This is a genomic window from Acidobacteriota bacterium, from assembly GCA_026393755.1.
Lineage (GTDB): Bacteria > Acidobacteriota > Vicinamibacteria > Vicinamibacterales > JAKQTR01 > JBAXOX01.
In genome coordinates this window covers 1-47,877 of sequence record JAPKZO010000033.1, presented here as the reverse complement: position 1 = coordinate 47,877, position 47,877 = coordinate 1, and the positions used below count along the sequence as shown (strand labels likewise).

At 65.3% G+C, this 47,877-nt stretch carries 29 protein-coding genes; 19 read left to right on the top strand and 10 right to left on the bottom strand.

The window, feature by feature from the left end; genetic code table 11:
• The coding region (locus tag NTV05_15090; GenBank protein ID MCX6545725.1) for a DNA-binding protein at positions 1-219 on the top strand (219 nt) is incomplete at its 5' end.
• The gene (locus NTV05_15085) at positions 216-467 is read left to right on the top strand and encodes a hypothetical protein (GenBank protein ID MCX6545724.1); all 252 of its coding nucleotides are present in this window, start codon (positions 216-218) and stop codon (positions 465-467) included. The genes NTV05_15090 and NTV05_15085, both read left to right, overlap by 4 nt.
• 307 nt (positions 468-774) lie before the next feature.
• Here the strand turns inward: NTV05_15085 and NTV05_15080 are convergent, their stop codons facing one another.
• A complete protein-coding gene (locus NTV05_15080; GenBank protein ID MCX6545723.1) occupies positions 775-1,551 on the bottom strand; it encodes a hypothetical protein in 777 nt (258 codons plus the stop codon).
• 154 nt (positions 1,552-1,705) lie between these two features.
• On the opposite strand from NTV05_15080, the gene NTV05_15075 reads away from it, so the two are divergent.
• Positions 1,706-2,734, top strand: a complete 1,029-nt coding sequence (locus NTV05_15075) for a diacylglycerol kinase family protein (protein ID MCX6545722.1) — start codon at positions 1,706-1,708, stop codon at positions 2,732-2,734.
• A 33-nt stretch (positions 2,735-2,767) separates the two neighbouring features.
• Here the strand turns inward: NTV05_15075 and NTV05_15070 are convergent, their stop codons facing one another.
• On the bottom strand, positions 2,768-6,280 hold the full coding sequence (locus NTV05_15070) for a hypothetical protein (protein MCX6545721.1): 3,513 nt from the start codon (positions 6,278-6,280) through the stop codon (positions 2,768-2,770).
• Positions 6,281-6,682: 402 nt separating this feature from the next.
• On the opposite strand from NTV05_15070, the gene NTV05_15065 reads away from it, so the two are divergent.
• Entirely contained in the window at positions 6,683-9,610 is a 2,928-nt protein-coding gene (locus NTV05_15065; GenBank protein ID MCX6545720.1) for a prolyl oligopeptidase family serine peptidase, read from the top strand.
• 132 nt (positions 9,611-9,742) lie between these two features.
• Here NTV05_15065 and NTV05_15060 read toward each other — a convergent pair whose 3' ends face one another.
• Positions 9,743-10,639 carry a cyanophycinase gene (locus tag NTV05_15060; GenBank protein MCX6545719.1) on the bottom strand — a complete coding sequence of 299 codons (897 nt, stop codon included), beginning with the start codon at positions 10,637-10,639 and terminating at the stop codon, positions 9,743-9,745.
• A gap of 963 nt (positions 10,640-11,602) precedes the next feature.
• On the opposite strand from NTV05_15060, the gene NTV05_15055 reads away from it, so the two are divergent.
• From NTV05_15055 to NTV05_15035, 5 genes are all read left to right on the top strand, one after another.
• Positions 11,603-14,500, top strand: coding sequence for a PAS domain-containing protein (locus NTV05_15055; GenBank protein MCX6545718.1), 2,898 nt, complete (start codon positions 11,603-11,605; stop codon positions 14,498-14,500).
• Positions 14,501-14,721: 221 nt separating this feature from the next.
• The gene (locus tag NTV05_15050; GenBank protein MCX6545717.1) at positions 14,722-16,251 is read left to right on the top strand and encodes an ATP-binding protein; all 1,530 of its coding nucleotides are present in this window, start codon (positions 14,722-14,724) and stop codon (positions 16,249-16,251) included.
• Between the two features lie 135 nt (positions 16,252-16,386).
• Positions 16,387-19,851, top strand: coding sequence for a PDZ domain-containing protein (locus NTV05_15045; GenBank protein MCX6545716.1), 3,465 nt, complete (start codon positions 16,387-16,389; stop codon positions 19,849-19,851).
• A 157-nt stretch (positions 19,852-20,008) separates the two neighbouring features.
• Complete coding sequence (locus NTV05_15040; protein MCX6545715.1) at positions 20,009-23,260, top strand: hypothetical protein; 3,252 nt, start codon at positions 20,009-20,011, stop codon at positions 23,258-23,260.
• A 128-nt stretch (positions 23,261-23,388) separates the two neighbouring features.
• Positions 23,389-25,833 carry a M20/M25/M40 family metallo-hydrolase gene (locus NTV05_15035; protein MCX6545714.1) on the top strand — a complete coding sequence of 815 codons (2,445 nt, stop codon included), beginning with the start codon at positions 23,389-23,391 and terminating at the stop codon, positions 25,831-25,833.
• 150 nt (positions 25,834-25,983) lie between these two features.
• Here the strand turns inward: NTV05_15035 and NTV05_15030 are convergent, their stop codons facing one another.
• Together NTV05_15030 and NTV05_15025 are read right to left on the bottom strand one after the other, a co-directional pair.
• Positions 25,984-27,237, bottom strand: coding sequence for a divalent metal cation transporter (locus tag NTV05_15030; GenBank protein MCX6545713.1), 1,254 nt, complete (start codon positions 27,235-27,237; stop codon positions 25,984-25,986).
• 4 nt (positions 27,238-27,241) lie between these two features.
• Positions 27,242-28,489 (bottom strand): CBS domain-containing protein, encoded by a 1,248-nt coding sequence (locus NTV05_15025; GenBank protein ID MCX6545712.1) that lies wholly within the window; start codon positions 28,487-28,489, stop codon positions 27,242-27,244.
• A 397-nt stretch (positions 28,490-28,886) separates the two neighbouring features.
• Between NTV05_15025 and NTV05_15020 the strand changes: the two genes are divergently transcribed.
• From NTV05_15020 to NTV05_15005, 4 genes are all read left to right on the top strand, one after another.
• Complete coding sequence (locus NTV05_15020) at positions 28,887-29,327, top strand: hypothetical protein (protein ID MCX6545711.1); 441 nt, start codon at positions 28,887-28,889, stop codon at positions 29,325-29,327.
• A 6-nt stretch (positions 29,328-29,333) separates the two neighbouring features.
• Positions 29,334-30,263 carry an ATP-binding cassette domain-containing protein gene (locus tag NTV05_15015; GenBank protein MCX6545710.1) on the top strand — a complete coding sequence of 310 codons (930 nt, stop codon included), beginning with the start codon at positions 29,334-29,336 and terminating at the stop codon, positions 30,261-30,263.
• Complete coding sequence (locus NTV05_15010) at positions 30,260-31,561, top strand: ABC transporter permease (GenBank protein MCX6545709.1); 1,302 nt, start codon at positions 30,260-30,262, stop codon at positions 31,559-31,561. Before NTV05_15015 ends, NTV05_15010 begins: the two co-directional genes overlap by 4 nt.
• Positions 31,562-31,667: 106 nt before the next feature.
• The gene (locus NTV05_15005; protein MCX6545708.1) at positions 31,668-33,188 is read left to right on the top strand and encodes an aromatic amino acid ammonia-lyase; all 1,521 of its coding nucleotides are present in this window, start codon (positions 31,668-31,670) and stop codon (positions 33,186-33,188) included.
• Between the two features lie 30 nt (positions 33,189-33,218).
• Here NTV05_15005 and NTV05_15000 read toward each other — a convergent pair whose 3' ends face one another.
• Complete coding sequence (locus NTV05_15000) at positions 33,219-36,023, bottom strand: cation-translocating P-type ATPase (GenBank protein MCX6545707.1); 2,805 nt, start codon at positions 36,021-36,023, stop codon at positions 33,219-33,221.
• 159 nt (positions 36,024-36,182) lie between these two features.
• Positions 36,183-38,927, bottom strand: a complete 2,745-nt coding sequence (locus tag NTV05_14995; GenBank protein ID MCX6545706.1) for a PIG-L family deacetylase — start codon at positions 38,925-38,927, stop codon at positions 36,183-36,185.
• Positions 38,928-39,097: 170 nt separating this feature from the next.
• Here NTV05_14995 and NTV05_14990 point away from each other — a divergent pair, with 170 nt between their 5' ends.
• From NTV05_14990 to NTV05_14965, 6 genes are all read left to right on the top strand, one after another.
• Positions 39,098-39,241, top strand: a complete 144-nt coding sequence (locus NTV05_14990; GenBank protein MCX6545705.1) for a hypothetical protein — start codon at positions 39,098-39,100, stop codon at positions 39,239-39,241.
• The gene (locus NTV05_14985; protein MCX6545704.1) at positions 39,238-40,935 is read left to right on the top strand and encodes a sodium:solute symporter; all 1,698 of its coding nucleotides are present in this window, start codon (positions 39,238-39,240) and stop codon (positions 40,933-40,935) included. The genes NTV05_14990 and NTV05_14985 overlap by 4 nt, the downstream gene beginning before the upstream one ends.
• Positions 40,936-41,057: 122 nt before the next feature.
• On the top strand, positions 41,058-42,230 hold the full coding sequence (locus NTV05_14980; protein MCX6545703.1) for a pyridoxal phosphate-dependent aminotransferase: 1,173 nt from the start codon (positions 41,058-41,060) through the stop codon (positions 42,228-42,230).
• Positions 42,227-43,801, top strand: a complete 1,575-nt coding sequence (gene malQ, locus NTV05_14975) for a 4-alpha-glucanotransferase (protein ID MCX6545702.1) — start codon at positions 42,227-42,229, stop codon at positions 43,799-43,801. Before NTV05_14980 ends, malQ begins: the two co-directional genes overlap by 4 nt.
• A gap of 89 nt (positions 43,802-43,890) precedes the next feature.
• On the top strand, positions 43,891-44,490 hold the full coding sequence (locus NTV05_14970; protein MCX6545701.1) for a DinB family protein: 600 nt from the start codon (positions 43,891-43,893) through the stop codon (positions 44,488-44,490).
• 50 nt (positions 44,491-44,540) lie between these two features.
• A complete protein-coding gene (locus NTV05_14965; GenBank protein MCX6545700.1) occupies positions 44,541-45,854 on the top strand; it encodes a M23 family metallopeptidase in 1,314 nt (437 codons plus the stop codon).
• Between the two features lie 132 nt (positions 45,855-45,986).
• Here NTV05_14965 and NTV05_14960 read toward each other — a convergent pair whose 3' ends face one another.
• The 3 genes from NTV05_14960 to NTV05_14950 all read right to left on the bottom strand — a co-directional run bounded on the left by NTV05_14960 (position 45,987) and on the right by NTV05_14950 (position 47,517).
• Complete coding sequence (locus NTV05_14960) at positions 45,987-46,352, bottom strand: DUF5615 family PIN-like protein (protein MCX6545699.1); 366 nt, start codon at positions 46,350-46,352, stop codon at positions 45,987-45,989.
• Entirely contained in the window at positions 46,352-46,594 is a 243-nt protein-coding gene (locus tag NTV05_14955; protein MCX6545698.1) for a DUF433 domain-containing protein, read from the bottom strand. The genes NTV05_14960 and NTV05_14955 overlap by 1 nt, the downstream gene beginning before the upstream one ends.
• Before the next feature lie 371 nt (positions 46,595-46,965).
• On the bottom strand, positions 46,966-47,517 hold the full coding sequence (locus NTV05_14950; GenBank protein ID MCX6545697.1) for a prolyl-tRNA synthetase associated domain-containing protein: 552 nt from the start codon (positions 47,515-47,517) through the stop codon (positions 46,966-46,968).
• Positions 47,518-47,877 lie beyond the last annotated feature (360 nt).

Below are 47,877 nucleotides of genomic sequence, written 5' to 3'. Positions count from 1 at the left end.
TTGGTCCGGCGAGGTGCCCTGCCCGAGAAGGCCACGGTCGATGCGTTCCACATCGGAATCGCCGCGGCGCATCAGGTGACGTACCTGTTGACGTGGAATTGCAAGCACCTGGCCAACGCGACAATGCGTAGTACTATTGAGGCGGTCTGCCGCTCCGCGGGCTTGAGCCCGCCAATCATCTGCACGCCTGAGGAGCTACCCGCGAGGAGGCCATCATGAAGAGCCAGGATCCTATCGTCGAGGAACTCCACAAGCTCCGGGAACACATCGGTAGCGCGCACGGCTTCGACGCTGATCGAATCGCCGCCACCATCCGCCAGCACGAACGGGAAGGCGGTAGCGTGCTTCTTCCGGCAACGCCAAAACGCACGACCCGTCGAGCCGATGGACGGAGCCCCAAAGCTGCCCAACACGGCCTGCACCCGACCGGCGCAGGAGTGAGGGTGCGCGCCGGCGGGTCTGGATGAGACGAAGAATACCAGGCGTGTCCCAGCATTGGAGCTTCTGCGGGCCGCCGACGGTGGCGATGGTCAGCGCAAGGGGGGGGACAATTTGTCCCCCCCTATGTCGATTCATCGAGTTCTCGGATTCTGGCTGCGCGCGACGTATCTGGCGTCGGAGATTCGACGCCGCAACGAGGCGGCCGGCCTGGCTGCTGACGCGGCGAATTGTAGCACCTGCGCCACGAGACGCAGACTGCGACGCGCGCGACCGCGACGCACGCCGACCAAGGAAGTCAGCGAATCGCGGAGGCGAGCGGGCGCGGCTCGGTCGCTACTTGCCGATGGGAAGCCCCGGCCCCCACACCCTTCCGTGCAGTCGGTGACACGAGGCGCACTCGCCGAGCACATCGCTGTAGAGCGCCACTCGTGAGCCCATATCCGTCGTCTTCAGCGCGCTGGCGGCCTGCTCGTGGATCCTGGTCTCGTTGGCCACGATCTCCGCGGTGAGGCTCGTGTCTTTCGGCAGGTCTGCTGCCGAGAGCGGCGCGGCCTTCAGGGCCTCGACACCCTTCGTCCACAACGCGTCAGACGGTCCCGCCAGGCCCTGATACATCAAGTCGACTGCCCACTGATGCTCGAGCATATGGGCCGCCCTGCCCTTGGTCCAGACGGGTTTCGGCGGGACGGGAAACGCTGGCTTGACCTTTGCGGCCACATGACACTGACCGCAATACGAGATCATCATCGCCGTCGCTGTCGCGGCGCCCTTGATGTCTTTGGATCCAGCCACGTTGGCGGCGAACTTCTTCATGTCGGCCACATAGGAGGCCGTGTCGGCTGGGAAACCCGCCACCTGCTGACGGTCGGCCATCCACTGGGCCGGCACAGCGGCCGTTTCCAGATCACCCCGGATCACGGCCTGCTCAACGGCCGTGACTTTGCCGAGTTGTTCGTGCATTTCCCTGGTCAACTCGGTGATCGGTTTGGGCGGCGGAGCCGGTGCGGGAGCGGGCTTTTCGGCGGGTGGCTGCGAGCCGCCACACGCGAGCACCGCAGCGAGAGAGAGGCAAAGAACAGCGGTGATCAGGGGCCGTGAGCGTCGCGACATAATGCAACCTCCACGGGGACCGAATCCATTGTTCATCCGGGTGCCGCGGGCGTCAAGCCGAGCCCCTCCGGGAAAAGGGGTCGGACCTGTTTTCGCGGAATCAGCACCGAAAATAGGTCCGACCCCTCCTCCGCTGCTGCAATATGCTGTCGGCGTGGCATCACCTCCGGCACTTCCCGACAACGGGATTTCCCTCCGCGCTGGCGACCGTGTCGTGCTGCTGGTGAATCCAGCCGCGCGCTCGACGGGTGACCTGGTCGCTATCGCGTCGGCCGCCTGCACGCTGCAGCAACGCTACAAGGTCGAGACAATCGCCCCATCGCGTGTCGATGAACTGGAGGCCGCCGCGCGAGCCGCCGCCACGTCGTGCGACGCGGTGATCGTCGCCGGCGGCGACGGCACGCTGCACCGGGCGATCAACGCGATCGAAGGACTCGATGTCCCCATCGGCCTGTTGCCGTTGGGAACTGGCAACGACTTCGCACGTGCGCTGCATATACCGGCTGCCCCGGCCGGCGCAGCCGCCCGGATCCTTGACGGACACATTCGGCAGATTGACCTGGTGGCCGTGAACGGGCGCCTGTTCTGCACCGTCGGCGTATTCGGCCTGGCAGCCGAAGCCACGCTCGCGTTCGATCGGTTGCTCCGGCCAGGGTCCTGGAGCAGGCCCGCGATGCGCGCGATCGGCGGGTGGTCTTATCGGGTCGCCGGCCTGACGGCGCTCGTCAGCCGCGGATCGCGACTGGAGCGAGTCGCCATCGAGATCCCTGGAACCAGTGTCGTGACCCACTCTGGCGGCGCGAACCTGCCACTACGCGCAGGCAATGACACCGTGTCCGGCACGATCGGCGACGTTTGCCCGAGGTCGATCTCTGGCGCGTTTATCACCAACACGACGCTGCTGGGCGGTGGAATGAACGTGCCAGTTGATTCCGACATGGCCGATGGCCAGCTCGAGATCGCCTGCATCGAGCCGATGCCACGTGCACGTCTGCTCTGGGCCTTCACCTGTCTCGCGAATGGCTGGCGCGTGCCGGACGGCGTATTGAGCGTCGTGCGAACCGGTCGGGCCGTCATCACCTGCGAGCGCCGACTGCCGTTTGCGGCCGATGGCGAACTGGTCTGCGAGGACCGCCGCTTCGAGGTTGCCGTTCGTCCAGGCGCGTTGCGGGTGATTTGCTGAGGCGGGCGCGATGAATCGCGCCCGCCTCTGGCCCTACTTCTTCGCCGGTGCCGGCGCCTTGATCGGTTCCGGTACGTCGAGCTTTAACTTGTATGTCGCCAGCGTCTTGCTGAGCGTCGCCGCCTTCGCAATCAGGGCGTTGACCTCCGCCATCTTCCCCGGGAACTGCGCCTTCGACTCGGCATAGGCCTTCCGCGCCCCGTCGGTGAGGGGCATGGTTGCCGACAGCGCACTCTTCGCCTGGCCTACGCGCGCCATCAGACTCGGTGTCGGCGTCACGGCCGTCGCGCCGCCACGACCTCCGCCACCGCCCCGTCCACCGCCAGCGGCCGCGAACGTCTGCATGAGCGCCGTCAAGTCCTTGTTGAAGGCCTCGAAGGACCCCTTGACGTCGGCCGGCACATCGGTACGGCCGCCGATCTCCTTCGACAGTTCTCCGGCGCGCGTGCTGAGCGGCCGAAGCGCAGCGCTCGCGTCGTTGCCCATGCGCTGGAGTTCGTGCATCTCCATCGCCATGTCGAACATCTTCCTGCGCTCGATCTCCGGCAGCGCGATTTCCGGATCCGACGTCACCTTCAACGGCTTGCTGTCGACCGTCTTTCCGTCAACCACCAGCGCCACGGTGTACGTGCCGGCCGGTACCATCGGGCCGGCGTCACCGCCGCCGCCCCCGCGTCCGCCGCCCCGGCCGCCAGAACTGCAGCCCGCGCCGAACGGGTTCTGTACCGCCGCGCCCCCAGCCGCCTGCCCTGAGCCTGCCTGCTCCGAGCCTGGTCGAGGAGCCGAAGGGGCTTGCCCCGCCGAAGCCGCCGGCGAAGGCGGGCCGCCTCCCTGACCACCGCCACGTCCGCCGCGTCCGCCCGCGTCGGCCGCCGGGGCCGGCAACGGCTGCACACGGAAATCCCAACACGCCGACTGCATCCCAGGCTTGTTGCTGTTGGCGAGCACCTGCCCGGACATCTCGCGCACGTCCTTACCTGCCGCATCCGTGATCTTCAACTTCACGTCGCCGGCCTGCTTCTTGAGGTACCAGGAGATGATCGCTGCCTGCGGCGGGTTCTCGCCGAAGAATGTCTGGTCGCCCCAGAACTCGTAGTTGCGATCGCTGGCTGGCCGCCGGTACATCGAGAACGGCGGCGGCGTGAACAGCTTGGCCTCGGCGGCCGCCTGCGCCGCCGCGTACTCCTGGATGGGCTCGAGGTGATCGAGAATCCAGATCGACCGTCCGTGCGTCGCGATAAGCATCGCGTTGTCGCGTGTGTGCAGCGTAATCTCGTCGACTCGCACGGTCGGGAAGTTCGACCGGATACGCATCCAGCTCTTCGCCCGGTCGATCGACACGAACAACCCCGTTTCGGTGCCGAGATAAAGCACGTCCGGGTTCTTGAGATCTTCGGTCAGGGTCCGTGCCACTTCGCCCTTGAGATTGCCGCTGATTGACCGCCAGGTCTGCCCGGCGTCGCTACTCGCGTAGATGTACGTCTCGAAGTCGTTCTGACGATGGCCGTCGAACGTGGCGTACACCGTGTTCTCGTCGAATCGCGACGGCGCCACCTTCGATACGTAGATCCCCTTGGGCAGACCCGGTACCTTGTCGATCACCTGCGCCCACGCCTTGCCCGCATCCTTCGTCACGGCCAGCCGCCCGTCGTCTGTACCTGCGTAGAGCAGGCCCGCTTTCTTCGGCGATTCAGCAAATGTCGTGATGGTCGGCCAGGCCGCGATCCCGTCGTTTCTCGAAATGGCAATCTCGCTGCCTTTCACCCCCATCGTCACGACGTCGTCGCGATTCGCACCGCTGGTGAGATCGGGGCTGATGGCCACGAAGGTCAGGCCCTTGTCGTTTGATCGCCACACCTTGTTGGCTGGTGCGTAGACGATCTTCGAGTCGTGGGGCGACAGGGTGACGGGCGTATCCCACTGCCACCGCAGAGGCGGCTCGCCCGGAGCGGCCTGCGGCCGAATCGACATCGACTCGAATGTGACGCGATCGATTCGCGTGATGTTGCCGTCCTGAGATTCGCTGTAGATCACGCGCGGGTCGGTCGGATCCTGCAGCACGACGAACCCGTCGCCACCCTGAATCGTGGCCCAATGATGATTGCCGATGCCCGCGTTGCCGCGCACCGCGCTCGGGCCGCACCAGTCGTAGTTGTCCTGCATGCCGCCGCACACGTTATACGGGATCGCCATGTCGAAACTCACGTGATAGAAGAGCCCGACAGGCAGGTTTGGCAGGAAGTTCCACGTCTTTGACTGGTCGTACGACACGGCCAGGCCGCCGTCGTTGCCAATCATGACGTGGCTGGAGTTGGAGGGATCGATCCAGATGGCGTGATGATCCGAGTGGATCTTCGATGCGGCCGCGGTGTTGACGGTCTTGCCGCCGTCAGTGGTCATGTGCAGGTCGACTCCGCCTATGAACAGGACCTCGGGGTCGTTCGGATCGATCCGCACCTGGCTGAAGTACATCGGGCGCGGGTTGACGTTGTTCACCTTGCGCCACGTGGTGCCGCTGTCGTCGGAGCGATAGATGCCTGTTGGCGTCGCGTTGACGCCGGTGGCCATGCCGCGCCCGCCGCCGCCAGCCGGCGGCCCGGGAGCCTGTTCACCCCCGCCAGCTTGCCCCGCCGTAGCCGCCGGCGAAGGCGGGCCGCCTCCGGCTCCTCGTCCACCGGCAGGCGATGGGCCCTCCACGAGCGCATAGAGGATGTTCGGCCGGCGCCGATAGACATCAAGCGCGATGCGTCCCAATGCGCCCTCGGGCAGGCCGCCCTTCAGCTTTGTCCATGTCTCGCCGCCGTCAGTCGACTTGAAGATGCCACTACCCGGACCGCCGCCGTTCATGCAGCACGCCGTGCGGCGCCGTTGATACATCGACGCGTACAGGATCCGGCTGTTGCTGGGGTCCATCGCGAGGTCGTTCGCCCCCGTGTCATCGTCGCCCTTCAATACCTGCTTCCACGTCTTTCCGGCGTCCGTCGTCTTGTACACGCCGCGCTCACCGCCAGGGCCCCACAGGCTTCCGGTGGCGGCCACGAACACGATATCGTTGTCGCGCGGATCGATGATGATGCGGTTGATGTGGCGCGAGGTCAGCAATCCCACGCTGGCCCACGTCTTCCCGCCATCGGTCGACTTGTAGACGCCGTCACCCCACGAGCCGCTCTGGCGATTGTTCGATTCGCCGGTGCCGACCCAGACCAGGTCCGGATTGCTCTGCGACACCGTCACATCGCCAATCGACATCAACCCCCGATCCTGGAACTGAGCCTCGAACGTCGTGCCATTGTTGGTCGTCTTCCAGACACCGCCGTGGGCCGCGCCGACGTAGTAGATCGCGGGGTTGGCCTCGTACACGGCGAGATCACTGATGCGGCCCGACATGGACGCAGGGCCGATGGAACGGAACCGGAGCGTGTCAAACGGCGAACCCGCCGGCGGAGCCGGCGCCGCCGACTGGCCGGCTCCGACGAGCGTTTGGCCGGCGACAGCCAGAGCAATGGCCATTGCCGCGCCGAGACCAATCACGCGTAAGCACTTCATCACAGGCAACCTCCAGAACATCAAGAGAGAGACGGCCGATTATAGCAGCCCGCGGTGGAAGTCCGTCTGCATTCGACCGACGCTGCATCCCGCCTCGCCGCGTTGCTCAGCGCTCAAATATTCCCGATATTCTCGCGTTTCGCGCCTTGCGATTCGGGCGCATCGCCGGTCTCGGTGCGACGACAGACTTTCACCACGGGCTGCCAGGCCACTCTTGGCCCGCGATGCGCCGGCATTTCCGAACACTTCTCCGAACACCTGTTCGGCATGACGCGACCCGAACGCTCGACACCGGTAGGCCGGGAGGTGTATGTTGCTGCGTCTCGCCACGGCCGGGTCCGCCCGGGCTGTGTCGCGCGATCGCTTGAGTTCCCTCTCATCACACCACGCTACGGAGGCATCATGTCGACACGCGGGCCAATCGGCTCCGGCCACCTCGCGAAGCGCTTCGCACTGGCCGTTTCGCTCATCCTTGTTCTCACCGTATTCCAGCTGCCGATGTTCGCCCAGGCGACCACGACAGCGCCGCCGCAGAAACAGACCGTCGCCGCGCCACCGGCAGCGCAAAAGCCGGTCACCGCGACCCCGCAGGCCGCAGGCCAGAAGCCGACTGTTGCTGTTCCGCAGGTTGCGCCCAAGACGCCAGAGAAGGCACCAGAGCCCCCGAAGAAGCCGCTCAGCTGGGCGGATCAGACTCTTGCTCAGGAATCCTACGCGACGCCGCCGGCAGAAGTGGCTCCTGCGGTGCTCGCGCCGCGCTGGCAGAATGTGTCGCTTGCCAACCCCAGCCCGGACAAGAAGTGGTTCCTCAGCCAGATCGGCGACGGCTCGGTGCCGATGGCCACCTTCTCAAAGCCGTTTCACGAGCTCGGGGGCATCTTCGTCGACTTCAAGGCCAATCGCGCCCGGGCCCTGACAATTCGCAATGACGTTGGCATTCAGATCATCTCGGCGGCGGATGGCACGAAGAAGACGATTCAGATTCCGCCCAACGCGCGCGTCTCCAACGCTGTGTGGTCACCTGACTCGAAGAGCGTCGCGTACTACGTTCACACGGAAGATGCCACGCATATCTGGATGACGGACATCACGACCAACAAGGCCCGGCAGTTGACGACGACACCCGTGCTGGCGACGCTCGTGTCGAATTTCGAGTTTACTGACGACAGCAAGCAGATTACGACCATCGTCATTCCCGACGGCCGCAAGCCGATGCCTGTGGCGCCGGTGGCGCCAAGCGGACCCGAAGTGAAGGTCAGCGAGGGAACCGACAAGAATCGCCTGCGGACGTTTCCAAGCCTGATGTCCACGCCGTACGAGTTTGCCCTGCTCGAGTGGCATACGACCGGACAGCTCGTCGCGATCGACCTGACGGCACCCGTCGCGCCTGTGATCAAGGGCAGGCCCGCGCCACCGGCCAAGCACATCAGGAAGATCGGTCAGCCGGCGATGATCCGCGCGATTGATGCCTCACCGGACGGCAAGTTCATTCGCGTCACCACCATGACCAGACCGTTCTCGTACATCGTACCTGTCGGCAACTTCGGTCAGGTCGAGGAGGTCTGGGATGTGGACGGCAAGGTGCTGGCGAAGGTGACCGACAGGCCGCTGGACCTCGGCACGCAGGCTGCGACCGCGCCGGACCCGTCAGAACCCCCGGCGGGCCGGGGCAGTCAGGCCGGCAAGCGTGAGCTGGCATGGCGCGCCGACGGCCAGGGCCTCACCTACGTTGAACAGGAACCGGCAGCTCCAAGCACCGGTGGATCGGGCCGGGCTGGCGCCGGTCGTGCGGGACGAGGCGGAGCGGGAGCGGGCGGCGATCAGGCCACCGGTGGCGCGCGCGGCCAGGCGCCGCAGCGCAAAGACCGTCTGTATCAGTGGGCGCCGCCGTTCGCCGAGAAGGGCGCCAAGGTCCTCTTCGAAAACAACACGCGCATGAATGGCGTGCGCTACTCGCCCGACATGCAGACGATCTTCTTCAGAGAGACAAGCGGGCAGAACACCGTGGAAGTTGCGGTCAATCTTCAGGCGCCCGACCAGCGCTATACCCTCGCCCGCTTCCGGACCGACGATCCGGCGGCCAATCCGGGGACGCTCGTGTCGACGCGCGGGGGCGGCGGTGGCGGCCGTGGTGGCGGCGGCGGCCGTGGCGGAGCCGGCGGCGGTTCAGGTCCGGTGATGATGTCGCCCGACAACACGGGCGTGTACTACCAGGGTGCCACCTACGACAAGGAACCCGAGAAGGTCGGCCCCAAGACGTTCATCGACAAGGTGACGATCAAGACCGGCGAAAAGAAACGGCTGTTCGAAGGCGACAACAAGGACGTGTTTGAAAGCGTCGCGACGGTGATTGATCCTGAGGCCGGCCGGTTCGTCGTGGAGCGCCAGAGTTCCACCGAGGTGCCGCAGTTCTTCCTCGTCGATGGACCCGCGCGCAAGCAGCTTACCGAGAACACCGACCTGTTCCCCGATCTGACCACCGCGCCAAAGCAGCGCGTGATCGTGGAGCGTCCCGACGGCATCAAGTTCGCCCTCAGCGTGACGATGCCCACTGACTGGAAACCTGGCAGCCCGAAGCCGCCAGCCATCTTCTGGTTGTACCCGCGCGAATTCGTCGATCAGGACGCGATCGACCGACCCGACCGCACGTTCAACAAGAACGCGTTCCCGTCGTTCGGGACGCGCTCGATGCAGTTCCTCGCGCGCCTGGGCTACGCCGTGGTTGTCGAAGCGCCCGGCGGCGGACTGCCCATCGTCGGGCCGGCCAATCAGCAGAACAACAACTACGTGAACGATCTGCGGAACAGCCTGTCGGCGATGATCGATGAGCTCGATCGCCGCGGGTTGGTGGATCGCAACCGCCTGGCCATCGGCGGCCACAGCTACGGCGCGTTCACAACGGTCAACGCGATGGTGCATACGCCATTCTTCAAGGCGGGCATCGCGGGTGACGGCGCCTACAACCGGACGCTGACTCCGCTCGGGTTCCAGAGTGAGCGTCGCGATCTTTGGGAGGCGCCGAACGTCTACCTCGGGATGTCGCCGTTCCTGTACGCGAACAACTTGACCGGCGCCCTGCTGATGTATCACAACCTGGCAGACCAGAACGTCGGGACAGACCCGACCAACTCGATCAGGCTGCACCACGCGCTCAACGGCCTCGGCAAGACCTCGGCCCTCTATCTCTATCCGTTCGAGGATCACGGGCCCGTGGCGCGCGAGACGCTGCTCGACCTGTGGGCCCGCTGGTCGGCCTGGCTCGACAAGTACGTGAAGAACCCGGTGAAGGTGGAGAAGAAAGCCGCGCCGGCGGACGCGATCGACAAGTAGGGACGACGTTACGCATCTGTAGGGGCACGGCATGCCGTGCCCCTACAGAGACACTCAAGTCAAACACTGCGGGAATCGTAAGACCGCAGCTTGGTTCGAGGGGACGCGAAGGAACCGTCGTCCTGCCGGCGCCTAGAGTCCTCCTGGCGCACCGGCACCCTGCCGCGGAGGCGCAGGCGCGCGTGCCGGCGCCGCGCCCGTGCCGAGCTTCACGATCTTCCGCGTCTTCATGTTGTAGACGTCGCCCACCGACAACACGTAATACGGTTTCTCCCATGGCTGATAGAGCCGCGTGTTGTCGTGAATGGCGACCTTCCACTTGCCCGCCACTTCGAACGTGTCCCCCGTGACGATGATCGCCGTCCCTTCGGAGAGGCCGATCCCGAGCATGTTCGGCATCTTCTTGATCACGTCGGTCAGGTCGTCCCACCGATTGCGCGTGTTGATGTGCTGGTCGATCGCGGATTTGCGCAGGAACGCGAACCCGTGTTCATGCTCCTTCTCCGGCGTCATCATGATCTGCGCCCCGGCGACGGCCCCGCGCACCAGGTAGTCGCCCTGGATCGTTGCGCCAGCAGAACTGCCCCCGATGACGCCGCCGCGCTCCAGGACCTTGTGGAATTCCTTATACGTCAACGTGTTCATATAGGAGTCGACGATGTTCCATTGGCGGCCGCCGTCGAACCACACGGCATTGGCCGTCCGCAGGATCTTCGCGAACTCCTCGGTGTCGGCCACCTTGGGATCGTGCGTGTGAAGCATCCTGACGTTCTTGACGCCGCGCTTGAGCCAGCCGGCGATCACCTGTTCTTCCTTGTATTCCTTGATCGTGCCGTCCGCGTTCTTGTTGCCGCCGGCGGTCGGCACAATCACGAATGAGGCGTTGGGGCCGCCCGCCAACTGGATGAACTTCTCGACGATGCCAGTGCCTTCCGTTGAGCCGCCGCCGACAATCACCAGCGTGCCCTTTGCGGGGCCGTACTCCGGCGCGTCCTGGATGCTGAGTTGGCTGCCACTTTGACTAGACATCCCCGTTCGGCCAAGTCGTACCGAGTGAGGCAGGTTTCCGTCACCCCGGCGAAAACCGGGGCCCCCGACGCGGCAGCCGCGTTGGGGTGGTAGACCGGGGTCCAGAGAGGTACACGACTGGATTCCGGCGTTCGCCGGAATGACGAATGGAAGGGGTTCTTCAGTGGCTTGACCATTAATCTGACCGCCGTAGCCTGTGGCCAGCACAAGTGCGGCCGCCATCACCATCACGAAACGTCTGCGCATGATGTTCTCCGAGTGTCCCGAGTGTCCTGATCGCTTCGAAGCCCTGATCGTCCCGATCGCCTGGATGGTTCCGGCCGTTCCGGCGATCCCGGCATGACGGTCGCCGGCCGGATCCCACCCGTCTGTCTGCGTCCGCGCATCCTACCGTACCTGCGCACGCCGGGCGTCCGAAGGGCACACTGGCGACGGTCGCTGCGTGTCCAGAGTGTGCGCTTTTGAACAGAATCTCAGGAACGGGACTGTGGTAGGCTTGGCGAGGATGAGAACTCTGTGGCACGGTCGTCGCTGCGCGGCGGATTGGTGCTCACTCCGATGGGCGGCACTGTACGAATCGAATGTGACCCCCCCACCCCCCCCCCCCCGCGCGTGTTTTTGCACCAAGACTGATTCCTCAGCGCCGACAGTTGACTCCGGGCCCAGCACGAACGCCGTCAGGTAACCGGCTCTTGACGCGGGTATGTCCCTCACGTCTCGTGCGGAATCGTAGCGGCGCCGAAACCCTGGCCGCGAAGACCGCAACATAGAGATCGAGGGCGCCGCGTTCGACCCGCTCTGCTGCTTGGGTCCCCCGATCACCCGACGTGGTCAGCAAGGGAAATGGAGCGTCAAGCCGTGAAGAACTCTCCCCGTCCCGTTCGCCAGAAGAAGCAGACTGCCGCAATCACCACCAAGACGCCCGTCCCACCGAAGGCCCACGCGCGACGCCGAGACCGCTCCCTGTTTCCGATCGTCGGCATCGGCGCGTCCGCCGGGGGACTCGAGGCCCTGGAAGCCTTCCTGGAAAACGTGCCCGCGGGCAGCGGCCTGGCGTTCGTCATCATCCAGCATCTGGACCCGACGCACAAGGGGATCATGGCGGAGTTGCTCCAGCGCTCCACCACCATGAAGGTCATCCAGGTCAAGGACCGCACCCTCGTCCAGCCGGACTGCGTCTATGTGATCCCGCCGAACAAGGACATGTCTATCCTGCACGGAGCTCTGCACCTGCTCGACCCGGCGGCGCCCCGCGGGCTGCGGCTGCCGATTGATTTCTTCTTCCGCTCGCTGGCCGAGGATGCGGAGGAGCGCAGCATCGGCGTCATTCTGTCGGGCATGGGCAGTGACGGCACGCTTGGTCTCAAAGCCATCAAGGGGAAAGCGGGCGCGGTCTTTGTGCAGGACCCGACCTCGGCGAAGTTCGATGGCATGCCCCGCAGCGCCGTCGACGCCGGATTGGCGGATGTCGTCGCCCCGGTGGAGGCGTTGCCCGGCAAGATCGTCGCCTATCTCCACCACGTGCCCCTCATCGCCCGGCCTGCACCCGCCGAGGAGGATAGGAGCCATAGCGCCTTCGATAAGATCGCGATCCTGTTGCGGGAGCATACCGGCCACGACGTGTCCCTCTACAAGAAGAACACCGTGTATCGCCGAATCGAGCGGCGCATGGGTCTGCACCAGATTGACCGGATCGGCACCTACGTCCGGTACCTGCAGGAGAATCCCCAGGAACGGGAGTTGCTCTTCAAGGAGCTCTTGATCGGGGTCACGAGTTTCTTCCGCGACCCCGAAACGTGGGACGCATTGAAAGCCGAGGTCATCCCGGCGCTGCTGAAAGAACGCGCGCCAGGACAGGCGCTGCGGGTCTGGATTCCCGCCTGCGCCACCGGCGAGGAAGCGTATTCCCTGGCGATCGTCTTTAAAGAGGTAATGGAACGACTCGGGTCGCCCCGCAGCCACACGCTCCAGATCTTCGCCACCGACCTGGACCGGGACGCCATCGAACGAGCCCGTACGGCCGTGTTCCCCGCCAACATTGCTGCCGATGTGTCGCCGGAGCGGCTGAGCCGGTTCTTCGTCCCGACGGAGCGCGGCTACCAGGTCGCCAAGGTTGTCCGGGATACGGTGATTTTTGCGCCGCAAAACGTCATCATGGACCCGCCTTTTACCAAGCTTGACATGGTGAGCTGCCGCAACCTGCTCATCTACCTGATGCCGGAGTTGCAGAAGAAACTCCTGCCGCTGTTTCACTACAGCCTGAATTCCGGCGGCGTGCTGCTTCTGGGGAGCGCGGAGACGATTGGCGGCTCTACCGAACTCTTCGCGCCACTGAATGACAAGGCACGGCTGTACCGGCGGGTCGACTCCGGCCGGGGAGCGGTGCCGATTGAATTTCCCGCCTCGTTCCTGCTCGCCCGGAGAAGTGTGTCGCCGCCGCCACAGGCGTTGAAACCGGCGGCCAGTCTCCAGGCGCTGGCCGAGCAATTGCTGTTGCAGCGGTATGCCCCCGCCGCTGTGCTGGTCAACGCCAAGGGCGACATTCTGTTCATCTGCGGGCGGACGGGCAAGTACCTGGAGCCGGCGGCGGGCAAAGCCAATTTGAACGTCTTCGCCATGGCCCGCGAGGGTCTGCGCTACGAGCTGACCGAGGCCTTCCAGCGGGCGCTCCGGCGACCCGACGCGGTTGTCCGCAGGAACGTGAAGGTCGGGACCAATGGCGGCGTGCAAACCATCGACCTCACCGTGCAGGCCATCGCGGAGCCGGAGGCGTTGCGCGGCCTGGTGATGGTCGTCTTTGCGGACGTGGCCACGCCCACGGAAACGAAAGGGCCGGCCGAAGGCAAAGGCTCTTCGGTCAGCCGCTCCCGGCTGCGAGCAGCGGAGCGGGACCACGAGCAGACGCGCCAGGAGTTGCAAGTGACCCGGGAGGAGATGCAGACCTCCCAGGAGGAACTCAAGTCCGTCAACGAGGAATTGCAGTCCACCAACGAGGAGATCCAGTCCACCAACGAGGAGTTGACCACCGCCCAGGAAGAAATGCAGTCCATGAACGAGGAACTGCAGACGCTCAACGCCGAACTGCAACGCAAGGTGGACGACTTGTCCCGGCTCAACAACGACATGAAGAATCTGCTCGACAGCACGGAGATCGCCATCGTGTTCCTGGACCCCGCGCTTCGCGTGCGGCTGTTTACGGCCGGGTCGAACCGGGTGTTCAAACTCATTCCGGGCGACGTGGGCCGGGCGATCTCGAACATCGCCTCGGAACTGATGTACCCGGAACTGGTCGACCACGCGCACGAGGTGCTGCGGACGCTGGCCGTTCACGAGCAGTCGGCCGCCGGGCGCGACGGGAGCTGGTTCCAGGTGCGCATCATGCCCTACCGCACGCTCGAGAACATGATTGACGGCGTGGTGATCACCTTCGCGGACATCACGGAGGCTACGCGGAAGGAGGCGGTGCTGCAGAAGGCCAATGACCTGCTCCGGCTGGCGGCGGTCGCGCGCGACGCGCACGATGCGATTACCGCCCAGGACCTGGACGGCCGGATGATCGCCTGGAACCCGGGCGCGGTGCGGATGTACGGCTGGAGCGAAACCGAGGCGCTGGCGATGAACGTGCGGGACCGGATCCCGCCGAAGTTGCGAGAGGAAGCGCTGGCCAAGCTGGCCCGGCTGAGCCGGGCGGACATTCTGGAACCGTATCGCACCCGCCGGATCACCAAAGCTGGCGCGATCGTGGACGTCTCGATCATCTCCTCGGCATTGGTGAACGAGGCCGGTCAGGTGTATGCGATTGCGACGACGGAACGGGAGCAGGACGCCACGCTTGATCGAGCGAAAGAGACCGCGCCATGAAGAAGAACCAAGACCCGCCCGCGGACGCCTCCCGGGGCCAGACTGCCCCCGAGCTTCGCCGTCGCGCCGAAGAGCAGCTGCGCGAGAAGCAGAGAAATCAGCGGTCAGCAGTCAGAAGTCAGCGGACGACGGAAGATACCGCCCGGCTCGTCCACGAACTGCAGGTGCACCAGATCGAGCTGGAGATGCAGAACGAGGAACTCAAGACGTCGCGGACAGAGGTGGAGGCGGGGCTGGCGCATTACGCCGACCTCTACGACTTCGCCCCGACGGGCTACCTGACCTTCGATGGTGAGGGGACAATCCGGCAGGTGAACTTGAACGGCGCGCGCCTGCTCGGCATCGAGCGCTCTGGATTGTTGAACCGCCGCTTCGGTCAATTCGTTGCCGAGAGCGACCGTCGCGCTTTCAGCGACTTCCTGCAGAAGGTCTTTGTCGGCACTGCCAAAGAGAGCTGCGAAGTGATGCTGCCGCGAGGAGATTCTCAGCCTCTTATTGTGCAGATCGAGGCCACCCGCAGCGTAGATGGGCAGGAATGTCGCGCCGTGATGCTGGACATCACCGCCCACAAGCGGGCTGAGGAAGAACAGGCGAGACTCGAAACCCAGCTCCAGCAGGCCCAGAAGATGGAATCGGTGGGTCGCCTGGCCGGCGGCGTGGCCCATGACTTCAACAATATGTTGAGCGTGATCCTCGGACATGCGGAGTTGGCGCTCGCGCAGGTGGACCTGACGCAGCCGCTCCATGCCGATCTTGAGGAAATCCGCAAAGCGGCCATGCGCTCCGCCGACCTGACCCGGCAACTGCTCGCGTTTGCCCGCAAGCAAACCGTCGCGCCCAGAGTGCTGGACCTGAACGACACCGTGGCGGGCATGATCAACATGCTGCGTCGGCTCATCGGCGAGAATGTCGACCTCCAGTGGCGGCCGGCGGCAGACTTATGGCCGGTCAACGTGGACCCGTCGCAGATCGACCAGATTCTGGCAAACCTGTGCGTCAATGCCCGGGACGCGATCTCTGGCGTCGGCAAGGTGACGATTGAAACCGGAAACACCACCTTCGACGAGCGTTACTGCGCCGCGAACGTGGGATGTAACCCGGGCGACTACGTGCTTCTTGCACTGAGCGACGACGGCTGCGGCATGGACAAGGACACCGTGTCGCATCTGTTCGAACCGTTCTTCACGACCAAGGTGATGGGCAAGGGCACAGGCCTGGGATTGGCCACCATCTACGGCATCGTCAAACAGAACAGCGGCAGCGTCAACGTCTACAGCGAGCCGAACCTGGGAACGACGTTCAAAATCTATCTGCCACGCCACGCGGGCAAAGCCGCGGAGGCGAGGACGGAAGGCCCGACAAAACCGACCGCGCGTGGCCAGGAGACGATCCTGCTCGTGGAGGACGAGCCGGCCATCCTGACGCTGACCAAGAGAATGCTCGAACAGCAGGGCTACAGCGTGCTGGCCGCGAGTACGCCGGGCGGAGCCAAGAGCCTTGCGAAGGAACACGCCGGCGAGATTCACCTGCTGATGACCGACGTCGTGATGCCCGAGATGAACGGCCGGATCCTGGCGAGGAACCTGCTGTACCTCTATCCCCGCATGAAGCGCCTGTTCATGTCGGGATATACCGCCGACGTGATCGCCCATCAGGGCGTGCTGGATGAAGGCGTGCATTTCGTCCAGAAGCCGTTCTCAACTGAAGAACTGGCCACAAAGGTGCGCAACGCCCTGGACGCCGAGGATTGACTCTGCCCCAACCTGTTCAAAGACGCGTGGCCTTGCCTTCCTGTGGTTGCTCGCCCCCAGATTGCCGGGCTGAGGTAGGATAGCCCCGTCGCGGGCATGTCCCCCGGGTAATCTCGAATCACAAAGGAGAGGGCGATGCGTCAGTGTCGAGCGATCCTCGGTGTCCTGTCTCTCGTCGCGGTTGTGCTTGCGGCCGTGCTGGCGGTCGCGGCTCTGCCCGGCGTGGCGGTGCTGACCGCAGCGCCTGACAACGAATCCACGCGCCTGCTGCGCTCGCCCACGGTCAGCGCCACCGAGATTGCCTTCGCCTACGCCAACAACATCTGGGTGGTCGAGCGTGCCGGCGGGTCGGCCCGCCGCCTCACGAGCTTCCAGGGCCAGACGGTCAACCCTCATTTCTCACCCGACGGCAAGTGGATCGCATTCAGCGGCGACTACGCCGGCAATACGGACGCGTACGTCGTGCCCGCCTCGGGGGGCGAACCCCGCCGGCTGACGTGGCATCCCGGCGCAGACCAGGTCCAGGGCTGGACGCCGGACGGCAAATCCGTCGTCTTCGCGTCGTCTCGGGCGACGTGGGCGCCGAGCGGGTCGCCGCGCTTCTGGACCGTGCCGGCCGAAGGCGGCGTCGAAGAGCCGATGGCGCTGCCGAGAGCCTACCAGGGGAAGATCTCCGCCGACGGGACGCGGATCGCCTACCGGATGAACAACTCGTGGGACGACGAGCGCCGGAACTACCGTGGCGGGCAGAACCGGCCGATCTGGATCGTCGACCTCAAGTCCTTCGACCTCATCTCGCCGCCGTGGACCGACTCGAAGGACGTCGATCCCTGCTGGGTGGGCGACACGGTGTTCTTCATCTCTGACCGCGATGGCGTGGCCAACGTCTGGTCGTTCGACACCAGGGCGAAGAAGCTGACGCAGGTCACCACGTTCACCGACTTCGACGTCAAGACGATGGACTCTGGCGCCGACACGGTCGTCTTCGAGCAGGCGGGCAACATCCATGAACTTGATCCGAAGAGCGGACGCGAGCACGTGGTCACGATCCACGCGGCCGGCGACTTCCCGTGGATGATGTCGAAATGGGAAGACGTCACGAGCCGCATGACCAGCATCAGTCTCTCGCCGACCGGCAAGCGCGTTGTCGTCGAGGCGCGAGGCGAAATCTTCACCATCCCGGCCGAAAAGGGCGATGTCCGCAACCTGACGAAGTCGAGCGGATCCGCCGAGCGCGACCCGGCCTGGTCGCCTGACGGCAAGTTCGTGTCGTACTTCAGCGACAAATCTGGCGAGTACAAGCTCGTCATCGAGACACAGGATGGGCTCGCACCGCCGCGCGAGATTGCGCTCCAGAACCCGACCCACTACTACACACCGTCGTGGTCGCCCGACTCGAAGAAGATCATGTTCACCGACACCAATCTCAAGGTGTGGGTGCTGGACGTCGCCACGGGCCAGGCGAAGGTTGTGGGCAGCGATCCATGGATGGTGCCCACGCGCACGCTCAATCCCACGTGGAGTCCAGATTCCAAGTGGGTGGCGTACTCGAGCCGGTTGCGATCGCTTTACCACGCCATCTTCGTGAGCAACGTCGAGACCGGCGAGAGCAAGCAGGTCACCGACGCGCTGGCCGACGCCGTGTTTCCAGTGTGGGATGCGGGTGGCAAGTACCTGTGGTTCTTTGCGTCGACTGATTTTGCCCTGCGATCGCAATGGCTCGACATGACGTCGTACGACCACCAAGAGAACTTCGGTCTCTATTGTGCCGTGCTGAAGAAGGGCGACCAGAGTCCGTTGTTGCCGGAGAGTGACGAAGATAAGGGCGTGGGCAGCGCGCCCGCGCCGGGAGATCCGGCGTCGGGCTCGGGCCGCGGGGGCCGCGGTGGTTCGTCGGCAGGCGCGGGACAGGCGGCTGGAGAAGTCCCAGGGGCTGGTGGCGATCAACCTGCGCCGGCAGCGCGGGGTCCGCGCCAGCCTGTCACGGTCGAGATTGATTTTGTCGGGCTGCCGCAGCGCATCATCTCGGTGCCCGGCGTGGCGGGGCGGCCGTATACGCTGTTGCGGCCGGGCGTGGCGGGCACCGTGTTCTATCTCGAACCGGCGGCGGCTGGCGGCGGCGGGCGCGGCGGCGGAGGCGCGACGCTCCAGCGGTATCGCCTGAGCGATCGCAGGGCCGCGACGTTTGTGAGCGGCGTCACGACCTATGACGTGAGCGCGGACGGCCGCAAGCTTGTGTATCGAGGTGGCGGAGGAGGCGGCGGCGGCCGAGGCGCGGCTGGAGGGGCAGGCAGCGGCCCCAGCTTGTATCTGGTCGACGCCGACCGCACGCCTCCGCAGCCCGGCCAGGGCCGCCTGGAGGCGACGCTCCGGATGTTCCTGGAGCCGAAAGAAGAGTTCAAGCAGATCTTCAACGAGGGGTGGCGCAATCAACGCGACTACCTGTACGTGCCCAACCTGCACGGCACCGACTGGCCGAAGATGAAGCAGATGTACGGCGCGCTGCTGCCGTACGCGATGCATCGGGCCGACTTGAACTACCTGCTCGACAACATGGGATCCGAAATCAGTATCGGCCACTCGTACGTGCGTGGGGGCGATATGCCGGAGGTGCCGCCGGTGTATGGCGGACTGCTCGGCGCCGATTTCGCCATCGACAGCCAGCGCTACAAAATCGCCAGAATCTACGACAACGAAAGCTGGAATCCCGATCTCCGCGCTCCATTGGCGACACCGGGCGTAGACGTATCGGTTGGCGATTACGTGCTCGCGATCAATGGCGTGGAACTGAAGGCGCCAGACAATATCTATCGTCTGCTCGATGGCACCGCCGGCAGGCAGACCGTGCTCACGGTCAACGCCAAGCCCGTGATGGAGGGCGCGAAGCAGGTGACGGTCGTTCCCGTCGCGAATGAACAGGGGCTGCGGACGAGGGCGTTTGTCGAATCGAACCGGCGTCTGGTCGACAAACTGTCCGACGGGCAGCTCGCGTATGTGTACGTGCCGAACACGGGACAACCCGGTTACACGAGCTTCAACCGCTACTACTTCGCGCAGCAGGAGAAGAAGGGCGCGATCATCGACGAGCGATTCAACGGCGGCGGGTCTGCGGCCGACTACATCATCGACGTCCTGCAGCGCGACTTCGACGGCTACTTCAACAACGTGGCCGGCGATCGCTATCCGTTCACGAGCCCTGCGGCAGGCATCTGGGGGCCGAAGGTGATGATCATCAACGAGATGGCCGGCTCGGGCGGCGACCTGATGCCGTACATGTTCCGGTACCGCAAGATCGGCCTGCTGGTAGGCAAACGCACGTGGGGAGGCCTCGTGCACACAGCCGACACGCCAGGCTTTATCGACGGTGGTTCGATGATTGCACCGCGCGGCGGGTTCTTCTCGCGCGACAACAAGTGGGCCGTCGAGAATGAGGGCGTCGGGCCCGATGTTGACGTGGAGAACTGGCCGAAGGACGTGATTGCCGGTCACGACCCGCAGCTCGAACGCGCGGTGCAGGAAGGGCTGCGCATGCTCAAGGCGAAGCCGGTCGATCGGGCCACGAAAGAGCCGCCCCCACCGACGTGGGGCAAGAGGAAGTAGGAGACTATCTCAAGAGATCGTCATGCCGGCAGCCGCGTTGGGGTGGTAGACCGGGGTCCAGAGAGGTACACGGCTGGATTCCGGGTTCCGCTTCGCGGCCCCGGAATGAAGGAATGCTGGACAGGAAGTAATGCGGAGAAACACGGAGAGGCCTGATATGCATCCAAGAACCACCGCGGCCGCGAGGCTCGCCATCGGCGCGGTCGTCGCGCTTCTGTTCGCCATGGGACTCAACGCCCAAGGCAGAGGTGGGGGCCCGGCGCCCGACCCGACTGTCGAGCCGCTGAAGTTCCGCTACATGGGTCCCGAAAGCTCGGGCCGCATCTCGGCGGTCGCCGGCGTTCCCGGTGACACGAAGACCTACTATGCCGGCGCGGCCTCGGGTGGCGTCTGGAAGACCACGGACGGCGGACAGTCGTTCGAACCGATCTTCGACAGCATGCCCGTGCAGGCGATTGGCGCGCTCGCCGTCTCTCGCTCCAAACCCGACATCGTCTGGGCAGGCACGGGAGAGGCCTGGGCGATTCGCGATGCGGACATCATGGGAGACGGCATCTACAAATCGACCGATGCCGGCAAGACGTGGAGCAACGTCGGCCTCAAGGACACCGGCCGCATCGGACGCATCCTCGTTCACCCGACCAATCCCGACATCGTGTTTGCGTGCGCGCTCGGCCGCGCCACCGGACCGCAGGAAGAACGGGGCGTGTTCCGCACGACCGATGGCGGCAAGGCGTGGCAACGCGTGCTGTTTGTGAACGCCGACACGGGCTGTTCGGGCCTCAGCATGGATCCGAAAGACCCGAACGTGCTGCTCGCCGGCACGTGGGAAGTCGTGATGCACACGTGGGCGATGTACAGCGGTGGCCCCGGCAGCGGCGTCTACCGGTCGAAGGATGGGGGAACGACCTGGCAGAAGCTTGCGTCGCCGGGTCTTCCGGCATCGCCGGTCGGCAAGATCGACGTCGCGATTGCGCCGTCCAACGCGAAGCGCATGTTTGCGCTCATCCAGACCCCCAATCAGGGATCGCTCTGGCGATCCGATGATGGCGGCGACGCGTGGAAGGTTGTCAGCTGGGATCGCCGGCTCATCGGCCGCGCGGGCTACTACATCCGCATCGAGGTGAATCCGCAGAATCCGGACGAGGTGCTCATCGCCAACAGCAGCTTCCACCGTTCGACGGATGGCGGTCTGACGTTCCCGCCTGGCGGCGGCAGCGGCTGCGGAGACTGCCACGACATCTGGATCGATCCCACCAATGGCGATCACTGGGTGGCGACCGGCGATGGCGGCATGGGCATCACGCGGGACCACGCGAAGTCATTCTTCAGCGTCATCCTGCCCATCGGCCAGATGTACCACGTCGCCGTTGATGAACAGGTGCCGTACTGGCTCTACAGCAACCGGCAGGATGATGGGACGATGAGAGGGCCGAGCACATCGCCGGTGCCCGTGACCAACGTGCCGTCGTATTCGGTGGCGCAGGGTGGCCGAGGCGGTGGCCCTTCGACCGGCTCAGGGCGAGCGGCCGGTGGTGGACGCGGTGGTGGCGGCATCGCGTGGCAGCCGAACATCGGCGGCTGCGAATCGGGATTCACGATCCCCGTGCCGGGCAACCCCGACATCATCTGGGCGACCTGCTACGGCAACGAGGTGACGCGGTTCGACAACCGTCTGGGTACGGCGCGATCCGTCTCGCCGTGGATCCACACGCTGGATTCGGAGCCGAACAAGGCCAGGTATCGCTGCCATTGGACGCCGCCTCTGGCGTTTGATCCCTTCGAGAAGGAGACGGTGTATTACGGTTGTCAGTACATCTTCAAGACAAGCGACCAGGGCCAGTCGTGGAACATCATCAGCCCGGATCTGTCCACGCAGGATCCGGCGCGCATCGTGTCCTCGGGGGGCATCGTCGGAGACAACCTCGGCCAGTTCTACGGCGAGGTTGTGTTTGCGATCGCGCCGTCGAAGATCCAGAAGGGCCTCATCTGGGCCGGCACCAACGACGGACAGATCTGGTACACGCGAGACGGGGGCGGCGCGTGGACCAACGTGTCGAAGAACATCGCCGGCCTGCCGGCATGGGGGACGATCCGGAAGATCGAGCCGTCCCGCTTTGACGCGGGGACGACGTACGTCGCCGTCGATCTTCACCTGATGGACCACCGCGAGCCGTTCATCTACAAGACCACTGACTTCGGGAAGACATGGGCGAAGATCAGCGACGCGCTCCCGACCGGGCATCCGCTCGACTACGTGTTGTCGATTGCCGAGAACCCGAATCGCAAGGGGATGCTCTTTGCCGGAACCGGGCACGCGTTCTTCTACTCGATCGATGATGGGAAGACGTGGACCGCGTTCAAGGAGGGGCTGCCCGCCGCCCCGGTGAGCTGGATCGAGGTGCAGCCGCAGGCGCACGACGTGGCGGTCTCCACGTACGGCCGGGGTCTGTTTCTGCTGCGCGACATCACGCGCCTGGAGCAGGAGGATCCGGCGATCGCAACCGCGCCCGCGTTCCTCTATCAGCCCCGCGTCGCGTTCCGGCTCGCGCGCGGCGGAAACGCGGAGTTCCTCTACTCGCTGAAGGCGGCATCAGCCAAACGCATCGCGTTCGAGATTGTCGACGCGAGCGGCGTCGTCGTTCGCAAGCTCGAAGGTTCGGGAAAGGCGGACTTGAACCGCGTCGCCTGGGACCTCAGGTATGACGGGCCGGCGCAGGTGGAGCTGCGCACGATTCCGCCGGACAACCCCCATATCTGGGAAGAGGCCCGCTTCAAGGGGCGCGACACGCGGCCCATCGTGCACTGGGGGATCCAGGGGCCGCAACGGCAGGGGCCCATCGCGGCGCCCGGCCGCTACGTGATCCGCATGACCGTGGGTGACCAGACGTATTCGCGCCCGTTCGACGTGGTCAAGGATCCGAAACTGCCCGCGCCGCCGTCCGACCTCGCCGCGTCGACCGCGGCGCAGATCCGGATTCGCGACGACATCAACAGGACGGTCGCGATCGTCAACAGGCTCGAGGTGATGCGGAAACAGATCGAGGATCTGCTCAAAGCCAACGCCGGCAGGAAGTCTGCGGAGCAGGCGTTGCGCGGCCTCGATCAGAAGATGATGGCGGTCGAACTGCAGTTGCTGTCGCGCACCGAGATGCACAGCGACGACAAGTGGTACGTCGAGGCCTACAAGGTGTACCTGAATCTCGTCTGGCTCGGCGGCATGGTGGGAGGCGGCGCCAGCGATGTCCAGGGCGGAGCCGATCATCGGCCGACCGACGCGTCGCTCGAAGCACTCGCGTGGATGGAGAAGGACCTGGCGGCCGCCGAACGCGACTACGCCACGCTGATGGAGAAGGACCTGCCCGCCTTCAACAGAGCGAACGCGGGGATGCGGCTCGGAATCAGGTAGGGGCGGAGCTAAACGAAGGACGCCTCCGTGTCGTAAGTGTGAGGCAAGGGCACGTGTGTGTTGTGACCGCCTGCCGCGCCCAGGCATTCCGCGTCCATCGTTTCAGCCCCCGCTGAGAGGATTTCCGCATGCGTCGAAGCACCCGTCTATCGCTCGCGTTGGCCGTATGTCTGGCCCTCGTCTCGTCCGTGCGCATGACCGCCGAACCGACGAAGATCAAGGTCGATGGCAAGATCATCAAGGGCTACATCGCGTTTCTCGCGGCCGACGAACAGCAGGGCCGTCGAACCCTGACGCCCGGGTACGAGAAGATGGCCGAGTGGGCGGCTGGCAAGTTCAAGGAATGGGGCCTCAAGCCGGCGGGCGAGAACGGCACCTACTTCCAGAAGGTGATCATCAGCGGCGCGCGTTCAACGTTAGTGTGGACTACCGGCGCGCCGAGTCTGGCGATCAGCGGCCGGGCCTTCGAGCTTCGCGAGGGCGACTTTACGGTCAGCCCCCTGTCGACGCCTGGCGCCGTGGCGAACGGAGAGGTCGTGTTCGTCGGGTATGGCATCTCGGCGCCAGCCAAAGGCCTTGACGAGTACGCCGGCATCGACGTCAAAGGAAAGGTCGTCGTTGCACTGAAGGGATCGCCGATGGCGGCTCCCGCGGTGCGCGTGCAGTTTGCGCCTCCGGGCGTGGGGGGCACGGCGCCCGCGGCCGGTGCGAAGGACGAGTTTGCTGACGAGTCGGCTGATCAGAAGAAGGCCATGAACGCCTACGAAAAGGGCGCGGCCGGCATCATGCTCTACGATCCGTCGGCGCCGGCGACTGGAACCGGTGGCGGTGGCGGCCGGGGTGCAGCAGCAGGCCCCTCGCCATTCAAGACCGCCTTTCTCTACGTCACGAACATCGCGAAGCCCGTCTTCGACGCGATCATGTGGACTGACCCGCAGGAATCGGCCAACGCCTACGGCCGTCGGATCGGCCTCTACCGGCAGGACATCAAGAACAAAAAGGCGCATTCGATGCGCACCGGCAAGCTGGTCCAGATCAAGGGGTACACGTCGACTTCTCTCTACGGCGCTGCGTTCAAGAACAACTTCGCCCGCAACGTGATTGCGAAACTCGAGGGCACCGACCCGGCGCTGAAAGCGCAGTACGTTGTCCTCGGCGGCCATCTTGATCACAACGGCATTCGCGACGGCGTCATTTACAACGGCGCCGACGACAACGCGTCGGGGTCGGCGGTGGTGCTCGAGGTGGCGCGCCTGATGGCCCTCAACAAGGTGCAGCCGAAGCGAACGATCATCTTCGGCCTGTGGTGCGGCGAGGAACAGGGGCTGCTCGGTTCGAACTACTGGGCCGACAACCCGACTGACGGCGTCAAGATGGACACGGTCGTGACCAACTTCAACATGGACATGGTTGGCCTCGGCGATCGGATCGGCGCAGCGGGCGCGCTGAACTTCCCGTCGATCTTCAAGGTGATCATGAAGGACCAGGATCCGGCCGTCGCGAAGATCGTGGATGCGACCGAAGCCGGTCCGGGCGGCAGTGACTACTCGGCGTTCATCTCGCGCGGCATCGAGGCGCTCGGGCTGATGACGGCCGGCCGCGGCGGCCATCCCGACTATCACGACTCTACCGATGACCCGTCGAAGATCGAGGCGGACGTCCTGGGATGGACCGGGCAGTTTGTCCTGCAGGGTGCGTTGAATGTGGCCAACGAGACCGAGACCAACCTGATCATCGCCGACCGGCTTGATCAGTACAACTCGCAGCGATTCGTCGTGCCCGACGTGGCGGGCGAAGGCGGGGCCGGGGCCCGGGGCGGCGGGAGCGGGCGCGGCGGCGGCGGCTGGTCGTTTGTGCGGGCGTCCACCAATGCGGAATTGATGACCGCGATGACGCAGCGGATCCGGGAAATGCAGGCCGCAAGCGCCATGCCGGCGGCCGGCGGGCGTGGGGGCAGAGGCGGCGGCGGGGCCAGGTACACCAGCGGCGTCCGCGGTCCTGGCGTGTTCCAGGGCAGCATCGAGACGATGGAAGCCGCGGCGACGCTGCTGAGTTTCGGCCGTATCGACGTCGCCGGGCCGGACGGCGCGTGGTTTGGCGACAGACTGACGACCGACGGCAAGGCGGCCTTGAAGGCGATGGAGGCGGCCAACATCGTGGTCAATCTCGTGCGGCCGCAGGCTGGTCTGCTCGGCGACGTACTCGACAACGCGCAGAAGCCTCTGATGGTGACCGAGCCTGGCGCAATGGACGCAGCCCTCGCAGAGAAGTTCAAGGCGAAGAAGGCCGTGGCCATCGTTGTCTGCGACCCGGCGGATATTGACGGTTGCGTCAAGAAGCTCGGAATGTCGGCGACGGCCGTGGGGAAGAACAATCTGCTGCTGTCGATGGGTGCGTCCAGAGATCGGGCCGACGCGACGCGGAAGCTGTACCTGGCGCTCGTCAAGGCAAAGTGGACCCAGGATGAAATCAATACCATGGTGGGTGTTGCCGCGGCGGGATCGGGCGGCGCGCCGGGCCAGAGCAACCTGAGCCGCTTCTCGCCGGCGCCAGCCGCGAGAGGTGGTCAGTAGATCGATCTACTCTCTGGCAGGGGCAACCACAGGGGGTGCCCCCCGCGCCTCCGAGACGGGATTTCGCAGGGGCGGCCCTCTGTGGCTGCCCCTGCCATTCGCCGGCACGGCGACGAGGATTGGTGGCAGACGCCAATTCTCCCCGGCGCGCTACCCCGCGAAGTACATGTCGCGAATCGTGAGGCCCGTCAGCACGAAGGTCAGGGCGGCGAGCACGACGACGGCGACCCACGCGATCACGTTGTAGGCGCGAGGATTGACCCAATCGCCCATCAGGTCGGCCTTGTTGACCAGCTTGATCATGAACACCAGGATGACGGGCAGCAGGACGCCGTTGACGACCTGCGAGAACAGGATCATCTTGATGAGCGGGAAGTCTGGCATCAGAACCACGCCTGCGCCCAGCACGATCAGGCCGGTGTAGAGCCAGTAAAAGATCGGCGCCTCGCGGAATCGCTTGTTCACGCCGGATTCGAATCCCAGGCCCTCGCAGACTGAATACGCGGTCGAGAGGGGCAGGATGCTGGCCGCAAAGAGCGAGGCGTTGAGCAATCCCGCGCTGAACAGCAGGTAGGCGTACTCCCCGAATGGTCTGAGCGCTTTGGCCGCCTCGGCGGCGTTGCCGATGTCCCGCGGCCCGGTCTTGAAGATGGCCGCGGCGCACGCGACGATGATGAAGAACGCGACCACGACCATGACGATGCAGCCGACGATGACCTCGACGCGCGACTCCTTGTAGTCCTTGATGGTGATGCCCTTTTCGACCACCGCCGCCTGCAGATAGAACTGCATCCACGGTGCGATCGAGGTTCCGACCAGCCCCACGAGCAGCGTCAGGTACGCCGCATCCAGCAGGAGCACGGGCTTGACGCTGGCCAGCGCCGAGGCCTCCCAGTCCGGACTGATGAGCACGGCCGCCACGATGTAGGCGATGTACACCACGCAGGCGCCGAGGAAGATCTTCTCCACGCTCGCGTAGGTGCCCTTGACGACAAGCAGCCAGACGGCGAGGGCGGCAAGCGGCACCGACACGAACTTGCTGATGTGAAACAGCTCGAGCGCGCTGGCGACGCCAGCGAACTCAGCGACGACGTTCGTGAAGTTCCCCAGGACCAGCAGAATCATCACGACAAACGTCGTCCGCAGGCCGAATTCCTCGCGAATCAGGTCCGACAGGCCCTTGCCGGTGACCGCACCCATGCGCGCGTTCATTTCCTGCGTCACCACCAGCAGGAGCGCGATCGGCGGCAGCGTCCAGAGCATCATGTAGCCGAATCTGGCGCCAGCCTGCGAGTACGTATAGATGCCGCCCGCGTCGTTATCAACCATGGCCGTCACGAAGCCAGGGCCGATGACGGTGAAGAAGAGCAGGAGACGGCGAGGCAGACGATCCAGAAGCCGCACGCGCCTACTCCTGCCTGAGGACCGAGATGATGTCGTCCGCCGTAATCGCGCCGACGAGCGCACCGCGCTCGTCCACCACGGGCAGGGCCATCAGGTTGTACTTGTCCACGATCTCGGTCACGCGATCGCGGCGTTCAGTGACGGCCACCGACACGACCTCGTCGTCTATGGCAAGGTCACACAGAAGTGTCGGGCCTTCTGCCAGCAGCAGCCGTCCCACCGGCAGCGACCCGGTAAGCCGGCCGTTGGCGTCGACGAGAAAGATATTGGTGAGCGTGTCGATATGCTCGACCTGTTCGCGGACCAACACCATCGCGTCGGATACATTTCCGGTGTCGGCGACGGCGACAAAATCGCTCGTCATCATGCCTCCGGCCGACTTCTCGTCGAACTCCAGCAACTCCTCGACATCCGTCTTGGGTTCGGCTTCCATCTCGTCGAGAATGGCTTCCGACTTCTCGTCCCCCATCTCTCCCAGCACGTCTGCAGCCTCGTCGGGGTCCATCTCCTCGACGATGTCAGCGGCGCGATGGGCCTCGAGGGATTCGAGAATTGAGGCCTGCGTGCGCGGATCCTCGACCTCGGACAGTGTGTCGGCCGCGACCTCGCTGTCGATCGCCGCGAACACCGCCCCCCGGTCCTCGTGGCTGAGTTCCTCGACGATGTCCGCCAGGTCGGCCGGGTGGATGCCTTCCAGCGCCTTCATGTCGATATTGAGCCGAAGCCGGCGCTGCGGGTCTGGCTCGACGATGTTGCAGAATTCCCAGCGGATCGAGTTCGGCGCGATGCGCATCATCATCCGGCGAACCAGCCGCGGCGGCAGGATACCCTGGCACAGGCGGCGGAAAATGCTCCGGACGCCCACGTCGACTTCGAGCACCCAGAGTTGATCGTGGCTGTTCGCGTGCCTCAGCTCGAAGGTCACGTCGTTGACGCGGACGACTTTGCGGCCGTGGATGTCGATGATCTGCTGATCGAGCAGATCGCGCACCATCCGCAGCATGTACTCGTCTTCGTGGTACGGCGTGAGGTGCTCGTCGCGGAGGTAGATGCCGTCGAGCGAGATCCGCTCCACCTGGTCCTGGCGGACGGTCCACCAGGTCAGTTCTCCGCCAACCAGGTACCGGTCGACGATGACGGGATCGACGCTGGGCACGAGACAGGCGTCCCGAAGGCGGCCGATCTTCCGGCCCTTCAGGTCGTAGACCTTCATGCCCATCAGTTCGGTGAGGAAGAGCAGGCTGTCGGCCATGGCACCGCTCCACTCGACGTCGGTCGTTTCTGGGGGTTAGTCGGACTGAAGACGCGCGTCTCTTTCTTATACCACGCGGCGTGCGCGTTCACGCCACCGAAAACCGTCCAGAGACGAACGTCGGGTGGCGCGGCGCTTCGCTTCCCGTCCCCGTCGAAGGATCGCCCGCGAGCGGGGACACGGAGGAGACGCGTTCCGCGAAGAACGCATTCCGGGCGCTCCCCGAAGTGCAGCCAGCCTGGGTTGCAGGAATCCTTGTGATACAGTGGGCCGCCACGGGCCACATGTGGCTGCGGCTCCTGCTGCGGCCCCGCCCGCTGTTACCACGCCAGCCCCTGTGCGCCGATGTCGCCAGATGGATTCTCCTGGTCTGACGATCGACAGGGAGGCACGTGTCATGGGTGATCGCAAATACCGCCAGCGCGGTTACCAGGATGACGGTTCGCGGGACCGGGAGCAGGCCCGGCCGAAGGCCGGCGACAATGGTGCCGCCAGGCCCAAGTCGGCGGACCGCCCGGAAGGCCCGCGCACGCCCAACATGCCGGGATTCCGCGCCGTCGTGCGATGTCATCGATGCGGCTGCGTGACCGACGGCGGCATTCTGTCGAAGGCGACGTGCGCGAAATGCGCGTCGCCGCTGCACTGCTGCGCGCAGTGTGAATCGTTCAACCCGGCCGCACGGTTCGAGTGCATGCAGCCCATCACCGCTCGTGTGGCGCCCAAGGACGCTTTCAACGTCTGCGAGCTGTTCGAGGCCCGCACGACCGTCGAACGCGAGACCGGGTCCGTGCGGCAGACGACCGCCCGCAGCGCCTTCGACGATTTGTTCAAGTCCTGAGCCGCCATGGACGCCACGATCAGCCTTCGCGACGTCACCAAGCGCTTTGGCGCGGTGACCGCGGTCAATGCTGTCTCGCTCGATGTCCCGCCTGGCTGCATCTACGGATTCATCGGGCCCAACGGGTCTGGAAAGACCACCACCTTGCGCATGATCATGCGCATCCTGCTGCCGGACGAGGGCCGCGTCGAAGTGCTGGGCGATGACGGCACCGCGGCGGCGCGCGACCGCGTCGGCTATCTGCCGGAAGAACGCGGGCTCTACCAGAAGATGACCGTGCGCCGCCTCCTGCGCTACTACGGGCAACTCAAAGGGCGGAGCGCGGCCGAGATCGACCGATCGATTGGCGAGTGGCTGAAGGCGATGGGGCTCGCCGACTGGGCGGATCGGCGCATCGACGCGTTGTCGAAGGGGATGGCGCAGAAGGTGCAGTTCATCGCGGCCGTGGTGGCGAAACCCGAACTCGCGATTCTCGACGAGCCGTTCACGGGGCTCGATCCGGTCAATGCCGACGTTCTGAAGAACGCGATGCTCGAACTGCGGCGCGGGGGAACTACCATCGTGCTCAGCACGCACGACATGCGCGTGGCCGAACAGATGTGCGACCGCATCTTCATGATCCTCAAGGGGCGCAAGGTGCTCGATGGCACCCTGAACGAGATCCAGGCCGCGTATGGGGCCGACACGATCCGGGTTCGAAGCGAGGCCGGCGTTCGGGCACTCGCCGGCCTGCCCGGCATTGAATCAGTCAACGACCTCGGAAACATGCAGGAGCTCCGCGTCCAGGGAGATCCACAGCGGTTGCTGCAGCAACTGGCGGCCACGACCAGCGTCACCTACTTTGAAGTGACCCGGCCGTCGCTGCAGGATATTTTCGTGAGAATTGCCGGGCCGGGGGCCGAGTACGCGGCACCACTGGAGGGAGGCCGCACATGAACTTCTCGAAAGTCGGCCTGGTCGCGTCCTCCGAGTTTCAGATGGCGGTGCGAACCAGAGCGTTCGTCGTTGGCCTGCTGCTCATGCCCGTCTTGATGGGCGGCATCATGTTCCTCCAGCGGCGCGCCATGGCTCAGGTGGACACCGAGACGCGCGCCTTCGCCGTCGTCGACCGTTCCGGGAAGGTGTTCGACGCCCTGGAGCGGGTCGCCTCCGAGTACAACGCCGCCGCCGCCGCGGGCAAAGGCGGCCCCACGTTCATTCCCCTCAGGGCTGAGATGGGATCGCGGTCGGTGGAGCAGATCCGCGTCGACCTCTCCGCGCGCGTCATGTCCAGGGAATTGTTCGCCTTTGTCGAGATAGGGGAGTCCATCCTGGCGTCAGACGGATCGGCGCAGGGCGCGCTCGCGTACTATTCGAATCACCCGACCTACACGACACTCCCGAGGTGGATCGAAAGCGCCGTCACGCGTATCGTGCAGGCCGAGCGCATGAAAATGGCGGGCGTCGATCCGGTCGTCGTCTCGAAGCTTGTGCGGCCGGTCAAGGCGACCGAGCGTGGGCTCTTTGTCCGCGATGCCGCGGGGCAACTGAAGCAGGCGGACACGGTGGACGCGATCCGGACGTTCGCGATTCCGGCCGGGTTGATGTTCCTGGTCCTCGTCTCGGTGATGACGGCGACGCCCCAACTGCTGACCACCGTGCTCGAAGAGAAGATGAGCCGGATCAGTGAGGTCATGCTGGGGTCGCTCAGCCCATCCGAGTTCATGCTGGGCAAGCTTGTCGGGGCCTCCGGCGTCACGCTTGTGTTCGCCAGCACGTACCTGGGGGGCGCGATGGCCGTGGCGGTGACCCAGGGATACGGCGACATCATTACGCCCAGGCTCGTGATCTGGTTCGTGGTCTTCCTCAGCCTGGCAGTGCTGCTGTTTGGGTCGTTCTACGGCGCGATTGGCGCAGCGTGCTCGGATCTCAAGGACGCGCAGAACCTGATGACGCCGGTCGTCATCATCATCATCATTCCGATTGCAACGTGGCTGACGGTGGCGCGTGCGCCAGACAGCCTGCTTGCGATCGCCCTCTCCCTGTTCCCGCCGGCGACGCCGTTCCTGATGCTGCTGCGGCTGTTCCTGAATCCGCCGCCACCGGCATGGCAGGTGGCGCTGTCGCTCGTGCTCACCAGCGCGACGGCCCTTGCCTTCGTCTGGGCGGCCGGCAAGATCTTCAGGGCCGGCCTGTTGATGCAGGGCAAGTCGGCGAATTTCCGCGATCTCGCGAAGTGGATCCGCGCTAAGTAGACGCGTCGCGCGCAGGCGACGTACCATCTGATGTGTCCTCGAGGGCGGCCGGGATCGATCATCGACCGGAACGGCCGAAGGGCAATCGACGAAGGAGACGGCATTCATGGTTGTGCTCGACGGATCGAATCTGACGATTGAGAAACTGGTCGGCATTGCCAGACGGGGAGACCCTGTTCAGTTGGCCCCAGCCGCGCGCGAACGGATCACGGTGTGCCGCGCCATGCTCGAGGAGAAACTGGCTGCCCGCGAGATCATGTATGGGACCAACACGGGGATCGGCGAGTTCTCGGAGAAGGTGCTGAACGACGATCAAGTGAAGGAGTTCCAGCGGTATCTCGTCTACAACCACGCGGCGGGCATCGGCGATCCGGCCCCGATCGAACACGTGCGGGCGGCGCTGGCCGGGCGCATCAACGTGCACGCACACGGCAACTCCGGGTGCCGGCCGGAAATTACCCTCACGCTGGTCGAGATGCTCAACAGGGGCGTGACGCCGGTGGTCTGCCAGAAGGGCTCGGTGGGCGCCTGCGGCGATCTCGCGCCGATGGCCCAGGCGGCGCTCCTCCTGATGGGCGAAGGCGAGGCGTTCTACCAGGGCGAACGCCTGCCTGGTGCGGACGCGATGCGGCGTGCGGGAGTCCCGGTGCCCGGCCTGCACGCGCGGGACGGACTGGCCACCATCAATGGCTCGAACCTCTTGACCGCGATGTCCGCGATCCATATCCACGACATGCAGCGCTGGATCCGGCAGGCCGAGATTGCGGCGGCGATGTCGATCGAAGCGCTGCTGGGCAATCTCAAGCCGTACAACGCGACGCTTCACGAACTCCGCGGATTCAAGGGTGCGGTGGCCTCGGCGCGGAACATCCTGCGGATGGTCGAAGGATCCGACCTGGCGACGGGAAGAATGAAGACCAAGGTCCAGGATGCCTACTCGATGCGGTCGACGCCGCAGGTGTTGGGTGCGGCCCGCGACGCGGTCGCGTTTGCGCGCTCGCAGGTGGAGATCGAATTGAACGGGGTCGGCGACAACCCCGTCTTCATCCCGGAGCAGCGCCTGACGCTGACGGGCGCCAATTTTCAGGGTTCGCCCGTTGCGCTGCCGATGGACATGGCCGGCATCGCGATCACCATGGTGTCGGTGCTGTCGGAGCGGCGCCTCAACCGGCTGACCAATCCTGCGCTATCCCAGGGCCTGCCGGCCTTTCTCGCCCACGAACCCGGCTTCTACTCGGGCCTGATGCTCAGCCAGTACACAGCCGACCACCTGATTGTCGAACAGCGCATTCTATCGGCGCCAGCCTCAATCCAGTCAATCCCGGCGGCGGCCGATCAGGAAGACTTCGTCTCGATGGGGATGAACACCGCCCTCAAGAACGGCCAGATTCTCGACAACGCGTACGGCGTGCTCGGGATCGAGCTGATGGCGGCCGCCCAGGCCCTCGACTTCCGCACGTTCACGCCCGGCAAGGGCACGCAGACCGCGCGGGAGATCATCCGCCGGCACGTGGCGCATCTCGAGGTGGACCGGCCGCTCTTCAACGATCACAACGCGATGAAGGCGCTCGTGCAGTCGGGCGAATTACTGACGGGGGTCGAAGCCGCCGTCGGCGCGTTCGACTAGCAGACATGGGGCCAGGCCCCATGTCCTCGGTTACCTGAGGCGGCGGCGCCGGATCCACTTATAGAGTTCCTCGGCCCAGAACGGAAGCGTGGCGACCGCCAGGCTGACGCCCAGATCGCCAGGGGTGAGCGGGTGCGTCTTCAGCAGGTCCTGCCAGAACGGCACGTAGGTCACCATCACCTGCAGCATGAACGTGAAGACCACGGTCAGCGCCAGCGGCGTGTTGGTCAGCGCGCCAATGCGGAAGAAGGAGTCGCGGCTTGATCGCACGGCCAGCACGTACGCCAACTGCGACAGCGTCAACGTCGTGAACACCATCGTCTGCCATCCCGAGTCGCCGATGGAGAAGAAGTAGTAACCCATGGCGAGCGGCGTGAGGCCCACGACGAGCCCGCCCCAGGCAATCTGCCACAGCAGCCCGCGCCCCAGGATGTTCTCGGTGGGCGACACCGGCGCCCGGCGCATCGTGTGCGCCTCCGCCGGTTCGACGCTCAGCGCGAGTGCGGGCAGGCCGTCGGTGACGAGGTTGATCCAGAGGATTTGCAGCGGCAGCAGCGGCAGTGGCATGCCCAGCAGCGGCGCGAGCAGCATCACCCACAGTTCGCCGGTGTTGCTGGTCAGCAGGTACTTGATAAACTTCCGAATGTTGTCGTAGATGACGCGGCCTTCTTCGACCGCCGAAACAATCGTCGCGAAGTTGTCGTCGCTCAACACCATGTCGGCCGCTTCCTTCGACACCTCCGTGCCCGTGATGCCCATCGCCACGCCAATGTCAGCACGCCGGAGCGCGGGCGCGTCGTTGACGCCATCGCCCGTCATGGCCACCACCTCGCCCTGCGCCTGCAGCGCCTGCACAATCCGCAGCTTGTGCTCGGGTGAAACCCGGGCAAACACCGTCGTCTCGCCGACGATGGTCTGAAGCTCGTCGTCGCTCAGGCGCGCCAGATCCTGTCCCGTGACGACCACCGCATCGTGGCCGTCGATGCCGAGCTGGGCGGCGATGTACCTGGCCGTCAACGGATGATCGCCCGTGATCATGACGGGCCGGATGCCGGCCAGCCGGCACGTGGCGACGGCGTCCTTGACCTCAGGCCGCGGCGGATCGTTCATTCCCGCGAGGCCAACGAACACGAGGTCCCGTTCCGCACTCGACGGATCGTCCACCGCCGGCTCGGTCAGGATGCGAAACGCGACGCCGAGCATCCGCATGCCGTCGTGCGCCAGCGCGTCGTGTCCGCGCATCACCCGGGCTCGCCATCCCTCGTCAATCGGCCGGACCTCGCTGTTCACCCAGATGGACGAGGACACCTGCAGCAGCGGCTCGACGGCGCCTTTAGTAAAGGCAATCCAGCGGCGCGGGGCCAGGACATGGCCGCAGGACCATAAGGGTTCCAGACCCGGAGCCGCGCCAGCCGGTGTTTGCGGCATCTCGTGAATCGTTGTCATCCGCTTGCGGTCAGAGCTGAACGGTGCCTCGGCTACTCGCGGAAACAACAGGTCCAGTTGGGGTTTGCCGAGGCGGAAGCGGGCGGCCGCCACGACCAGCGCGCCCTCCGTGGGGTCGCCAATCGTGTGGAAGTGCGCAGGCTGATCGGCTTGTGGCACGAGCACCGCGTCGTTGCAGAGCGCTGCGCCCGTCAGCAGCACGGTCAGCCCGCTGTCGTCGTCAGGCACCGCCGCGCGTCCGGGTTCGAGGTCACCGGCCGGTGCCGCGCCATGCAGTGTCTCGGCGACGTCGAGCCGCCGCCCCGCCACGTCGAGCACCGTAACGGTCATCCGGTTCTCGGTGAGCGTGCCGGTCTTGTCCGAGCAGATGACCGTCACGGATCCGAGCGTTTCGACCGCGAGCAGTTTGCGGATGACCACCTTGCGCTTCAGCATCCGCTGCGCTCCGAGCGCCAGGGCGATCGTCACGACGGCCGGGAGCCCTTCGGGCACGGCCGCTACGGCCATGCTCACAGCCGTGAGGAACATAAGCTCCAATGGTTCACCGCGGAGCAGGCCGCTCGCGAAGATGACGCCGACCAGTGCGACCGCCAGCCCCGCCAGCACCCGCCCAAGCTGGTCGAGGCGCCGCTGAAGCGGCGTGGGCTCGCGATCGACGGACTGAATCAGATCGGCGATGCGCCCGAGTTCAGTCCGCATGCCGGTCTCGGCAACCACCACGACACCGCGGCCATAGGCGACGCTTGTGCCCATGTAGACCATGTTGAGGCGATCGCCGATGGGCAGATCCGGACCGGCCAGCGCGTCGTGGGATTTTTCGACCGGCTCGCTCTCCCCTGTGAGCGCCGCTTCCTGCAGGCGGAGGTTGGCGCTTTCGAGCACCCTGCAGTCGGCGGGCACGAGGTTGCCAGCCTCCAGCAGCACGATGTCGCCCGGCACGAGATCGCGGGAAGGGACTTCCTGCACGCGGCTGTCCCGGCGCACCTTGACGATGGGGACGGCCAGGCGCTTGAGCATGGCCATGGCGCGTTCGGCGCGATGTTCGTGGAACAGACCAAGCACACTATTGAGGACGACGATGATGGCGATCGCGATCGCGTCCTTGAGGTCGCCGAGCGCGGCCGACACGATGGCTGCCGCGATCAAGAGCGCGACGATCGTCGAGGACAGTTGCTCCCACAGCATCCGCCAGGCGCTCTTGCGATCACGCTCCGTTAATTCGTTTGGTCCGTGCTCACCGGCCAGGCGCGCGACGGCATCCGAAGACAACCCGGCCTCTGCGGTGGTGTGAAGAGCGGTCAAGACGTCGGCGGCCGATCGCGTGTGCCAGTTGCCCGGTGCCGGCAGATCAGGGGAGTCAGGGTGTTTCGGGCGGGTTTGGGCCGGCATGGACTTCTGGCCCATTGTTCACCCATCACACGTCCGGCGCAAGCAACGGCGCACCCGGGGCCAGGGAATTGCGATCCCGATGGGGCGGCCGTAGGGGCGCGATTCATCGCGCCCGTCACGAAGATTTCGGCGGGCGCCGGAATGACGGAACCAGGGCTGTTACTTCGGGGCCCCAGCTTTCTCCGGCGCTCTCGGGAGGCTGATCAGGTTCGCCAGCAGTTGATAGGCGCCCTCGACTCCAGCCGGCACCTCGCGCCACAGGCCGAGACCAACATAGAGCCACCGGCCCTTCCCGGTTCGCGCTTCGACCAGCGCGCCGCGTTTGATGCCCGGATTGTCGGGGAACGGATCCTCCATCTGCACGAGGTCCACGTACTTCGCGTCCTTCTCGCCAAGGAAATACAGACCGCGCTCCTGCACCCAGCCCTGCCACGTGCGGTCGCCGATCGTGTTCGGAAAGGTGAACACCGGGTGGTTCGGCACGAGCACCGTCACCGGTGCATTCTCGTCAGTGACCCGGGCTGAGCTTACGCGGGCAGGGAAGGGGCCGTACTGGGCCTGATTGAATTCCATCTTGTTGTACTGGACGATGACCGTCCCGCCGCGCTCGGCGAAATCGAGCAGGCGGCGGTTGTAGGCGCGAAGGTCCTTCCGGCGTTCGTAGGCGCGCACGCCCGTCATGATGACGTCGTACCGACTCAAGTCGCCCCACGCCAGATCGTCGGGTTCGATAAAGTCCAGCCTGGCCCCGAGCTGCTCCAACGCGGGCGGCACCTGATCGCCGACACCCATGATGTACCCGACGCGGAGATTGGGCGCGACCCGGACGTTCATCACCTTGAGTGAGGTGACGGCGGGCTTGATCACCTGGCGGCGCTCGATGTGAGGGTAGTCAATTTCCTGATAGCCGCTGAGGAACCGATCGGAACCAGTCGCCGCCGACGTGACCAGGCCCTGCATCTTGTAGTCACCTGGCTTGATGCCGGCTGGAACCGTCACGGCAAAGCGAACGGTGAGCGATTCGTCTTCGGCGGAGAAATTGAGCGGTGCCTGTGCGGGAGCGACCTGCCACCCTGGTGGAACCTCGAGCGCGACCGTGGCCTGCGCCGCCCTTTTGGTGCCATTGGTCACTGAGACGTGGATCTCGCGTGTCGCCGGCTTCGCGGCAGCGCCAGAGGTCGTTGGGACCACGGCGGTTGCCGGGGTCATCTTCACGGAGAAAGCGGGCACGACGTTGAGTTCGATTCGCTTCTCGCCGACGAAGACGTCCCTGGCGTAACGGTACTGGACCGGCACATCCCTGGTCACATCGGCGCCGCCGAGCTTCAGCCGGAATACCGCGCGGAATGGAGTCGGCCGGAAGGGTGCGCCAAACGGCACATCTGGTTCGTAGATGTCGAGCGCGGCTTTCTGGGGCTGCGCGGTCCAGTACTGGTCCGTCCAGTACGGCGCCGTCAGCCTTGCCGTCTTCGGGATCTGAACATCGGCGGTGCAGGTGTACGCCGTGTTGATCTTGACCGGGCCGGCGTTGCAGGCCGCGCGACCGTCAAATCCCGTGACCATCACGTCGGCGACGGTGATATCGGACGCGCCGCGATTGGCGGCGACCAGCGAGATCTTGACCGGCTGCCCGCCAACGACGAGCCCGTCATCGGCGAGGGCTTCGAAACTGACGCCGTATGCGGCCAGCGCCGCGGCCTGGTAGTCCTGTTCCTTGATCGCCAGACGCAGATCGATTTCGTACCGCGCCGTATCGCTCAGGCCCATCGACGCGAGTTGCGCCCGGAGTTCCCGCAGCGCCGACAGTCCCGCCACGATGGGAGCGGCCGCGGCGGCGTCATTGCCGCCGTCAAATGCCGTTCGGGCGATCCGCGCCTGATCGGCAATGGCCGCCAGCCCGTTCTTGAGCGCGTCTGGCGGGATCGGCCCGGCGTATTGCGCGAGACCAGCGAGCGTCGTGTCGATCCCGTCGAAGAGAGAGGTCTCGTCCTTGTCGGTTTGTCCTGGGATTGTCGAGTCGACCAACTGGTAGCGGCCCGGGCCGGCGCCGCGTCCGCCCCCGCCCCCGCCGGGAAGAGGAGACAACTGACCCATGCCCTGGCACTTGTGGCTGCTGCGAGCATCCGCGCCGATCTCTGTGTACGTGCGACCGAGAAGCTGATCGTAGACGCCCGCGTTCACTGAGGCCAGCCGAACGGCCGGCGGCGTGACTGACGCTCCCGGAGGTGGGCCACCCGCGCCGCTGAAGTACAACTTCTTCGCCTGCCACGGGCGCAGACCCTCCGCGATCTGCTCTGGGAACTGCGTTGGATCGGCAGCCGCGCGGAACGCCTCCCTGGTCAGGACCGCCGTCGCTTCGTGCGCACGATCGCCGCCGCGACCCTGGATGTTCATCGTCACGACCACGTCGGGACGCAACGTGCGAATCAGGCGCACAAAGTCGGCGACGACTTCGCGCCGTCCCCACTTCGCATAGATCTCGTCCGGGCTGAAGGAGTAGCCGTAGTCAATCGCCCGCGTAAACCACTGCTCCGCGCCGTCGAGCCGATGCGCCGCCAGCAGTTCCGCCGTGCGGAGCACCGCCATGTCCTGAAAGAGCTCCGGCCCGATCTCGTTCTGGCCGCCCGCGCCGCGCGTGGTCTGCACGATGATCGATCGCAGGCCCATCCCCCGCGCCAGCAGCGCGTGCAACTGGTTGTGTTCGTCATCCGGGTGCGCGGCCGTCTGCATGAACGTGCCGGAGACCCCAAGGCGCCGGATCGCCAGACCGAGCGCGACGTGTCCGCTGTCGGCGCTCACAATCGAAAGCTGCCGGCTCTGCGCGTGCACGTTCGCGTCACGTGCGGTGAGGCCGGCAAGTGCGATGGCTCCGATGACGAGCCCAGCAAGCAGAAGACGTCTCATGGTCATGTTCCTGACAGTGTGCTTTCGACTATAGGAAGTCGGCCGGTCCGGCGTCAACCGTGCTGCGCGGCGCCGCGCCGGATTCGGGGCGCGCGATCCGGCCGGGCCGGACGCTTCTGATAAACTGACGGCTCCAATTCCGAATTGCGGCAGCAGCGGAGCACCCACCCGTGACCACCACTCGCGAAGACCTCGGCAAGACGCCACATGCCGGCGAAGCCGATCGCTGGCGGACGTACCTCGCCGTCGCCCTTGTTGAGCTCGTGGTCGTCCTCGCGTTGTGGGCGTTCGGGCGCTACTTCGGCAGCTTATGAGCGCCATCGACTGGGCCATCATCGCCGCTTACCTTCTCTGGATCGTCTACGACGGCCTGAAGCGGACGAAATCGGCGGATCAGGTGGAAGGCTACTTTCTGGCCAACCGCAGCCTGCCGTGGTGGGCCGCCGGGCTGTCGGTGATGGCCACCCAGATGAGCGCCATCACGCTGGTTGGGACGACGGGCCAGGCGTACGCCGACGGGATGCGCTTCGTGCAGTTCTACTTCGGGCTGCCGATTGCGATGATCATCCTGTCGGTCACGATCGTGCCGTTTTTCTATCGGGCGCACGTCTACACGGCTTACGAGTACCTCGAGCGGCGATTCGACGCGAAAACACGCGCCCTGGCGAGCCTGTTGTTTCTGGCGTCGCGGAGCATGTCCACCGGCGTCATCATCTCGGCGCCCGCCGTGATCCTCTCGATCGTGCTCGGGTGGAACCTGTACCTGACCGTGCTCGCCATTGGCGTGCCGACCGCCCTCTACACCATGTTCGGCGGCGTGCAGGCCGTGGCGTGGACCGACGTCAAGCAGATGGTCGTGGTGATCTCGGGGGTGCTGGCGGCCGTGGTGGCCCTCATCATCGGGCTGCCGCACGACGTGTCGCTCGGCGAAGCCATGCACATCGCCGGTTCGGTGGGCCGGCTGCGCACGATCGATTTCTCGTTCACGCTCCACGAGCAGTACACCTTCTGGTCGGGCACGATTGCCGGCTTGTTCCTGATGCTGTCGTACTTCGGGTGCGACCAGAGCCAGGTTCAGCGGTACCTGACGGCGAAGTCCGTGGACGAGGCGCGCAGTTCGCTGATGATCAGCGCCTACGTCAAGATCCCGTTGCAGGCGCTCATTCTGATGGTGGGCGTGCTGGTCTTCGTCTTCTACCTGTTCAACCAGCCGCCGATGCTCTTCAATCCGGTCTTCAAGGCGAAGGTCGCGGCCAGCCCCCGGGCGGCGGAATATGCGCAGCTCGACCAGGATTTTACGGCCGCCTTCAATGTGCGGCGGCAGGCGGCGATGTCGCTGGCCGAGGGGGAGCGGAGCGGTGATCGAGCGCGCGCCGACGAGGCCAGCCGCGCGTTCGTCGCGTCGGAAGCGCGGGTGAAGGACACGCGGGCCAAGGCAGCCGCGCTGGTGAAAGACGTGACCGGTGACGCCAAGTACAACGACGTCAACTACGTGTTTCCGACGTTCGTCACGACGAGACTGCCTGTCGGCCTGGTCGGGCTGATTATCGCGGCCATCTTCGCGGCGGCCATGTCCGCGAGCGCCGGCGAGATGAACGCGCTCGCGACAGCCACGGTGATTGACGTGTACCGCCGGCACATCAGGAAGACCGCGCCCGATGCGCACTATCTGCTGGTGTCGAAGCTGGCAACGGGATTCTGGGGCCTGGTGGCGTGTACGGTGGCGATCTACGCCGCGAGTCTGGGATCGCTGATCGAAGTGGTCAACCGGTTCGGATCGTTCTTCTACGGTTCGCTGCTCGGCGTGTTCATCCTCGCGATCGGGATCAGGCGGGCGACCAGCCGCGGTGCCTTCTGGGGCCTGATCGCCGGCATGGCGGCGGTGGCCGCGGTGGCGAACTTCACGACAATCGCCTTCCTCTGGCACAACGTGGTCGGCGCCGTCGTCGTCGTGGTGGTGGGGACGCTGTTGAGTCTGACCGAACCACAGCCGGTGCGACAAGCGTGATCATTCCTACCTGTTGCCCCTCGCGTGCAGTCCGCGGCCAGCGGGAAGACGGTTCCTTCGCGTCCCCTTGAATGTTCCTTCGTCATCGTCGGCGCGTCGTTGTAAAGTAACTGACACCAACCGTGTTCTCCTCTCGGCTCTCTTCTGATCTCGCTCCCAACCGCCTGTCGGCGGCGATTACGCGTCTGCGTAGTGCAGACGTCGAGATCGACGATCTGACGGAATCCAATCCGACCGTGGTCGGGCTGACGTATCCTGCGCGGCTGCTCGACTCGCTTGCGGCGCCAGCGGCGCTCAGCTACCACCCTCAGGCGTTCGGCCGGCCGGCCGCGCGGCAGGCCGTCGTGGACGACTATCGGCGCCGTGGATTCGCCATCTCGCGCGATCGAGTCGTGCTGACGGCAAGCACGAGCGAAGCCTATTCGCTATTGTTCAAGCTGCTCTGCGACCCGGGAGACGAAGTGCTCGTGCCGGTGCCGAGCTACCCGCTGTTCCAGTACCTCGCGTCGCTCGATGCCGTAGAGGCGAGACCGTACCGTCTCGACTTTCACGGGCGTTGGGCCTACGATGTCGATGCCATCAAGCGGGCAACGACGCCGCGCACCCGCGCCGTCGTCATCGTGAGCCCCAACAATCCGACGGGATCCTACCTGTCGCGCTATGACCTGGCGCCGCTGGCCGCGCATTGCCGGGCGCACGACATCGCGATCATCGGGGACGAGGTGTTTGCGGAGTACGTGCTGGACGTCGAACTGCCGCGCGTGTCGTCGGTGCTGGCCCAGCGCGAGGCGCTGACATTCGGCCTCGGTGGACTGTCGAAGTCGCTGGGCCTGCCGCAGTTGAAGCTCGGGTGGATGGTCGTCAACGGCCCCGACGCCCTCGTGAAGGCCGCGCTTGAACGCCTGGAACTCATCTGCGACACCTACCTGTCGGTCTCCACGCCCGTTCAGGAGGCGCTCCCGACGCTGCTCGTTGAAGGCGCGTCGATTCGATCACAGATTCGCGATCGAATCACCCGTAATTACCGAAGCGTCATGACGCTCTCGGGCTCCTGCCCGTCGGTGGGCGTGCTGGCGTCAGAGGGCGGCTGGTATGCCGTGATGCAGGTGCCGGCCATGCAGTCCGAGGAGTCGCTCGTGCTCCGCATCCTCGAGCACGATCACGTCCTGGTGCACCCCGGATATTTCTTCGACTTCCCGAGAGAGGCCTTCCTCATCATCAGCCTGCTCCCTCCTCCTGACGTGTTCGACCGCGCAATCGCCCGGGTGCTCGCCCGGGTGGAGGCCAGCGAGTGACGGGTGGCCGGAGCCGGACGGGGCGCCTGGCCGGGCTGTTGGTTCCGCTCTCCTCGTGTCCATCGACACACAGTTGGGGAATTGGGGAGTTCCCGGACGTGCCGGCACTGGCGGGGTGGATGCGCGACGCCGGACTGCGGTTGCTGCAATTGCTGCCGCTCAACGAAATGGCCGCGGGCCAGAGCTCGCCCTATTCGGCTACGAGCGCGCTGGCGCTCGATCCCATCTTCATTGCGGTTCCGGCCGTTGCCGATTTCGACGTCCTCGGCGGCGAACAGGCCCTCGATGCGGCATCGCGTGACATGCTCGCCGACGTGAAAGCCGCGACGCGGGTCGACTACAGCCACGTGCGGGCGATCAAGTCCGGTGCGCTGAGGGCCGCGTTCGAGCGGTTCCGCGTGGAGGAATGGGCGCGCGACTCCGCGAGAGCGGCCGATCTCAGACGGTTTGCCGACGAACAGCGCTGGTGGCTAGACGACCACGCGCTCTATCGCGCCCTGCAATACGTCGCCGGCGGAAAAGAGTGGCAGGCCTGGCCCGCGGGGATTCGCGACCGGGATCCCGAGGCGCTGGTTCGTGCGCGGCGCGACCTCGACCAGGAAATCCTGTTCCGCCAGTATCTGCAGTGGATCGCGCACGACCAGTGGCAGAGCGCCCGGGCGGCGGTCCGCGACATCAGGGTGTTCGGCGATTTTCCGTTTGGCGTCTCTGCCGACAGCGCCGACGTCTGGGCCCACCAGGATCTGTTTTCGTTTGACGGCACCATCGGTGCGCCGCCCGACGCGTTCAGCGACGAAGGGCAGAACTGGCGATTGCCGATGTATCGATGGGACGTGATGGCTGCCCGCCGGTACGAGTGGTTCGCGGCGCGTGCGCGCCGCGCCGCCGACTTGTTCGACGGTTATCGCGTCGATCATGTTGTAGGGCTGTTCCGCACATGGATGTTCCCGCCCGACGATCGGCCGCCCCACTTCCTGCCGTCTGCCGAAGCCGATCAGATCCTCCAGGGGCAGGCGGTGTTGCAGGTCTTGATGGCCGGCGGCGCCGATGTGGTGGCCGAAGACCTGGGCACAATCCCGGATTTCGTGCGCGCGGCGCTTCGCACGCTGAACATCCCGGGATACCGAGTGCTGAGGTGGGAACGTGAATGGCTCGCTCCCGGGCGCCCGTTCAGGGATCCGTGCAACTACCCGGCGTGCTCGGTGGCGACGTCCGGCACGCACGACACCGACACGCTGGCAGCGTGGTGGAACAGGCTCGACACGGACGTGCGGACCGCCGTGCTGACAGCGACCGGGGCGACGGCAAGCGATGCCGGCGCCGGGTTTGGACCCGCCTTGCGCGACCAGTTGCTCGAGGCGCTCTACGCATCGGGATCCGACCTGCTCGTATTGCCCATCCAGGATGTGTTTGGCTGGACCAACCGCATCAACGTGCCCGCCGTCATCGATGCGGTCAACTGGACGTGGAAGCTGCCATGGGCGGTCGATCGGTTTACCACGCAACCTGAGGCGGAGGCGCGAGCTGAGACCCTCAGAACCTGGGGCGCCCGCCACGGTCGGCTCCCGTAGACACCGGCAGCGCTGTGCTACGATCACGTTGGCGTCCAAACCGTCATCATCCGCGCTGCGTCCAATACCATCAGCCGAAGGAGTTGCCCATGAAACGCCTGCTGACCGTTCTCGTGCTCGCCATGCTCGTTGCCCTGCCCGTCGCCGCACAGGCGCAACCGCCCGCGCCGCCTGGTACGCCTGTTATGGGGGCTCAGGCCGCTCCAGCCGGGCCGACCGACCCGCTGAGCCGGGTCATTTTCAACGGGTACAACGCCATCAAGCGAAACCTGACCGAATCGGCGGTGAAGGTGCCGGAGGCCGACTACGCCTTCCAGCCGACCAAGGAAGTGCGGAACTTCGCCCAGATCTTCGACCACATCGCGAACACGCAGTTCAGCTACTGCGCGGCTGCCAAGGGCGAGGCGAATCCGAACAAGGACGATTTCGAGAAGACCGCGACCACCAAAGCCGCCGTCATCAAGGCGCTGGGCGACTCATTCGCCTACTGCGACACGGTGTACAGCACGCTGACTGACGCGAAGGCGGCTGAGATGATCAAGTCTGGACAAAACGAGATTGCTCGCGCCGGCCGCCTGATCGGCAACGTCGCGCACGACAACGAACACTACGGGAACCTGGTGACCATGATGCGCATCAAGGGCATGGTGCCGCCCTCGACCGAGCGCATGCAGCAGCCCAGGAAGTAACGGCGAGGGCGTGCCTTGTTTCTCCAGAGAAGGCCCACGGAAGGGGACGCGTGACCTTGCCTCGTCTTCTGGTGCTGGTCTCCGTCGCGCTCACTCTGGCCGTTGCGGCCGGATGCGCGAAGGAGACCGGCCCGCCCGCTGGCGCGGCCACCGCCGCCGACGTCCAGCTCTCTCCGGACACCGAAGAAATCGTCGCCAGCATCCCGCAGGCAACGACGCTGGCGAAACTGTTCCGGACGTACCTGCCGCCGGATCGAGCCGAAGCCGCCGTGCGCCTGGTGTCTCAGCAGTTCGACCCGCGCAAACTCCGAGCGAAGCAGCGGTTCACGCTGACCCGGACTTTCGACGGATGGCTGCGGGGGTTCGACTACGAGATCGATCTGGATCGACGCCTGCGCGTGGCGCCAGCCACACCCGAAGCCCCGAGAGAACTGGTGGCCGAGGTCATCGAGTACAAGCGGCAGGAGGCCACCGCCGCCGTCGCCGGCCGCATCGACAAACAGACGCCCTCGTTGTTTGAGGCGATGCACGCCGTCGGCGAAACCGATGATCTGTCGATCGAACTTGCGGCCATCTTCTCCGGCGAAGTGGATTTCAACAGCGGCATCCAGCCCGGCGACGTCTTTCGCGTTGCGGTCCAGAAAGTGACGCGCGAGACCGGGACCGTCTCGTACGGGGCCGTCTTTGCGGCGGAGTTCGTCAACGAAGGGCGTCGCCTGAAGGCGTTCCGGTTCGTGCTGCCAGACGGCAAGGTGGGGTACTACGACGAGAACGGCCGTTCGCTGAAGCGGTTCATGCTGTGGTCGCCGCTCAAGTTCGAGCCGCGGGTCACTTCCGGTTTTTCCTACAACCGACGGCACCCGATACTCAATGTCACGCGCGCGCACCTCGGCGTCGATTTTGGGGCGCCCATCGGGGCTCCGGTGGTGTCGGTGGCCAATGGTGTGGTAACTCAGGCCGGGTTCTCCGGCGGTGCCGGACGTCTCGTGGCCGTGCGCCACAGCAGCGGCTACGAAACGATGTACATGCACTTGTCGTCGATTGCCGTGCGCACGGGTCAGCATGTGAGCCAGGGCGATCTGATCGGGCGGGTCGGCTCGTCCGGTTTGTCGACCGGCCCGCATCTGGACTACCGGATTCGAAAGAACGGCGCCTACGTGAATCCGCTCGTCGAACGCCGTCGCATGCCGCCGGGCGAACCGATCGCCCCTGCGCTGCGGGCCGCGTTCCAGGCTGAACGCGATCGGCAAGCTGCGCTGCTGCCGGCCGAGGCGTCGTCGCCCGTCGAGCCTGGGATCGCCACGCTCCAGCGTGGCCAGAAAGCGGGTCCGGTTGATGCTCGGGCACCAGCCTCCGCGCGGTAGCCCGACACCCCCGAATTCTGTCAACTGCTCCTGCGCCCCCGCAGTCGTCTTCCTGATCCTGCTGGCGGTGGCGCTGTGGGCCTTCCGCAACGCGTTGGGGAAGCAATCGGTGTTCCCGGCCGCCGAAGCGGATTAGTTGTCTGGTTGGTACTCCCGAAGCCGCGTGGGTTCGACGATCCACAGTTTGCCAACGATCGATGCCCCCGCGAGGCCCGCGACGAGCACTCGCAGCGCGCGTTCGAGGTCCTCGGGTTCGGCCTTGCCGCGGAGTCTCACGACCGCGAGTCCCGGATAGTCAGCAGGTTTGAACGCGAGGGGGTTTCCGAAATCGAGATCGAGTGTCACGAGACAGCGTCCCTCCGTGAGACAGACACGAGCCACCTCGTTGTCGGTCGCACGGCACAGGGCCTCCGCCGGCACGGTCGCGACGTCGTGCCCCGCCGCAGTAAGGATCTCCGCGCCTCGTCTACCGAAGTTCTCGTCGAGCTTCAACCGCACTAGCGCGCCACCGCCTCAACTGTCACGTAGCGCTCGCGTGACATCTCCGCCCCATAGGCGATGCAGGCCTGGACATCGGCCTCTTCGATGTCGTAGTTCTCGAGGATCTCGGAGATGCTCATTCCGCTCGCCAGCATGTCGAGGATCAATGACACCCAGATCCGGTGGCCCTTTATGCACGGTTTCCCGAAACAGATGTTGGGATTGATCGAAATCCTCGCCAGCAATTCCTCTCGGGTCACAACCGGCCTCCTGTGATCGACACGCCCCATTCGGATCATACGCCGAACGCGACGATTGCCCAACCGGCCGGGCGGGACGTGACGACGAGACCACGCCCTGCCGTTATGATTTCGACCTTCCGCCGCGGTGATCGTGTGCCTGCCCCCTTCCGGCGCAATTCTGCACGGCGGAGTCCGCGCTCAGGTGAATCACTCTTGACTGCGGTGAGCCGGCGACTGGCTGGGAGAGCCCCATGCCGGAGGTCGGCCAGACCGTCGAGCACTTTGTCATTCTGGAGCGGCTTGGCAGAGCATCCCGCCTGCGACGCCGAAGTCCTTCCACGGCCCCCGAGCCGAACGCAGGAACGCCGTCGGCTCGACGCCGCGGGCTGCTAGCCCTTGTGCTTGAGATCGCCCCGCTCTCGATCGGGCGAAAGCGCCTCCAGCGAGGCCCACTGCACGGGCTGCCCGGACCAGTCGAGAAACCGCTCGAAGTCCTCGGTGGCCATCACGATGGTGGCGGTATTGATGTTGGGGTGGAAACCGACGCGGGCTCGTTCACGAAGCCCGGCGTCGATGACGACGCGCACATGCTTTGCCGTGTCGTTGATCAGGCCCAACGGAGAGACGGACCCCGGAGTGAGACCGAGGTAGCGCATCAGCCGTTCCGCTGAGCCGAAACTCAGCCGGCCGTCGCCGACGATCTCGGCCACCCGCTGCAGGCTCACCGCCCGGTCGTGCTCCGCGACGACAAGGTAGTGGCGGTTGCCCTTCTTGTTTCGCAGGAACAGATTCTTGCAGTGCGCCGCGTCGATGCCCCGCCAGTGCAGGAGAGCCTCGTCGACCGTGAACACCGGCGGGTGATCGTGCCGCGTGTACACGATGCCGAGGCGATCCAATACGGCGAGGGCGGCCGCCGCCGGGTCCTGATTATCCGTGTGCATGGTGCTCCAGCGATGGTACCCAACCTGGCGACGAGACGGCAAATGCGTACCGACCGGTCGCCACTTGCCGCCCCCGCCTCCTGCGTGCGCCAGAGATCGCCGGGTGAAGAAACAGCCTGGCACGCTGGCGCCTCCGCCGCCCTACCCGGTCAAGCGGGAGGGAAGTGCACCGGTGAAGAAGTAGGGATTGGGGATTAGGGATTGGGGATTAGCCAATCCCTAAAGACTGCTGCATAAATAATGGTACAATGTTCCTCGAGGTGCGCGATGCGACTTCGAGGATCGGCGGACTTGCTGGAAGATCGGCGGCATCGGGCGCTGGCGCTCCTGGATGAGGGGTTGTCGCTCCATGCGGTGGGT

Coding starts and splice junctions, on each gene's coding strand:
- NTV05_15085 (MCX6545724.1), top strand. CDS start 216: ATGAAGAGCCAGGATCCTATCGTCGAGGAACTCCACAAGCTCCGGGAA.
- NTV05_15080 (MCX6545723.1), bottom strand. CDS start 1,551: ATGTCGCGACGCTCACGGCCCCTGATCACCGCTGTTCTTTGCCTCTCT.
- NTV05_15070 (MCX6545721.1), bottom strand. CDS start 6,280: ATGAAGTGCTTACGCGTGATTGGTCTCGGCGCGGCAATGGCCATTGCT.
- NTV05_15065 (MCX6545720.1), top strand. CDS start 6,683: ATGTCGACACGCGGGCCAATCGGCTCCGGCCACCTCGCGAAGCGCTTC.
- NTV05_15060 (MCX6545719.1), bottom strand. CDS start 10,639: ATGTCTAGTCAAAGTGGCAGCCAACTCAGCATCCAGGACGCGCCGGAG.
- NTV05_15045 (MCX6545716.1), top strand. CDS start 16,387: ATGCGTCAGTGTCGAGCGATCCTCGGTGTCCTGTCTCTCGTCGCGGTT.
- NTV05_15040 (MCX6545715.1), top strand. CDS start 20,009: ATGCATCCAAGAACCACCGCGGCCGCGAGGCTCGCCATCGGCGCGGTC.
- NTV05_15035 (MCX6545714.1), top strand. CDS start 23,389: ATGCGTCGAAGCACCCGTCTATCGCTCGCGTTGGCCGTATGTCTGGCC.
- NTV05_15025 (MCX6545712.1), bottom strand. CDS start 28,489: ATGGCCGACAGCCTGCTCTTCCTCACCGAACTGATGGGCATGAAGGTC.
- NTV05_15020 (MCX6545711.1), top strand. CDS start 28,887: ATGGGTGATCGCAAATACCGCCAGCGCGGTTACCAGGATGACGGTTCG.
- NTV05_15015 (MCX6545710.1), top strand. CDS start 29,334: ATGGACGCCACGATCAGCCTTCGCGACGTCACCAAGCGCTTTGGCGCG.
- NTV05_15010 (MCX6545709.1), top strand. CDS start 30,260: ATGAACTTCTCGAAAGTCGGCCTGGTCGCGTCCTCCGAGTTTCAGATG.
- NTV05_15005 (MCX6545708.1), top strand. CDS start 31,668: ATGGTTGTGCTCGACGGATCGAATCTGACGATTGAGAAACTGGTCGGC.
- NTV05_15000 (MCX6545707.1), bottom strand. CDS start 36,023: ATGCCGGCCCAAACCCGCCCGAAACACCCTGACTCCCCTGATCTGCCG.
- NTV05_14995 (MCX6545706.1), bottom strand. CDS start 38,927: ATGAGACGTCTTCTGCTTGCTGGGCTCGTCATCGGAGCCATCGCACTT.
- NTV05_14985 (MCX6545704.1), top strand. CDS start 39,238: ATGAGCGCCATCGACTGGGCCATCATCGCCGCTTACCTTCTCTGGATC.
- NTV05_14970 (MCX6545701.1), top strand. CDS start 43,891: ATGAAACGCCTGCTGACCGTTCTCGTGCTCGCCATGCTCGTTGCCCTG.
- NTV05_14950 (MCX6545697.1), bottom strand. CDS start 47,517: ATGCACACGGATAATCAGGACCCGGCGGCGGCCGCCCTCGCCGTATTG.